The organism is Polyangiaceae bacterium (assembly GCA_020633235.1).
Taxonomy (GTDB): Bacteria; Myxococcota_A; Polyangia; order Polyangiales; family Polyangiaceae; genus JACKEA01.
In genome coordinates this window covers 458717-516387 of record JACKEA010000002.1, presented here as the reverse complement: position 1 = coordinate 516387, position 57671 = coordinate 458717, and the positions used below count along the sequence as shown (strand labels likewise).

Sequence of the window (57671 nt, the reverse complement as noted above, 5' to 3'; positions counted from 1 at the left end):
CGTCCGCGTCGCATGGCCACACGGTCCCCTGCGCCACTCCTTCGCGAAGGCGGCGTGCGGCCTCCTTTCGATGCGCTTCGAACACGCGGTTGCCGATGTCGACGATCTCCTGCATGCGCCCACCGCCGGCGGCGATCGCCTGAGACAGCATCACGATGCGTTCCTCGCGACCGTGGTGGAAGGCGTGCACCGCGCGCACCTGTGCGTAGAGCCGATCGATGGGATGGGAGTGCTGCTCGATGCGAGTGAGCACGTAGGCGGCCTGCTCCGTGAGCAAGTCCTCGAGGGCCGCCTCGACGATGTGGCTCTTGGTGGGGAAGTGATAGAGCAGCGTGGGCCGCTTCACGCCGAGCTCCTCCGCCAAGCGCGCGAAGGGGAGATCGAGCCCTTTGGCGGCAAGGACGGTGACCGCTTGGCGAGCGAGATCACGGCGTTTGTCGAGCTGTGCGGGGCGCGCCATTGTTTGACGAATCGTCAGATAACAGTTTCCTGACGATGTGTCAGTAAAAAATGTCTGGAGCCGTGACGGATGTTCAGTATTCTTCTCCGTGGTGCGGGCGATCCCTCGGCAAAATCCAAAGAACCGCTTCTTCGCGCGGGAGGTGGAGCTGGAGGTTCCAGCGCCCCCAGCGGATCTGGTGCTGATCGACGACCACAGCCGTTCCATCGTGGCGGAGAACGACAGCCCCGACGTCGGCTTCCGCTTCAGCGTCAATCCCTACCGCGGCTGCCTTCACGGATGCGCCTACTGCTACGCGCGCCCCAGCCACGAGTACCTGGGTCTCGGCACGGGCAGCGACTTCGAGCGAAAGATCCTGGTGAAGCGCGAGGCGCCCACGCTGCTCCGCGCTGCCCTGGAGAAACGCTCCTGGCAGGGCGAGCTCGTGGTGCTCAGCGGCAACACCGATCCGTATCAACCGCTGGAGGCGGAGTGCCGGCTCACCCGTGGCTGCTTGGAGGTGCTCGCGGACTACCGCAACCCGACTCACGTCATCACCAAGGGCACCTTGGTGGAGCGGGACATCGACGTGCTTCGGGAGCTCGCGGCCCATGCCCGCATCGGTGTCTCCGTGAGCATCCCGTTCTGGGACGCGCGTATCGCCCGGGCCATCGAGCCTCTGACCCCGACTCCGGCGCGTCGCTTCGAAACGATCCGGCGCCTGGCAGCGGCGGACATCCCCGTGACGGTCAACGTGGCTCCGGTGATCCCGGGCCTCGGAGATCGCGACATCCCGAAGATCCTGCAGGCGGCGGCCGACGCCGGCGCTCGCCGCGCGGCGTTCATCGTGCTGCGGCTTCCCGGTAGCGTGAAGCAGGTCTTCGAACAGCGCCTGCGGGAGCAGCTGCCGCTCCGAGCGGACAAGATCTTGGCGCGTACCCGCGAGGTGCGCGGCGGGCGGCTGAACGATCCGCGCTTCGGGTCGCGCATGAGCGGGAGCGGGCACTACGCCGACGCCATCGCCGAGCTGTTCCAGAAGGCCGCAGCGCGGGTGGGCCTCGCGACGGGCGCGTCCGTCGAGCCCGAGCCGAGCACCACCTTCCGTCGCCCGACGGACCGCGGCGGCCAGCTCCGGCTGTTCGACTGACGCGCTCGGGCTTTGCGGGCGCCCGGGACGTGCCAAGGACTGACTCTGGGGGCGGTGCGCGACGGGGCTCGCGCCGGACCGACAAGAAAACGAAATCAGATGCCCGGGTCGGTCTTGATCACGCTGATCTGGTTGCCGCTGATCTGCCAGATGTCGACGGGGCCGGTCGTCTCTTCGGTGTCGGGGTCGTAGTCGAGGGTGCCGCTGGCGCCGGTGAGGTTCACGCTCTCGTTGCTCTCCAGCGCTTCGGTGAGCTTTGGAAAGCTGGTCGGCAACAGCGGCACGGCCGTGCCCGTGGCCACGACGTGCCGCAGACCCTTGGCGATGCCGAGGCCCGAGATGCTGGCGTTCTTCTTGGCCCAGGCTGCGCCCAAGAACGAGAGCCAGGCGGCGTCGTAGGCGTGGGCCACGAAGGTGTAGTCGTTGGCCTCGGCGGAGTAGGCGGCGTTGAAGCTCGCGCGGAACTGCTCGTACACGTTACCCGAGGGCAACCCGGGTTTGGTACCGCGCACGCGGGGGTAGATGGAAGTTGCGGATTGGGTCGCGTTCAGTAGGTCGGTGTTCGCGGCGGCGTCGGTCAAGAACACGTTCTTGGCGTCGAAGCCCGAGAGCGCCGCGGCACCGTTCAAGAAGGCGGCGGCGTCGCTGGTCTGCGAAGAGATGAACAGCACCCACTCCGCGCTGGAGCCCGCGGCTTCGTTCACGGCGCTGTCGAGCTCCGTCTGCGTGGAAAACTCGCGCACGGTGCCGGTGCCACCGTTGGCTTGCAGCTCGGGCAAGAACACGCCGGTGAGGGCTTCGCCGTAGATGCCGGTCTCGTGGATGACCCACACGCTCGTCACGGGCGGAGTCTGTTCGTTCAAGAAGCGCGCGATGGCCGCGCCCTGCACCGTGTCGGGAGGGGCGGTGCGCCACAAGAGGCCGGGAGCGTCGTCGGTGGCCTTGGCAACGTCGATGCCGGTGAGGGCGGGGCTCGTTGCTGCGGGCGAGATCAAGAGGGTGCCGCTGCCGGAGAGGGCTTGGAACACCGCCAGCGTGTCCGTCGAAGCGCTGGGTCCGATGATGGCGGGTACGCCCATCACGCCGGAGAGGTATTGGGCCGAGGCCACGGCGGCTTCGCTGCGGGTCGCGGAGTCCACCTTCGGATCTTCCGCGATGTTGCAGAACACGACGCCGAGCTCGCGGCCGTCGAGGCCGCCCTCGTCGTTCACCTGGCGGGCGGCCAAGCGCACGGCGTTCTCGCGGGCCTCCTGCGTGACCACGGAGCGATCTTCCAGGCTGCCGAAGATGAGCGCGTTCGGATGATCCTCGGGGCGTGTGAGCAAGTCCGCCGGGTGGGTCTCGCTGCAGCGCGGATTTTCGGGCGCCATCCGACACAGGCCGTCTCCCCCGCACACGCTGCCAGGGCCGAAGCTCGCGCGGCACTCGCTGTTGCTCGAGCAGTCGCTCACGTCGGGGCGGGTGAGGGAACAGCTCGCGAGCAGCCCCGCCGCGCACAAAAGCCAGCTAGAACGAGCCAACGATCCGTACCTCGCCGCCTTGACGGCTCACGCCACCGCGCACGTCGAAGCGCGCCTCGGTGGGCTTCTCTCGGTTGTCCCCGCTCAGAAGCAAGTAGGTGCCCACGCCCGCCGACACCAGACCGATGCCGAGGCTCACGTCGGTGAGCAGCGAGTAGGTCTTGTCGCGGTCGAGGGCGTCCTTGGCGGCGTCCGAGCACAGCGAGCCGTCGCAGCCGGATTCCGCGTCGCTGCGCGCGCTCAAGGCCTTGAGCCCGAAGAACGTTCCAGCCCCGACGCCGACGACTCCCACGCCAATCAGCACGTAGGGCAAGGTCTTGTCCCGTTCGGGTTCGGGTTTTGTTGGTTCGGGCGCGGGCACTTCCTTTTGTTTCTCTTCCTCCGCCGCCTTCTTCGCCGCGGCTTCCTCCGCGAGGCGTTTCTTTTCGGCTTCCGCCTCTTCCTCGGCGCGCTTCTTCAGGTTGTCGATGCGCTTCTCGATGGTGTCCTTCTCGGCCTTCTTGGCGTGCGGCAGGTATTGCTCGAGGGCGTCTGCGGCTTCTTTCGGCTTGCCGAGGCGTTCGTAGGTGTTGCCGATGTTGTAGAGCAGCAGCTCGCGGTGGGACAGCTCGTACGCCTGCTGGAAAGCGTCCAAGGCGGCTTCGTAGTTGCCCTCGGCGTAGGCCTTGTCGCCTTGCTTGTAGAGCGTGCGCGCCTTGGCGTCGTCCGCGGCGCTCACCTTGGGCGCCGAGAGCGCGGCTCGCGGCAGCGCGGTAGCGGCGAGGGAGAGGCAGAGGGCGAAAATCGGGAGCTTCATTGGGCCCAGGGATCCTTGTTGTCCGTCTTGATCTCGGGGGGCTTCGCCTGCGGTGGGCGCGCCGTCTTCTGGGGCTCGGCCGTGGGCTCGGGCGCCGACGCTTGGGGCGCCGCGCTGGGGCGCAGGGCGACGCGAGCCGGCGGCGGTGAGCGCTGATCGAACATCACGTTCACCGTCTCGTAGCCGGGGGCGGCGATGCGCAGCACGTGCTGTGCGTCTCCCGTCAGCGTACGCTCGAGCTTCCCGGTTCCCGTGAGCACGCCGTCGAGCTCGACGGTCGCCGTCTCCGGCACCACGGTCACGGAGACGGAATAGCTGGTGGGCTCGGGGGCGGAAGAGGCCGCCGTGACGCGGGGTTCCTCGTTGCGGCCGCCGATGCGAGCGACGGCGAAGAACGCCACGCCCAACACCACCACGGCGAGGGCACCGGCCGCCGCCCACAACCAGGGGCGAGGCCCCGCGCGACTGGGCGCGGCGCTCACCACCGAGGCGCCTCGGGCGAGGGTGCCACCTTCGGTGCTTTCGCTGGCCACGGGGCTCTCGAGATCCACGCCGGCGGGTCCCGCCCCCGCGGCCTCCGTGAACACCGGCTGCCAGATGGTGCGGGCTCGCGGGCTGGCGAAGGGCAGCAAGGCGAGGCCGAGCTCGCCGGTAGACGCGAAGCGCGCTTCCTTGTCGAGGGACATGGCACGCAGCACCACGGCCTCGAGGCCTTCCGGCAGGTCCGCCCGGTGCTGTCGCGGCGGCGGGAAGCGCCCCTCGCTGATGGCCATGATCAGGGTCATGAAGGTGTCGGCCTGGGCGGCGAAGGGGCGCACGCCGGTGAGCCCCTCGTACAAGATCACTCCCAGAGAGTACTGGTCGGCCCGGCCATCGATGTCACGCTCGCCCCGCGCGGCCTCCGGCGACGCGTAGTGCGGGGATCCCAGGAACGTGGAATCGGCGGTCAGATCGCTGGTGATGGTCTGGTCCACCAGCTTGGAGATGCCGAAATCGAGCACCTTCGGATGCACGTCGCTGCCCAGGCCCCGGGCCAAGAACACGTTCGGCGGTTTGAGGTCACGGTGGACGACGCCTTGCCGATGGGCGGCGTCCACGGCGGCGATGACGGGCAGCATCAAGTCCACCAGTCGGTCCACGGGCAGCGCGCCCTCTCGCCGGAACAGCGCCCGCAGCGGCTCGCCGTCCAGGTACTCCATCACCAGGCAGGGGATACCGTCGATGACCCCCACGTCCGTCACGTCCACCGTGTGGGGATGGCGGATGCGGGACGCCGCCTGGCCCTCCCGAACGAAGCGCGCCACGATCACCGGGTCTTCCGCCATCTGTCGGTGCAACACCTTGATGGCGACCCGCTTGTGGAGCGTGACGTGGACCGCGGCGTACACCTCGCCCATGCCACCAGAGCCCAGACGCCTCTCGATGCGATATTGGCCGACTTGCGTGCCGGCAGCGAGCTCTCCAGGCGGGGCGGCGGTCATGAGGGGCAGCAGCCTCCTAGAATACCACGCCCAGCCCCCGCGTCTCGGGCCCCAATCGAGGGGATAACGCGCGAGAATTTCTCGCGTTGGCAGACGCCGGCGGAAGTGGTAGACGCGGGCCGCCCCTGGTAGGTCCCTGCATTTTGGACCTCGGGGCCAAACCCCCCACTTACGGAAGCGAATATGGAAAGCACCCAGGGCGCCAAGGGCAAGATCACTCAGGTCATCGGTCCGGTCGTGGACGTGGAGTTCCCCCACGGAAAGCTGCCGCAGATCCTCAACGCCCTCACCTGCTCCAACGCCAACATCTCGAAGGAGAAGAACAACCTGGTGCTCGAGGTCGCGCAGCACCTGGGCGAGAGCGTGGTCCGCGCCATCGCCATGGACGCCACCGAGGGCCTGGTCCGCGGGGCCGAGGTGCTCGACACCGGCGCCCCCATCAAGATGCCCGTGGGGCCGGCCACCCTGGGCCGCATCCTGAACGTCGCCGGCAAGCCCGTGGACGAGAAGGGTCCGGTGGAGGCCAAGCTCCACTGGCCGATCCATCGCCCGGCCCCGTTGTTCGTGGATCAAAGCACGGAGGTCGAGATCTTCGAGACCGGCATCAAGGTCATCGATCTCCTCGCCCCCTACCGTAAGGGCGGCAAGATCGGCCTGTTCGGCGGCGCTGGCGTGGGCAAGACGGTGCTCATCCAGGAGCTCATCAACAACGTGGCCAAGGCTCACGGCGGCGTGAGCTGCTTCGCGGGCGTGGGGGAGCGCACCCGCGAGGGCAACGATCTGTTCCTGGAAATGCAGGAATCCAAGCTGGAGACCGGTGAGCCGGTGCTCAGCAAGACGGCGCTGGTATTCGGCCAGATGAACGAGCCCCCCGGTGCGCGCGCGCGGGTGGCGCTGTCGGCTCTGACCGCCGCGGAGTACTTCCGGGACGAGGAAGGGCAGGACGTGCTGCTCTTCATCGACAACATCTTCCGCTTCACCCAGGCGGGCTCCGAGGTGAGCGCGCTGCTCGGCCGCATGCCCAGCGCCGTGGGGTACCAGCCGACGTTGGCCACGGAGATGGGCGCCTTGCAGGAGCGCATCACCAGCACCACCAAGGGCTCCATCACCAGCGTGCAGGCGATCTACGTCCCGGCGGACGACTTGACCGATCCCGCGCCGGCCACCGCCTTCGCCCACTTGGACGCCACCACGGTGCTCAGCCGCAGCATCGCGGAGCTCGGCATCTACCCGGCGGTGGATCCGCTGGACTCCACCAGCACCATGCTGGATCCGCAGATCATCGGTGAGGAGCACTACCAGGTCGCCCGCGGCGTGCAGCAGACGCTGCAGCGCTACAAGGACCTGCAGGACATCATCGCCATCTTGGGCATGGACGAGCTGAGCGAAGACGACAAGGCCGTCGTGGGTCGCGCTCGCCGCATCCAGAAGTTCTTGTCCCAGCCGTTCTACGTGGCGAGCCAATTCACGGGCCTTGCGGGCAAGTACGTGCCCCTCAAGGAGACCATCGCGGGCTTCAAGGAGATCCTCGACGGCGGCATGGACGACCTGCCGGAGCAGGCCTTCTACCTCAAGGGCAACCTGGACGAGGTGAAGGCGGCCGCGTCGAAGAAGGCTTCCTGAGCCCATGGTCACGGCTCCCGAAATTCTGCTCGAGATCGTCACGCCGGAAGGCGTGGCGCTCAGCGAGCAGGTCCACGACGTGACGGCGCCCAGCGTGGAAGGAGAGTTCGGCGTGCTGCCCGGCCACCGGCCGCTGCTCGCCGCCCTGAAGACGGGCATCGTCAGCTTTCACCACGAAGGCGAAGAGCAACGCGTCGCCGTGGGGCCCGGCTTCGTGGAGGTGATGAACAACCACGCCGTGCTGCTCACGGATCGCTTCATCCAGAAGAAGGACGTGGACCCCGTGCGGGCGCGCCTGGAGCTGAAGGAGGCGGACGAAGCGCTGGACGCCTACGCTGGCGAGCCGGGCGCTCCCGAGCACGCGGAGCTGGTCGCACGGGAGCTGTGGGCTGCGGCGCAGCTCGAGCTGTACGGCGATCCTCCGCCGCCCACGATCCGTACCTTCCACGAGTTCCAGCTGGCGCCCCACGAGTCCTACGTGGAAGAAGGCCCCTACCTGGCCGAAGCCATGGTGGACGAAGAGGCCGAGGTCGACGACCGCCACTCGATCACCGATCTTCAGAACGAAGCGAAGAAGTCCCGGAAGAAGGAGTGACGGTGGGCAAGCGCTCGGCGGCCTTGCTGCTCCTGATCGCGTCGTGCGGGGCGCCGCTGCCGAGCACGACGCCGCTGGGCGAGGGGCCGAAGGTCGCGGCCGAGAAGCAGACCCGCGAGCGCGAGGCGCGAGCGCTCGAAGCGCGGCGCTCCGAGTCTGCGCCGGACGCGGGCGCTCCAAGCTCGCCGTCGCCCGAACCGGCAAAGCCGAAGAACGCGCCCGTGGCCAAGGCCGAGGACGCCGACGCGGACGCGGCGACGCCCAGCGAGGCGGACAAGCCCGGCGCCGCGTCGAAGCCCGCGGGCGCCGTCGTGCTGGCGGGTCTCTACGCCGGCAGCGACAGCTCCACCTTTCGCCTGTCCGGAATGCCCGAGCGCACGGAGAAGGATCCCAAGGCGAAGACCCGGGTCAGCGACAAGTCCGACGGCAGCGTGGACTTGATTGCCATCGACAGCTCCAACGGCAAGGACATCTGCACGTTGCACGCGACGCCCAAGGGCAAGGATCGCAAAGAGTTCACCGTGACGCCGGGTCAGCACTGTTTCGAGAGCGGCGCCGGGATGAGCGCGACGCTCACCTCCGGCAGCGCGCGTTTCGACGCTGGCAAGCTGACGTTGGACTTGGCGTTCGATCTCGAGGTCGGCAATCAGGACTTCACGCTCAGCGGCGAGCTCGTCTATCACTTCGAGGGCGACAAGAACTGATCGTCTCGCGCGTCGAGACTCACCCGCAGGGCGGTGGGCTCCGCCGAGGACTCGGGCGGCGCCGTCCAATCGACCCAGGCGTCTTGGGCGTCCGCCTCCGTCCAGGTACGGATCGGCAGATCCAAGAGCGCCCGCGAAAGCTCCCGGGCACTCTGCACCCGGTCGTCGGGGTTCTTTTCGAGGCACTTCAAGAGCAGCGCCTCCAGTCCGGGATCCAGCGCGCGTCCGGCGCGCTCAGAAGGCGGAACCGGCGCTTCGTGCAGGTGCTGAGCACAGACATCCATCACGGTGTTGCCTTCGAACACCGTGTGCCCCGTCAGCAGGAAGTACGCCACCGCCGCCAAGGCGTAGAGGTCGGCGCGGGCGTCCACGCTGGCAGGAGAGGTGATCGCTTCCGGAGCCATGTACATCGGTGTGCCGATCAACGCGTCGACGTTGCTGGCCGTCGCGTCGCCCCCCGGGGAGACGTCCTTTACCAGCCCGAAGTCGACCACCTTCGCCGTGTCGAGGACACCGCCGCGCTCGCAGAGCACGACGTTCGCGGGCTTGATGTCGCGGTGCACGAGCCCGGCGGCGTGCGCCTCGGACAACGCGCCCAGCACCTGGACCAGCACGTGCACCACTCGGCTTTCCGGCAGTGGTCCACGCTGCTCCACCAGCTTCTGCAGGTCGACGCCTTCCAGGTACTCCATCGCGTAGTAGAAGATGCCCTGCGGCGTACGGCCATAGTCGTAGATGGCGACCGTGTTCGGATGCGTCAGGCGGCTGGTGTTCTGCACTTCGCGCTCGAAGCGCGCCACCGTTTCGGCGCCCAGCCGCTCAGCGGGTAGCAGCTTGATGGCCGTCGGCCGCCGCAGCAGGGCGTGGCGGGCGCGATACACGGTGCCCATGCCACCTTCGCCAATCATGTCCATCAAGACGTACTGCCCCAAGCGCCGAGCCTCCGCGGCGCGTTCTCTCAACCCGAAGATGACCCGAGACGACAGCGTGGTGACGATCACGGAGATCACGCACCACAAGGCGGAGTAGAGCACGGGGCCCGGATTCAGCCCGGTTCGCTCACCGAGCTGCCACGCCACTCCCAGCACCGGCAGGCTCGCCAGGGAGCCCACCACGGCGGTCTGGCGCGACGTGCTGGGCACGATGGTGGCGCGCATGCTGAGGGTCATGAGCGCGATCAGGAGCACGACGAGATCGAGTCGCTCTTCCGGTCTGGCGTTGGCGACCGCGGCCATGATCCCGTAGCCCGCCATCGGACCCAGGGTCGCGCCCACGTCGAGGGCGAACAGCGTGCGGTGCTCGAGGTGCCCGCGGCGGGTGACGAGCCACACCGCGACCGCCAGCGTGGCTGCCGCAAGATGCCAGTAGGCCGGCGGATGCTGGAGCACCATGGTCGGTGTGATGCGCGGCGAGAGCAGCACCGCCAGGGCGTTGCCGACGAACAAGAAAGCGTAGGACACGAGCCCGGCCGTCTTGGCGTACAGGGCAATCCGCTCCTGCAACAGCGCCCGCGTCTCCTCGGTGGAAACCGGGGCCGAAGCGAAGCTCAGCGGGCGTGCTGGGGTGGGCACGGCTCGCGAGTATAGGCCTCAGTCGTTGTCGTCCGCACTCGCCTGCTCGCGCTCCGCCCGCCGTCGAGCAGCGGCGTCGTACACCAGGAAGGGGCGGTCGATGACGACGGCGTCCTCCACCGTCACCCGGATGTTCCAAGTGCCGATGGAGTCGCCTGGCGCGAAGGGCAGCTCTTCGTCGAAGCGACTGAGCCCCGCGCGGGCGGTGTCCTGCCCCAGCTTGGTGACGCGGCCCTTGCCGATGCGGCCATGGATGTCCCGCACCCGGCGCCCCGCCCCCGGCATGTCGATCTCCCAGTGGACCTCCACCGGGGTGCTGAGGGGCTGGGAGAACTCGATGCGAAAGCCCTGCGTCTGCTTGGCGCGGTCCAGGATCAGCGGGATCTCCTTGCGCTGTTGGATCTGGCCGCCGAAGAACACGCCGAAGCGTGCGCTGGCGACCAGGCCCGCGGGTTCGGGCCGAGCGCACCCGCTCGCGAGCAGACCGATCAGCGACAGGACGACGAGGGCTCGGTTCATGACAGCTCCTGGGCCATGTGGGCGAAGTCGAACACCGTCAGCGCTTCGCCTCGAAGAGTCAGGTCGATGCTCGCCCGCGCGGCGGCTCGTTCCACCCCAGGCACGCCGCTCCAGGCGTTCTTCAGCATCTTTCGCCGTTGTTCGAAGGCTCGGCTCACGAGCATGCGAAACACGTCCGTCTCTTCGGACACCGGCGTCGGTCGCGGGGTGAGCACCAGCACCGCGCTGTCCACGTTGGGCTGCGGGTAGAAAGCACCGCGCCGCAGCACGAACGCGCGGCTCGGCTCGAACTGCGCTTGAACGAAGACGCTGAGGGCGCCATAGCTCGCGCTGCCGGCGGCAGCCGCGACGCGATCGCAGACCTCGAGCTGGACCAAGAACACAGCGCGGTCCACGTGGCGTGCGACCGCCGTGGCGCGCTGCAAGAGCGGTCCGGTGAGCTGGTAGGGGAGGTTGCCGGCGAGCACGCGAGGGGCGGGACCCGGGGCCAGCAGCGCGACGAAGTCCGCGGTCTTGGCGTCCGCCTCCAGGATCTCGAGCCGGCCGCTCGCTTCGAAGCTCGACAGCTCTTGTCGGAGAATGGGGATCAGATCGCGATCGCGCTCGATGGCCACCACGCGCTCGGCTCGCTCGAGCAACGGTCGGGTCAGGGCGCCCAGGCCGGCCCCGATCTCCACCACCGAGCCGCCCGCGGGCGTGGTGCACAGCTCGGCGAGCTTGGCAGCCAGGTGGGCGTCCGCGAGGAAGTTCTGACCGAAGTGTTTCTTCGCTCGGAGACCGTGCTCGAGCAGCACGTCCTTCACGCGGCGGGGCGCCTCGGCCATCCTGGCTGTCGTACCCAGCCCGCGGGGATCTTGCCCAGTTTTGGGGGCGAAAGTAGACGGCGTCTACATTGGCGCGCGGAGGGGCGCCCGGGGGCGGGGTCGCTCCACATGGACGCCGAGGCGGCGCAGGGCGTGCTCCCCCCGCTCCTCCGCGACCCGCGCCCGGAGCGCTACGGCGTCCGCCACCACGCTCATCAGCTCGCCGCCGTCCCGCGGGATCCCCGGCTCCACCCGCATGCTCACCCAGCGCAGCTCCGCCCGACGATGGGGATGCCGCGCCAACGCCCGCTCGATGTCCGGGCGCGCGCCGAGGTCGGGCGCCGGCGACCACACGTACACCAGGCTGGGCCGGGGTTTCTCGCGCATGGCCCGAGACAGCGCCGCGGCCAACTGTTGGTCCGTCTTGCCGCGATCGGGCTCGAGCCGCGGGGGCGAGGCGATGCCGAAGGCGGCCAGGTAACTCCTGAGGGCGCGCTCCTGACGACTCTGGGCGTGGGCCGTTGCCTCCGGAAAGGGCGCGCGAGCCCGCACGCGATCCGCGCGCCGAGCGACGCGCTCCGTCTCCGTTGGACGCACCCCACGAGCGGCCGTCGGGTCGAGGGGTCGCATGTGCTCGAGCACTCGCAGCGCGACGTCCGTCTCGTCGAGCTCGCTGCGGTCGCCGTCGTAGGTGGTCGCGCGCTGGCACAGGCTCGTCATCAACGCGATACCATGAGCCGGCCCGCGATCCGGCGGGATCCACGACAGCACCCTGGACCCCACGATGGCGAGCCCCACGCGGTCTCCCCGCGCCAAGTGCCGCTGTGCGACGGCGGCGACTTCGTCCGCCGCGATGTCCAAGGGCGCCTTGCCCAGCACGCCGGACCACAGCTCCACCGACGCATCCAGCAGCAGCCATACCACGTCGCGCTCCTCGCGCTCGTAGTCGCGGACCATCAACTTTCCGCGGTGCGCCGACGCTTTCCATGCGATGCGCTTGAAGGGATCCCCGGGTTGGTGCTCGCGCAGCTCGCGGAGCTCCATGCCGTCTCCCGACAGCGGACCGGGGCGTCCTTCATCTGCACTCATGCGACTGCGGCCGCCTCGTGGCGAGCGCATCGCCGCCGCGAAGGGCCGCGGCAACACCTCCACGCCGAAGGGATTCGAGAACGTCAGCGGCACCTCGAACAAGCCGGGTCCGCCTTGCACCTCCAGGGACAGCCCGTGGATGCCGTGGTAGCCGATGCGATCCGCGCGCACGACGATCTTCACGGCCAACCGCCCGCCGGCGGCCACCTCGCCGCGGTCCGGCTCCACACGCACCTCCAGGCTGGGGGAGGCGACGGGCCGGAGCGCCACGTAGCGCGCGGCGCGTGTGTCGCGGTTGCGCACCTCCGCCTCGAGCTCGATCTCTTCGCCCCGCGCCACTCGCCGCACTCGCGGCTCGCTGCGCCACAGCATCTCGAAGCCCGCCGCGCGAATGCGCGCGATCCCCACCTGCGTCACGCTGCGGGCGACGGCCAGCCCGATCAGCAGCGCCCCGGTCCAGGCCACGATGGCGGCTTCTTGCGCGAGCAGCCCCACGCCAACGCCCACGATTCCGGCGATGGCCACGTCCACGGCAGCGCGGGTGGGATGGATCTGCACGAGCCCCGGAGGCTATTCGGTCCGCCCGCTGAACGGAACCAGGGTCCGCGACGGGTATCGCGCCGCACCCACAAACCCTCTCTGGAGGATGCAGATTTTGTTGGTCCGGCGCGATGCCCGTCGCGTCACCACGGATACGCAGTTCCGTCGTGGTTCAAGAAGCTGCCGCTCGCTGCCAGATCCATGGAGTCGAAGACGGCGAGCAGACGTCGCGCCGACTCGTCCACGGCCATGGTGGCGCCGGCGCCGCCCATGTCGGTCTTGACCCAACCCGGGTTCACGCCCACCACCGCGATGCCGTCCGATCGCAGCGCGTGGGACAGGTTCTTGGTGGCCATGTTGAGGGCGGCCTTGCTCATGCGATAAGCCCAGGCGCCGCCGCTGCCGTTGTCGGCGATGGAGCCCATGCCGGTGGACAGATTCAGGATGCGCTTGCCGGTGCCTTGGCGCAGTCGGTCGAGGAGCGCGCGGGTGACGCGCAGGGCGCCCAGGGCATTGGTCTGGTAGGTGCGGAGCGCGTCGTCGAAGTCGAGGTCTTCGAGGGACGTCATCTTGCCGATCACGCCGGCGTTGTTGATGAGGGCGTCCACGGGGCCGGGCGGCAAGGCCTCGGGGAGCGCCGCGGCGCTGTCGTCGCTGGCGACGTCCAGCGCCACGTGCCACAGGCGATCTCCGAAGCGCTGCGAGAGCGCCTTCAGGCTCTCGGCGTGCTTCGGATCCCGCGCGCTGGCGACGACCTCGTCCCCGCGCTCCAGGAGCTGCCGCGTGAGCTCCAGTCCGATCCCCCGATTGGCCCCGGTGACGACGATTCGCATGTGCACCTATTTCGGTCCGTCTCCGCGCGAGCGCAACCCCGTACACTGGCCACGTGGCGGTACCCGTGCAGCAATATCTCGCGGTGGACGGCTCCCCGGTGGAGCTCGTGGAGCGGAGCCCCGAACCGTCGCCGGTGCTCGATCGGCTGGCGCGCCTCGCGCCCTGGCTCAGGCGCACTCACGTGGTTGCCGAGGACGAACGGCTGCGGGTGAGCGGCGCATTCCCTCACGGCGAGATCACGTTCTGGGGACCCGTCGCCGGTCGCCAGCTCGAGCCCTTCGTCGAGCTGCTCAGGGCGCTCGCCACTCGCGAGGTAGACTACGACACGCCGGCGACGCCCGGGCGGCTGGCGGAGCTCACGCGATCCGTCGCCCTCGGCGTGGGCGTCAGCAGTCAGTGCCCGTACTGTCCGTCGGTGGCGGCGGCGGCGCTTCGCATCGCGTGCGCCGGCCCGCGGGTGGACGTCGTGATCGCGCGGGCGGATCTTGGCCTCTTCGGCGACGTGCGCGCGGTGCCGACGATTCGCGTCGACGGCGTGGTGCGCCGTACGGGCCCCACGTCGGAGTGGCAGCTCGTCGAGCTGGTAACGGCGTGACTCAATCGACGGACTTGCAGAAGTCGCTCGGCCGAGCGCGGCACAAGCTGCGAACGCGCTCGTCGAGGGCGTCGGCCGTCGTCGTGCTCGCGCTCACGCCCACGCCGTCGCGATAGAGCCGCGCCAGCTCGGAGCAGGCTTCCGGCTTGCGCGATTGACAGTCCGCGGCGAAGCGCTGCACGGCCAGCTTGCGCAAGAGCTCGGCTCGATCGTCGGCGCCGCTCTGCGCGCGACCTGTTGCAGCGCGCAGGCAGGCGGCGCCGTCGCCCCGGGCGCAGCCGAGGGCCGCCGTCTCGATCGCGTCCTTGCTCATCGCCGGCGGGGCGCTGGGCGCCGGCGGGGGCGGCGGCGGGAGGGTGACCGTGGCCGCCGTTTCCGTCGGTCCCGCGCTGGTGGTGCGCGGCGCCGCGACCTGGCTCACGGGCTGGAACGGCCGGGCGCTCGCCGAAGTGGGCGTGGGCGGTGGACTGGGGCCCAGGATCGCCGCCAGAGCGCCGAGCACGGCGCCCGCCAGGATGGCGAGGCTGGTGGTGCTCCGAGACCCGTCCATGGTGGGCCCATCATGGCACGCCCGAGCCCTTCGAAATGTGGTTACTTTGGGCCCGGCATGAGCTGGTCCGAGCCATCCACCTGGGCAGCGTGGGTCGTCCTCGCGATCGTCGTCGTCCTGATTGCCACCTGGGCGCACCTTCGTTTCTGGGAACGCCGGCTCGGTCGCGCCATGCCCTACGTGCTCGAGGAGCGCATCGAGACCGAGGATGGCAGCCGCATCGAGCTCCGTCGCGTGCCGGGAGGCGGGGGCAGCGAGCTGCCGCCGGTGTTGCTGGTGCATGGCGTGGGCGCCAACCACCGCAATCAAGATCTGGCGCCGGATCGTTCCCTCGCGCGCTATCTGGCGGAGCAGGGGCGGGACGTGTGGCTGCTCACGCTCCGCAGTGGCGTGCGCGGCGCGCGTCACGTGCGCTTCGAGAAGATGCTGGAGCACGATCTTCCGGTCGGCGTGCGGCGGGTGCTGGAGCTCACCGGACACGCCCAGCTCGACTACGTCGGCTTCAGCATGGGCGGCATGCTGCTGTACGCGGCCATCGCCCAGAGCCTGCCGGCGGAGCTGATCCGCCGGGTGGTGATCATCGGCTCCCCGGCCATCATCCGGGCGCCCACGCGCCTGCTGCTGCCCCGCTGGATCGCCCGCTTTCCTGCCGCCTGGGTGCCCACCGTGCGACTGAGCTTGGCAGCGCGCCTCACGGCCTTCGCCTCCGAGTGGTTCGTCACGCCCTTGCACCGCATCATCATGAATCCGGACAACGTCCCGCCCGGCATCGCCAAGCTCAGCATGGTCAACCTGGTGGCGGACGTGCCGGGACCCCTGAACATGGACTTTGCCGGGTGGGCGGTGGCCGGCGGCGCCTTCACCGTGGCCGGCCGCCCCGTGCTCGACGGCCTCGCTCGGGTGCAGGTCCCGGTGCTGTTCTTCGCGGGCGCGGCGGATCGTCTGGCGCCACCGGATTCGGTGCGCGCGGCCTACGACGCCTGGGGGGCACCCAAGAAGCAATTCGTGCTCCTGGGTCGCGACAACGGCGCCAGGGCGGACTACGGCCACGGCGACTTGGCCATCGGGACTCACGTGCGCGACGAGGTGTTCGAGCCGACCTTGCGCTTCCTCGGTGACGGCGAGTGAGACGACTGGCGCTGACCGCGGCCCTCGCGCTCCTCGTCCTGACGGCGCCTGCCCGGGCGGAGGACGCGAGCTATTCCGACTACGAGCAGGAGACCATCGACGACGCCGTCGGTCGACTGGGGGCCCGCATCGACGAGAGTCCCGATGGAAAGCGCATCGAAAGCGTCGAGATCGTCACCCTGGACGTGATCGAGAAGCGCGATCCGATCCCCGGGTTCTTCAACGTGTTCCACATCACCTCGCGCCCCTGGATCATCCGCCGCGAGCTGCTCTTCAAGTCCGGACAGCGCTACGACCGACGCCGAGTCGAGGAGTCCGCGCGGAACCTCCGGGGCCTCCGCCAGCTGTCCCTGGTGCTGGTGGTTCCGTTGGTCGGCTCGGACGACAGCAGCGTGCGCGTGCTGGTGATCACCAAAGACGTCTGGAGCCTGCGCCTCAACACGGATTTCCAGTATGTGGACGGGAAGCTCACGCGCCTCCTGCTACAGCCCGCCGAGGAGAACGTGCTCGGCACCCACACCATGGTCGGCGGCTTGTTCGTGCTGGAGCCTGCCACTTACTCCTTGGGCGCGCAGTTCATCGACCGTCGCGTCGCCGGCAGTCGCATCCAGGGCACCATCAGCGGCAACGTGATCTTCAATCGCAGCACGGGGGATCCGGAGGGCTCCTTCGGCACCTTCTCCTATGGTCAGCCGCTATTCTCCGCCGAAACGGAGTGGTCATGGAAAGCGCTGGTGAGCTGGCGGCAGGAGATCTTCCGCAGCTTCATCGGGGACACGGAGCGCACCTACGACGCCGAGATCACTGCTGTCGACGACCAGATCCCCTATGAGTACGACTCCGAGCGCTACTACGGGGCCTACCTGCTCACGCGCTCGTTCGGCCGTCGCTACAAGAACGACGTCTCCGTCGGCGTCGAGGCGGATCGCCGCTTCGCGCGGGCGAAGAACCTCTCCGGCGTGGATCCCGGCGCGGCCCGCGAGTTCGTTCGCACTCAGCTGCCCGTGCGCGACACGCGGGTGAGCCCTCTGGTGCAGTATCGCTCCTACACTTCGGACTACCATCGCGTGCTCGACTTCGAGACGCTGGGGCTGCAGGAAGACTTCCGCCTGGGTCACGAAATCGTGCTGCGTGCCTATCCTGCCAGCAAGGACGTGGGCGCCACCCGCAATCTGCTCGGGAGCTTCGTCTCCGCCGGTTACACCGCGCCTTTGGGGGACGGCCTGGCGCGGGCGATCGTGAGCAACACCCTCGAGCTCTCCACCCCGGAAGGCACGGATGGGTTGTTCGAGGTGAACACGCGAGTGGTGACGCCACGGCTCGGTTTTGGCCGGCTGGTGTACGACGGCCTGCTCCTCGACCGCTACCGCAACTACTACAACGAGCTCTTCACCATCGGAGGCAGCACGCGTCTCCGGGGCTACCCGCCGGAGGCGTTCATCGGCAAGGACGTGGTGGCGAGCAACCTCGAGTACCGCTCGCGCCCCCTGGAGGTGCTGTCGTCCCAGCTCGGCGCCGCGGCCTTCTACGACGTGGGCGATGCCTTCGACGGCTTCGAGACATTGCGCGTCAAGCACTCCGTCGGCTTTGGCATCCGCGCGCTCTTCCCGCAGGCCAATCGCATCGTGTTCCGGGCCGACTGGGGCTTCCCGCTGGGCGGTGGCTATCGAACGTTGCCCGGTTCGCTGTTCGTCACCTTCGGCCAGGCCTTCGGCATGCCGACGGCGTCCCCCCCGACGCTATCGAGCGATCTCGCCGACTGATCAGTGGTGGCCGCCGTGGTGGCCGCCGTGGTGGCCGCCGTGGTGACCGCCGCCGTGGCGCTTGCAGGTCCCCGCCTGCACCACGCCGAGGTTTTCCGAGTGCCGCTGGGGCGTGCCCATGTTGGTGAGCTGGATCAGGTTGGCGGCGCAGTTGTCGGTCTCGCTCGCCTCGTCGATGGTGTTGTCCGGATCCGCGCAGCTCTCGAGCACGTAGTAGCCGTCCGGCACGCCGCTGACCTCGATGTACTGATCGGGGAGGTACCACTCGTAGATGTCGGCCCAACCCGCGCTGATGCCTTGGATCAGGTAGTCGAAGGTGCCATCGCTGTACTGCGGAAATAGGCAATCAGGGGCGTTGTAGGTGCGGGGCGCGTCGCCCTTCTCCGCCCACTTGTCGATCTCCACGTCCACCATGCAGAAGCTCACCTTGTTGCTGGTGCGCACCGGAACGGTGTCCAACCGGTTGCCCTGCGCGTCGGAGCGCCACAGGGCCGCCTCGGCGAAGCTCGTGTAGTGGTAGTGCTGGTGCACGTCGTGGAACTCCCAGGTGCCGCCGTCTTGATCCGCGTGACCTCCGGCGCTGTCGTACACGCGCTGCGTCACATCACCATTGCTCGGGGGGTTCGGACCGCTGGGGATTGCGAACTGAAGCTCCGCCGGGCCCTGACCGCCATTGGCGATCACCTGATCGAAGCGTAGACACTCCTGCGCGCCCTCTTCCGCCTTCTCGCTGTCGAAGCAGCTTTCTCCCGGTGGGGGCTCGGGCTCGAACAACGGGAAGGAGGGGGTGTCGAAGGTCACCGTACGGGCCGAGCGGAACTGCAAGTTGGGCAGCAGCGGTCGCACCGGATGGACCTTCGGCTTGTACTCGACCTCCGCCAAGGCTTCGTAGCTCACGCTGGGGTTCACGTTGAAGGTCGGGTCGGTGGCGATCCACACGGTGTAGGTCCCGTTTTCGGGCGCCTCGATCCACAGCGACTGCGAGGTCGCGATCACGCCCTCGCTCTTCCCACGCAGCACACCGTCCTTGTAGACATAGAGGTTCAGGGTATCGAACTCGCCGCAGCAGCCGGGCACGTCGGGGGGGAGCTGATGGGGCCCGGGGTCGCCGAACCAGCGCAGTGCCACCTGCACGCCGCCGGGGCGGTTCTTGTTCTTGAAGGCGCCGTGGGGCAGCTTCACCTTCAGCTGGAAGCTCTCGCAGTTCACCCCCGGACCGCACTCCGGAGGAGCCCCGGGGCCCGGCGCGTCTTCGGGCCCCACACTGCCGGTCCACAGCACCGGCTTCCACAGGCTGTGGAGCACGTTCGAACCCGACACGGCCGCCGAGCTGGTGCTCGTCTGCTCCGTCGTTCCGTCACTCCCCCCACATCCCAGTAGCGTCAATCCAACCAACCCCGAAACGACCAGCGCAGCTCTCATTCGCCCAACCTCCGATAATGACTTCACAGATTGACGATTGTCATGTTTGCCTTCAATCACCTCACGGGGCGATGCGAGCGGCCCCTACATCGCGGTACTCGCACTCCACTTTCTTTTTTCGGGGTTTGTCGCTGCGGCGCGGAACCTCGCGCTCACGCGTCGTCGCGCATGCACGAAAAAAAGTTCGCGCAAGTCGTCACTCCACCCCGCGCGGGCACGTTCATCCGTCGCGCACTCCCCCGTCGCGCACTCCCCACGTGCCCTTCACGACGCAGGAGACGTTCGTCCGCGCAACGTCACCAGCGCCCCCCTCGGAGCCGCCGGTCAACTCGGGCCCCGCCCCGTCCACCGCGGTCCTGCCCGTCCACCCCGGCCGGCCCTCGACCGGCGGCGAGGGACATTCGCCATCCGAGCCGGTGGTGTAATTTTCCCCGATTGTTGGGGCTGACTGGACGGTCAGCATGTTCTGCTCTATGCATCTTGCCCGTTAGTACGAACCCTTTGGTGGGAGGCTGTCATACATGGACGTCTTGACGGACGTGCTGAACACGGTGCGGGTCAGCGCTGCGTGCTACGGGCGGGTGGAAGCCACGGCGCCCTGGGGCATTCGGGTCAACTTGGGGGAGGACCCGAAGTTCCACGTGGTGCTCCAGGGGCGCTGCTGGCTCGAGGTCGAAGGCCAGGGGGAACCGGTGGAGCTGGAGGCGGGGGATCTGTTCGCGCTGCCGCACGGTCACGCCCATGCGCTGCGGGATGCCCACGGTACCACCACCATCGGGATGGAAGAGCTGTTCGAGCGCAACAAGCCCGAGGGCGCCGCGGCGGATCAGCGCTGCTCCGGCGGCGTGCTGCGCGTGGGGGGCGGCGGTCCCTCCACGCTCTTGGTGAGCGGGCGGGTACGCTTCGACGACCCGCGAAACAACCCCGTCCTGCGCGTGCTCCCGCCGCTGGTGCTGATCCGCGGCAAAGATGGCCGAGCGGTGCACTGGCTCGAATCGACCTTGCGCTTCATCGCGTGCGAGGCGTCTTCCAATCGACCGGGCGCCGAGACGGTGATCAATCGCCTCGCCGACGTGCTCTTCATTCAGATCGTTCGTGGCTATCTGGCCAGCACTCCTCAAGACACTCGGGGCTGGCTCCGCGCGCTGTCGGACGCGCAGATCGGCGCCTCCCTCGGCCTCATCCACCAGCGGCCAGAGAGCAGCTGGACGGTCGCTTCGCTGGCCAACAAGGTGGGCATGTCGCGCTCGACCTTCGCCGGCCGCTTCGCCGAGCTGGTGGGCGAACCGCCGCTGCACTACCTCACTCGCTGGCGCATGCAGAAGGCGGCCGCGCTGCTGCGAGACGGCCAGGCCACCCTGGCCGACATCGCCGATCGCGTCGGGTACGAGTCCGAAGCGGCCTTCAGCAAGGCCTTCAAGCGTTGGGTGGGGACGGCGCCCGGGGCCTACCGGCGCGCGGCCAAGAACGGGGCGGCTACGAGCGTCGCAGCCTGAGGAGCAGAGGGGCCCACCGTGCTCGCGAGCCTGAAGCACTGGATCGAGGGTGATCTGTCGCCCTTCGGCCGTGTGATCACGGCTGCGGGGCCCGCGCTGCTGGTGCTCGGGTACTTGCTCGTCGGGGCGCTGGTGTTCGCCGTGCGGAACGCTCGGCGCGGACCGTTTCGCGACGCGGACGTGGAAGGACGTGGCGCAACGCCCATCATCGGCATGTGGTGGCGTCGCTTCTTCGTGTGGTCCATGCGCCCGGTGATGGCGCTGTTGGTGTGGATGCGTCTTCCGCCGAACGCCATCACCACGCTGTCGCTGCTGCTTTCGCTGGCCGCCGCGGTCGCCGTGGCGGCCGGGCGTTTCGCCCTCGGTGGCTGGCTGTTTCTCGGCTCGGGGCTGTGCGACTACCTCGACGGCCGCCTGGCCCGCGCGGAACGCGTCGCCAGCCCTGCTGGAGCTTTGCTGGACTCCGTGCTGGACCGCTACGTGGAAGGCGTCGTGTACGTGGGGCTCGCCTGGTACTATCGCGAGACGTGGGTGCTGATCGCGGTGCTGGTGGCGCTGCTGGGCGCGTTGCTCGTGCCCTATGTGCGCGCTCGGGGTGAAGCCCTCGGTGTCCGTTTCGACAACGTCGGCGTGGTGCAGCGCACCGAGCGCGTCGTGATCATCGGTCTCTCGTTGGCGTTGGCGCCCATCGTCGAGGTGCTCGTCAACCCGCTGGAGCCGCATCCCATTCATCGCCTCACGGTGGTCGCCGTGGTGCTGTTGGCGGCCGCCACTCAGGTGAGCGCGTTTCAGCGCCTGCTGTTTGCCCGGCGCGCCCTGGAGCCCGACCAGCAGCGGCCGCCCACTCGCGTGCTGGGGCGCGGCGGCTTGATCCGGAACGTGGTGGCGGCCTTCGTCGCCACCGCCAGCGACTTCGCCGTGGTCGCCTTGCTCGTCAGTCGGGGTGTCGCTTCACCGGCCATCGCCACGGTGCTCGGTTGCGTCGTCGGCGGCATCGTCAACTTCTCGATGAACCGCATCTGGACCTTCGCCAGCAATCAGCCCACGGGGCCGCAAGCCGGACGCTACTTGGTGGTCACCACCTCCAGCGCTGCGCTGAACGGCGGCTTGGTGGCCGTGCTGCTGCTGCTGGACAGCGTGCCCTATCAGCTCGCCTGGCTGGTGGTGCGCGGCGCCGTGTTCCTGACCTGGAACTTCCCGCTCCAGAAGAATTACGTGTTCTTGCGGACCACGGACGAGCCCAGCGGCGCGTGACGGGATCGCGCCGGACCGACACCCAAACGAAGAATGCGGTGTCGGTCCGCTTCTGAGGTCGCGATTCAGGACGCGGGAGTGGGGTGTCGGTCCGCTTCTGAGGTCGCGATTCAGGACGCGGGAGTGGCGCTCGCCTTTTGCTCCACCGCGTTCTTCAGTTCTTCGTAGGCCTTGTCGTACTCGGCCTTCAGGGCCGCGGTGCGGTCGTCCGTCTCTTTCAGCACGTGCTCCGCTTGGGAGAGCTCGGAGTCGATGCGCCCCTTGGCGGCCTCCGCGGCCTCCCGTCGCTTGGTGGCGGCCTTCTTGTCGGCATCGCTGCGGCCGGCGTCCGCTTCTACCGCCTTCGCTTCCTCGATGCTGCGCTCGAGGGTGCTCTTCACGTTCTGGCCTTCGTCGTACAAACGCTTCAGGTCCACCTTGGTCTGCACCACGCCGACGTTCGCCAAGTAGCTCGCGAAGGTGAGATCGTCGGCCTGCTTCTCGAGCTTGTCCTTGTTGGCCTTGCCCAGGGCCTCGCCGTTGTCCTCGATGATGCGATGGGCCTCGCTGTGCTCTCGCAGGCGATCTTCCAGCTGCTTTTCTACGGACTTTTCCAGGGCGTGGGAGGCGGAGCCGTACACCCCGTCGGTCGATTGGCAGCCCTTCTGCTTGGCCGCGTAGGAGGCCGCGCCCGCGACCTTCTTGCTGATCTCGTCCTTCTCGTCGTCGAAGAAGTCCTCCACGATCTGATTTTCGCGCACCTGTTTCACGTAATCGGCGCTCTTGCCGGCGGAGTCCGCCGCGGCATACACCTCACCGACCTTCTTCCAGTCGGTCTTGTCGAGCTCCGCCGGATACGTGGAGAAGGCCGCGAACAGCTGACGCGCCTGGGTCTCCTGGGACGAGAGCCGGCCCCGGGTGGAGGCCAGCGCGTCGGGGTAGGTCGCGGCGTAGCCGACTTCCCCGCTGGAGGAGGCGACGACGGGCTCGACCTTGGGTTGAGAGCAGGCGAGGGGTGCGAACGACAGGACCAGCGCGACCAGCAGTGAGGAAACTCTCATTGTGACGAGTAGAGTAGAGCGGCTTCGCGCAGGTCAAGCCACCCCGCCGATCCCTGCATTTTCAACAGTATGGAGAACGTTGCAGCAGCGCGACGAGCGGCTCAGACGGGCCGCGGCGCGCGGCGATAGCTGACCTTGCTGACGGCTTCCTCCACCACGGCGCCACGGGCGCGGGGGTCGCCTTCGAGCTCCGGCACCAAGATGAGTCGGTGCGCCAGCACGGGCACGGCCACGGCTCGCACGTCGTCCGGCGTGACGAACGGGCGCCCCCCGAGGACGGCGCTGGCCTTGGCCGCGCGCAGCAGGCTGAGGGACGCTCGGGGCGAGGCGCCGAGCACCACGCGGGGGTGAACGCGGGTGAAGCCCGTCAGGGCCACGGCATATTCGTAGATGTCGTCTTCCACGTGGACACGAGCGGCGATGGACTGCAGCTGCAGGGCATCCGACGCCGACAGCACGGCGGTGGGCTCCGGCGCGACGACACCGTGGGCTCGCAGCATGGCCACCTCGTCCCGACTGTTGGGGTAGCCCATGCTCACGCGCACCAAGAAGCGGTCGATCTGCGCTTCCGGGAGCGGATAGGTGCCCTCCAAGTCCACTGGGTTCTGGGTGGCGAGCACGAAGAACGGATCCGGCAGCTCGAAGCGGTCCCCTTCGATGGTCACCTGCCGTTCCTGCATGGCCTCGAGCAGCGCGGACTGCGTCTTGGCGGGCGCGCGGTTGATCTCGTCCGCCAGCACCACGTTGGCGAAGATGGGACCGGCACGCAGTGAGAAGCTGCCCTCCTTGGGGGACAGCACGTAGGTGCCGGTGATGTCCGCCGGCAGCAGATCGGGAGTGAACTGGATGCGCCGCACGCTGCAGCCGAGGGTGGTCGCGAAGGCCTTCACCAGCGTGGTCTTGGCCACGCCGGGGACGCCTTCGAGCAGCACGTGCCCCCGCGCCAGGAGCGCTACCAGCATCATCTCCACCGGGGCGGCGTCGCCAATGTAGACGCGCGTGACCTGCTTTTGCACTTCCGCCAGGCGCTCGCGTGCCGCTTCGATCTCGTTCACTTCGAGGGCGTGGGTCACGTGGCTCTCCCGAGTCCTTCGTCCAGCTCCGAGAGCAGACGCAGGACTTCGTCGCGCTTGTGTCGCACCGCGCTCTTGCTCACTCGAATCGGCTGACCTGCCAACACTGCCCGTTCCACGGTGCTCATCTCGGAGAGAAGACGCTTCAATTGCACGGACGATGGCTGACTCAGCGCGTTTTGTCGATGTATCTCTTCCAGGATCCGCTCCGCGGAGGCGCCCGGAGGCAAGGCCAGGCGATGGACCAGGCCTTCCTCGAGGGCGCTCTTCAGCTCCAACACCGTCAGCGCGCGATGAGTGGACGGCGCTCCCAACACCGCCGCACGCCCGGCCACGCCACCTTGGCCCACGAGCGGTTGCCCCGTGGCATAGCGGGGCGAAGCCCGGCGGTAGGTGCGCGTCGCCGTGAGCAGTGTCCACGCCACGCCGCCGATGCCGGCGAGGGCAGCCAGGAGCACGGCCAACAGCTCCGGCAGGCCGTCCTCGTGGATCTGGTCGACGGCTTCCGACAGGCCGCTCAGGTGCTCCAGCAATTCCGCCTGAAACCCCTTCGCGCCTCCGAAGGTGCCCCGCTGCCGAAAGCGGCCGCTGACCAGGTACAGCTTTCCTCCGCGTTTGCCCCAGGTGTCCTCCTCCACCAGGTAGCTCACCAGGCCATCGGCGAAGGCGCGATTGCCGGGGTAGCGCATCATCAGGTTGATGACCACGCTCGGGTCCCCCATGGCGAACAGCCGACCCTTGCCCGCAATCACGCCGGTGACGGCCAAGGTCGCGTTGGGCTCGCCCACGGCGGGGATGTCCAGCACCGGCGTGAGGTTCGGATGCGTCAGCGCGCTCGCGTGATTGGTGACGAGGAGCGCCACGTCCGCGACCACGGGATGGCGCCCTTCCTCGTGACCCGCGACCTGCTGCACGCTCGGCACTGCGATCGCGTAGCTGGCGTTGTTTCTCAGGGAGCGAGCCGGGTGCAGCGGCGCGGGGATGCGATGGATCTGAAATCGCTCCAGGAACGCGCCGCCCTTGCCGAAGTCGTCGAGGAGCGCGAGGCGACCGCCGGCGCGCATGAAAGCGCTGGCCTCGTCGTAGTCGACGTCGACCTCTGGATGCAGGATGACGATGCCGTCCGCGGGGGTGACCTTGTCCCAGTCCAGAGTGGCGACGATCTCCACGCGGGGCGCTCCGAGCCGCGCTCGCGCTACGGACAGGAACTCACTTTCGCCCTCCCAGCCGGTGTCGCTGTACTCGAAGGCACCTGCCCACGCAGGGCGCCCCGCGAAAAGCAGTGCCAGCATGCCGAGCACGGCGGCCAGGACGCGAAGCCGCATAGGAGCGCGGAAGCTACCACGGCTGACGAACGCCGCCCGTCTCATGCCGATTGTGTGCCAAATCACTGTAGGGGGTTGCGTTTGCTGCCGTTAACTGGAATGAAAACAGGCGTACAAAGACTCCCATTGCCCGACAAATCGGCAAAAATTGCGGGCACAAGCGAACTTGACCGAAACTAGGACGCGACTAAATTTCTGATTGTCGGAATCCAATTCCGGCACAGGAAAGCGAGGCCCCGTGCTACCGCCCTTCATCATCGAGCAGATCCGCCGCCGAGAGGAAGACGAGCGCCGCCAGCACGAGCAGCAACCCCGCCTGGAGCTGCCGGTAGATGCCTTCCCGCCCCGCGCCGAGCGCGAGGACGAGGAAGACGACGCCGAGCGCGGGGTGATCATCCTGGATCTCGGCTGAGCCGGCTCGCGGCCCGGTTCGTCGCGGGACAGGCGTCGCACGGCGGCGCAACCTGTACTAGGCTCCGCGCCCCGATGAAGGGCTTTCTTCCCACCCTCGCCTTGGCCAGCGCGGTGCTGTCCGGGTGTGTCGACCCCGGCGCCGGAGTGGAGCCGCCGCTCAATCGCATCTACTTCCCGGTGGGGCTCGCCATCTCTCCTGGCGCCACCCGTTTGTACGTCGCCAACAGCGATTTCGACCTGCAGTTCAACGCGGGGTCCCTGCAAGCCATGGACCTCCAGCGCATCCGCGAGCTGCTGCCGAAGTACTGTACGGGTGATTCGGAGTGCGACACGAGCGAGCGCTGCGATCTCACTGCTTCGGACGCCAACGGCGGGATCCCATCGCACTGGTGTGTGGCTCGTGAAGGAGAGCGCGCCGGCAAGCCGTGTGGTGCGCTCTCGGAGAAGAGCTTGGCCAGCCGCGTGATTGCACCCGGTCGGTGCAGCTACGTGGACCCACAGAATCCTCCCGGCGGCGGCAAGTCGCTGGTGGTGGGGTCGGTGGGGATCGGTGCCTTCGCCACGGACGTGCTGTACCGCGCCCGTCCCACCGGACCCGGCGGGCGGCTGTTCATCCCCGTGCGCGGCGATTCCACGCTCCACTACATCGACGTGAAGAACGACACGGACGAATCCGGGGTGCCCTTCGAGCTCGAGTGCGGCCAGGGAGGCAACGACGGTCGCTGCGACGACCAGCACCGGCGGGGCGATGATCCGGAGGAAGAGAACACCCGTGGCCTGCGGTTGGCGGCGGAACCCTTCGGCATTGCGGCCACGGACGATGGTGAAGCCATCGTCCTCACCCATCAGACCGAGGGTATCGCGTCGCTCTTCGTCAACGACGCGGAGGCATGGGGGGACGGCGTCACGAACTTCGGCGTGGGCCCCAAGCTGGAGTTCGCCGTCGGCGGCTTGCCCGCGCGGCCGATCGGCGTGGCGGCGCTCCCGGAACCCGGCATCGTCAAGGAGAAGAACCTGGCGTACCAACCCGGCTTCCTCGTCACCTTCCGCGACTCCGCGGAAGTTCGCCTGCTTCGCTACTACAGCGACCAAGCGTCCCAGCCGCCGCGGCCCTTCCTGCAGCAGGCCGGCGCGGTGGCCATCACCGCCAACTCCCTCGGCTACGACTCCCGTGGCATCGCCATCGACAGCTCCAAGCGCGCGGCCTGCGAGGCAGGGTGCCCCCTTGGCGGGGACGCTCGCGAGACCTGCCTGAACGACTGCGCTGCGGTGCCGGCGGGCGTGTACATCGCGAACCGCACCCCCGCGACCTTGCTGGTGGGGGAGACGCGGCCCAACGCCAGCGCCACTTCGAGCGACGATCTGCCGCACTTCAAGACGTCCGTGCCCATCAGCTTCGGCCCATCGCGGGTGGTGGTCGCCAACGTCATCGACAAGAACGGCACCCTCGCCCCGCGCGTGTTCGTCGTGTGCTTCGACTCCCGCAGCATCTTCGTGTTCACGCCGGAGGGTCAGTACGAGTCCAAGATCGAAACCGGCCGCGGTCCCCACGCTTTTGCGGTGGATTCGGGCGGGGAGGGGACAGACATCCGAGCGCTCGGTTTCGTGGGGCATTTCACGGACTCCTACATCGGAGTGATCGACTTGGATCAGCGCCACAAGAGCACCTACGGCACCATCTTGATGACCCTGGGTCGGCCCGTCGCACCGAGGGCTTCCAAGTGACCGCTCGACCGTGGGGCGCCTTGCTCCTTCTCCTCGCTACGTCGGCCTGCACCCAGACCCCGGTCTCGCTACCGCTTCGCTCCCTCGAGCGCAGCGGCGAGGTCAGCTTCGTGTGTGCCGCGCGGGACGATCAGGGACGCGGTGAGGGCTACGACCTCGACAGCTGTCCGGACTTCGACAGCACGGAGAACGCGCGACACCTGTTCGCCTTGGTGACGCAGACGCTGCGAGGCGAAGTCGCGGTCATCGATCTGTCCGCCGGAAGCGTCGTCGATCTGGACAAGTCCACCCCCGGATTCAACTTCCTGCCGGTGGGCGACTCCCCGGGGGACATCGTGTCCACGCCGGGTGGGCAGGCGAGCTTCGTGGGCGTCGAGGCGCCGGGCAAGGAGGGCATCTTCGTGTTGCCCACGTCCTGTGCTCGACCGCCCATGCGTGACATCACCTCCTGGCCCGCGTGCTCCTTGCCGTCGCGGCCCGGAGAGATGGCCATCGTGATCGATCCCGCGGGCGCCGACGACGGAGATCCATCCACGCCTCAGCCGGTTCGCGCCACCTGCGACTCGGAGTACAGCACCGACGTCGCGACCGTCGGCACCGCGCTCTCGGCGGCCCGCGAAGACTGTCCCATCGACTTCGCCAAAGAGACGTCGCCTCCCGGGCGGCGCAAGCTGGTGGTGGAGATGCCGGACCTGGGTGGCATCGCCATCTTCGACGCTCAGGGCCTCGCAGATCGCGAGCCGGGTTCGTTCCAACCCTGTGATCAGAACCTGGAACGCTGGATCCCTCTCGATACCTCGCTCCCCGCCGGGGACGTGAAGCAGCAGGTGCCTGCGGATCTGCAGTCGAGCTGCGTGCCTCAGGAGATCAACTACGGTCCCAAGCCGGATGTCTTCCTGTCTCGGCCGAGCGGCATCGACATCTCCGACGGCCGCATGTTCGTGGCAGATCTCGGAGCGCCCTTGGTGCACGTGTTGGATGTCGCTGATCCCTGCGCTCCCGCCGAACAGCCGCCGCTCTTGCCCGTCGCGTTCGAGGCCCGTGGTCGCACCGTGACCACGCGCAAGGTCGCGGTCAGTCCGCTCACCACCCAAGGGCAGCGCTTCGCCTACGCCATCGACGACTTCGACGGCAGCGTCATGATCTTCGACGCCACCGAAGGCGCGTCGAATCGTACGCCCATCGTGCGCCCGGGAGCGCCGCTCTTGCCCTTCGAGCCGGCGGATCGCATCGCGTTCTCCTCGCCGGCGCGGGACATCACCTTCGCGCTCCGAGACTCGCCGGTGGTGGACCCCCAGACGGGCGTCGCTGCGGTGGGCACCTTCTGCGATCCACGACCGAGCGCCAACGGCTCCGTGGCAGCGGAGTATCGGACCTCTTCGACCTACACCTCCGGCGCGGGTCCCCGAAACCTGCGCGGCGTGTTCGGCTTCGTGGCGCTGGCCAGCGGGCAGGTCGCGGTGGTCGACGTCGAGGATTGGGACGCCGCCTGTCGCCGGCCCGTGGCGACCAACCCCGACGGCACGGAAGACTTCCGCGGCTGTTCGAACGACCCCGTCGACGTTCCGTACTTCACCGAAGACGGCACCGAGGACGCGCTCCGGACGGTGAGCGGGGAGGCCAGCTGCCGCGTGGTGGAGCAGCACCGCGCTCGCTCCGGCACCTACGTGCTGACCAGCCCGGATACCGGGGCGCGGGCACCGTCGATCCGCTCGTTCCCGCGGCTGTCTGCGCCCGAGGGCGGAAACCTGCCGTCGGATCAGTCGGAAGACGGACTGCAGAACCCGAAGCTCTTGGCCGTGGACTACGTGTCCCCGAGCGGCGGGACCACGCCGGCAGAGGCGTACATCTCGAGCTCCTTGTATCGACACGGCGCCGAGGGCAATTCGAACCTCGAGACCGACCCCAGCCTCGCCACCCAGGCCACCCTCGCGCTGATGCAGCGAGAGCCTCGCGCCTTTGCGGACGAGGAGACCTCGATCACCTACGAGGGCACGCTCACACCGGAGCGCCCGGCGGGCTTCCTCGACATCACTCCGGCGGGGCAGCCGAACGTGCTGACCGACGGTGACGGCAGTTTCTGCAATCGCGGCGTGGAGGACCAAGCGCTCGCCCAGGAGACCGGCGAGAAGCTCGGTTTGACCGGCGGGGAGCTCACCACCTTCAGCCGGGAGCACGCGGATTACGCCCAGCTCACCAGCGATCTCCGAGGCAAGGACGACAGCTACTGGACCAGTGGCGGCGGGTCCACCTGCGGTGGCCAGACCGGCAAGGCTTCATACTTCGCTTGTCGTGACCTGTTCGGCACTGCCGACAAGCCCACGGAGCTCCGCGACCTGCGCATCGTCGAGGCCTACCAAGATCATCTGGTGGTGGAGCCGAGGGGGAACCCCGCGGCCCAGGACGTGCTCGACGACATGTACTGCTGTTTCGGCGGCAGCGCGCTGAAGTACAACCTTCGCGCGGGCTCGCAGTGGGTGCTGAAGGGCTCCGTGAGCGGCTTTCGCCACGACGTGACCGCGGACGCGGACCTGCGCTGCATTCGCGATTGCTCCCCGCGCCGGTCGCTGCTTCGGAGCCGTGCCCTGGAGATCTCGAGCTCGACGTGCGCGCCGCCGGCGGACGACACTCTGGGAGAGTGCGCCATTGGTCCGGCCACGCCGAAGGACGTCGCCTGCGTGGTCTCGTCCGGTGGTCCCATCGCGCCCACGGACGGCTGCGTGTTCCAGAACCTCAACTACCGTTTCGCGATCTATCGCGGCAATCGGCCGACCGAGCGCGACACCAAGTTCACCTGGCAGACGGCGGGGGGCTTCGCTCCTCTCACGGCGAACCTGGCCGCCCAGAGCGCGGCGGTGTCGCCGCAGTCGATGTCCTTCGTGCCGCAGATCGGACAGCTCGCGGTCGTGGACGGCGCTGCGGAAGGGCTCGTGTTGGTGAGCCTCGATTCGGTGGGCGTCTCGCGGTTGTACTTCTAGGAGTGCCGCCGATGGCGGGGCCGAAGACGCCGGTGATGCAGCAGCACGCTCGCGCGAAGGGGGCCTATCCCGACGCCATCGTGTTCTTCCGGCTGGGCGACTTCTACGAGATGTTCGGCGACGACGCCGTGCTCGCGTCGCGGCTCTTGGATCTGACGCTCACCAGCAGAAACCGAGGCAAGCCCGACGAAGTGCCGATGGCGGGGGTGCCGCACCACGCCGCCCACGGGTACATCGCGAAGCTCTTGGAGCTCGGGCACCAGGTCGCCCTGTGCGAGCAGATGGCCGATCCCTCCAAGGTGAAGGGCATCGTCCCCCGAGAAGTCGTGCGGGTGATCACGCCGGGCCTCATCACCGATGGCTCGCAGCTGAATGCCGCCACCAACAACTGGTTGTTCGCTTTGGAGATCGCCGAGGGTGCCGTCGGGGTGGCGCTCCTGGATCTGTCCACCGGCGAGCTCTTGGCCGCCGAGCTCGCCGACCTGGCCCAGGCCTTGGCGGAGCTGACCCGCGCAGCACCCCGGGAGCTGCTGCTCTTCGGGGCGGACGAAGAAGCACGCCGGGCCATCGCCGCCGCGGCGCCCCGGGTGGCGCTGCGCCAGGGTGAGCCGTTGGACGACGCCGGCGCCGTGCTCGGCGATCTGGACGCCGCGGATCTGCCGCCGACCGCGGTACGAGCCGTCGCCCGGGCCCTCGCCTTCGCGCGGGCGTGCACTCCGGGGGCGGAGCTTCCGGTGCGGCGCATCGCGCGGTTCGATCCGGATGCCGCGATGATCATCGACCCGGTGGCGCAGCGGCACCTGGAGCTGGTCGAGTCTTGGTCAGGGCTTTCGTCGGCCACGCTGCTCGCGGTGGTGGACGCGACGGTGACCAGCGCGGGGGCGCGGCTGCTCCGGCGCCGGCTGCTGTCACCGCTCAAGGACGTCGAGCGCATTCGCCGCCGGCACGATCTCGTCGAGCTGTTCGTGGTGCACGCGCGGCTTCGCACGGAAGTGCGCAAGGCGTTGTCCGACGTCACGGATCTCGAGCGGCTGGGCGTGCGCGCGTCGTTGGGGGAAGCCACGCCGCGGGATCTCGGCCTGCTGCGCGACGGCCTTGGCGCGGCTGCGGAAACGGTCGGGCTGCTGGACGCCGTGGACGACGCGGCCCTGCGCGAAACGCTGGGCATCGCCCAAGCGCTGCCCGACACCGTGGACGACGTTCGAGAGCTCTTGTCCCGCGCCCTGGTCGAGCGGCCGCCCACGCAGGCCAAGGACGGCGCCATCTTCCAGAAGGGCTTCGACGCCGAGCTCGACGAGCTGTCGGAGCTGCAACAAACCGGCGCGGAGCGCATGGTGGCGCTGGAAGCTCGGCTGCGGGACGACACCCAGATCCCGACGCTCAAGGTGCGCTACACGAGGGTGTTCGGCTGGTACGTGGAGGTGAGTCGCTCCCATGCCGGGAAGGCGCCGGCAGAGTGGCGTCGCAAGCAGACCGTGGCCAGCGGCGAGCGCTACACCCTGGACGAGCTCGACGAGCTGTCCGAGCGTATCACCAGCGCGGAGGAGCGCCATCGCGAGCGGGAGCTCGCGCTCTTGGCGGAGCTGGTGCGAGCCGCGGGCCAAGCCCGAAGCCGCATCGCGGAGCTGTCCGCGCGCGTCGCGCGCTGGGACGTCGCCCAGGGCTTGGCGGACGTTGCTCACCGCCACGACTACTCGCGCCCCATGGTGGACGACGCGGAGCGACTCGAGATCCGCGACGGACGCCATCCAGTGGTGGAGCGCTTGGCGGCGGCGGGGCGCTTCGTGCCCAACGACGTGAGCCTGGACGTCGATGGCGTGCGGCTGTGGCTCGTGACGGGACCCAATATGGCCGGCAAGAGCACGTTGCTCCGGCAGGCGGCGCTGACCTGCATCCTGGCGCAGATGGGTAGCTTCGTGCCGGCCAAGTCCGCGCGCGTCGGAGTGGTGGATCGCGTGCTCTCGCGCGTGGGCGCCAGTGACGACGTGGCCCGCGGCGAGAGCACCTTCATGGTGGAGATGCGCGAGACCGCGGAAATCCTGCGCAGCGCCACCCGCCGTTCGCTGGTGATCTTGGACGAAATCGGCCGTGGTACGAGCACCTTCGACGGCCTGGCCATCGCCTGGGCGGTGGCCGAGCACCTGGACGAAGCCGTCGGCTGCCGCGCGCTGTTCGCCACGCACTATCACGAGCTCACGGCGCTGGCGGACGTGAGCGTCCACGCCGAGAACTTCAGCGTCAGCGCGCGGGAGGTGGGTGACGACGTGGTGTTCCTGCACCAACTCGTACCCGGGGCCGCGAGCCGAAGCTATGGCATCGCCGTGGCCAAGCTTGCGGGAGTGCCCGAGTCCGTTCTCGCGCGCGCCCGGGCGGTGCTCGCGAAGCTGGAGCGCGGCGGTGCAGCGCCGTCGTCCAAGCGCAAGGACCAGCTCGACCTGTTCGCGCCCAAGGGACCCGAGGACGCCGCCGGTTCCGAGGTGCTGGAGACGTTGAAGCAGGTCGACGTCGACCGACTCACGCCCCTCGACGCCCTGACCTTGCTCGCCAAGCTGAAGCAGAAGCTCTGACGTCTCGGTCTCAGCGCAGCCGCCCCGGCGCCGGAGGCTTGGCGCTGCGGCCGTCCTCGGGCCAGCTGTGCTTCGGATAGCGGCGGCCGAGCTCGCGCCGCAGCGCCGGATAGTGACGTTCCCAGAAGCCGGCCAGATCGCTGGTGACCTGCACCGCACGGCGATTGGGCGCGAGCAGGTGCAGCGTGACCGGCACGCGCCCCTTGGCGACGCGGGGACCGTCCGCCATGCCGAAGAAATCCTGGAGGCGTGACGCGATCCATGGCGGCTTGCCGGCCTCGTAGTGGACCTCCACGCTGCGCCCACCGAAGAGGGTGACGTGCTCTGGGGCCTGCTCGCGGAGCAGCCGCTGTTGATCGGGCGACAGCTCGTGGAAAAGCGCCAAGGTCGGATCCCCGGCGTCGAGCTCCGCGAGGCTCACCACGCCGGCGCTGGCGGCCTCGAGGGCGTGCTCGATGGGCTTCGGGCCGAGCTCCGGGAAGGCCGCTTCCGGAAGTGCTTCGCCAAGCAGGGCCAGCCGCGCGAGGAAGCCGTCGAGGCCGGCCCGCGCCGCGTATTGACCGGTGCCGCGGGCCAAGGCCGCGCGCAGCACCAAGGCCGATGCCGCGTCGCTCGGGGGAGCCACGGCCCGCGTCTCCTCGAGCACCACGGCACCGTAGGAGAGCCGCGTGACGCGTTCGGCGCGCTCGGCGCTCGCGTTCCACTCCACGGTGTCGAGCTCCTGCAAACGCTCCGAGTCCAAGAGCCACTCGGGCTCCACGGCGCTCGCCAGGCGCACCACGGCGCCGCCTCGGAGCGCCCCGCCTTCCACGTCCACGGCGACCATCAGCTCCGCGTCGTGTACCACGCTGGCTTCGGAGAGCTTGGCGGTGCCGCCGCCGGAGAGCGCAAGGTCGCGGCGTCCAGGACCGAGCCGCTTCGCGACGCGGTCGACGAACGCCGAAAGGATGCAGAGCCGGAGCGCGTCGTCCTCCTCTTCCGAGCCGTGGAGCTCCGGCCCGCGCTCCCGCACCAGGCGGGCGAGCTGTTTGCGGGCGCGCTCCACGGCCCGCACCGCCCCGGCGTCCAACCTCGCGGCACCGATCACGCTGCGCGAGAAGCGCGCCTCGGCGGCTTCCTCGAAGCGATCCACCAGCTCCAGCACGTCCGATGGGCCGCGCGCGCCATCCAGCGCTTGGCCGCCGCCGAAGCTCGTCCGCGCGCCGGAGCGAATGTCCCGCTCCGACAGCAGCGCGGCGACCAGCGCCGCGCGCTTCGCCACGCCGCGTGCTTCGCCCTCCACCAACAGGCGAGAGAGCCGCGGGTGCAGCGGGAAGTCGAGCATGCGTCGTCCTACGTCGGTGACCTTTGCGTCGGTCACGGCGCCCAGATCCGAGAGCAGCGTGCGCGCGGCGCCGAGGGCCGCGGCCGGAGGCGGCGTGAGCCACTCCACCGCGCCGGCATCGCCGACGCCGCTGCCGTGGAGCACCAGCTCGAGCTCCGAAAGATCCGCGCGCTCGATCTCTGGCTTGTCCTGCTCCGGGCGCGCCTGAAAGTCGCCCCGCGTGTACAACCGGATCACGCGCCCTGGCGCCGTTCGGCCAGCACGTCCGGCGCGCTGGATGGCGGAGGCGCGGCTCACCTTCTGGACGCTCAGCTTGGACAGCCCGCTCCAGGGCGAGTGGGTCGCGACGCGCGCGAGCCCGCTGTCCACCACGGCCGTCACCCCGTCGATGGTCACGGAGGATTCCGCGACGTTGGTGCTCAGGATCACCTTGCGCCGCTCGGCCGGCTCCACGGCGCGATTCTGCTCGTCGACGCTTGCGTTCCCGTGCAGCGGCAGCACCAACAGCCGCTCCTTCTCGGCGAGCGCCGAAAGCGCGCTCTGGGCGCGACGGATCTCGCCGGCCCCGGGCAGGAACACCAGCACGTCGCCCCCCGAAACCAGCGCCCGCACGGCGCTCACTACCTGGAGCTCCAAGGGGCGATCGTCGGGCGCGGAGGCGTGCTCGATGGTCACCTCGAAGCTCCGTCCCTGGCTGCGGATCCGCGGACAATCACCCAAAAAGCGCGCGACCGGCTCGCCGTCGAGGGTCGCGCTCATCGCTGCCAGCATCAGATCCGGTCGTGACGTCTTGCGCAGTCGCGCGAGCAAGGCGAGGGAGAGGTCCGTCGCCAGGTTGCGCTCGTGGGCTTCGTCCAGGATCACTGCGCTCACGCCTCGGAGCTCCGGATCCGCGAGCAGGCGCCGCACCAGGACGCCTTCGGTCACGAAGCGCACGCGGGTACGGGCGCTGGAGACGTCCTCGAAGCGCACGCTGTAGCCCACGCTCTCGCCCAGCGTCTCGCCGCGCTCCGCCGCCACGTGCCTTGCCGCGAGCCGCGCCGCCAAGCGCCGGGGTTCGCTGACCAGCACCTCCCCGGAGCCGAGCACGCCAGCATCGAGCAGCGCCGGCGGCACACGCGTGGTCTTGCCCGCTCCGGGCGGCGCCTCGATGACCACCGCTCGATCGCGCGCGAGGGTCCGCACGATCTCGTCGAGCAGTGGATCGATGGGCAGGGACGGCACCGTCGCCGAGATATAGCAAAAGCACCGCGCCGCCAAACCCGCTACCCTCTGCCGGCGCATGCCCCGGGCCGCTCTCTTCGACATGGATCGCACGCTGGTGCGGGTGGACACCGCCACGCTGTACGTGCGCTACCAGCGTGACATCGGTGAGGTCGGCACCCGGGACGTGCTGCGCGTGGGCTGGTGGCTCCTCAAGTACACCTTCGGCGTGATCGACGCGGAAAAGGTCGCGCGCCAAGCGCTCTCGGCCTACCGCGGCAAGCGCGAAGACTGGATGATCGAGCGTTGCGAAGGGTGGTTCTCGGAGTACGTCTTGCCGCACGTGGCGGACGCGGGTCGCCAGGCCGTGCAGCGTCATCGCGACGCCGGCGACGTGCTCGTGATCGTCACCGGCGGCACACCCTATGCCGCGCGCCCGCTGGCTCGGGAGCTCGGTATCGATCACGTGGTGTGCACCGAGCTCATGGTGGACGACGACGGCCGCTTCACCGGTCAGATGGATCCGCCCATGTGTTACGGCGCCGGCAAGATCGAGCGCACCCTGCGCATCGCCGAAGCGCAGGGCTTCTGCCTCGACGACGCCACCTTCTACAGCGACAGCATCACGGATCTGCCGCTCCTCGAGCGCGTGCAGCGCCCGGTCATCGTCAACCCCGACGCGCGGCTCCGACGCTTGGCCCGCCGCCGGGGCTGGCCCATCGAGCGCTGGTAGCTCCGTTTGCGATTGGATGTTGGGACGGCGCGATGCCCGTCGCGGCGCGAGGTTCCGCGCCGGACCAACAAACATCAGCCCCTGATCCGGATGGCCCAGGTGAGCTTGGCGACGCTCTTCAGCACGTTGGGGACGCGCTTGAACAGATTGATCGACGGCGGACGCTTTTCCATCACGCGGATCGGGATCTCCACGACCTCGAGCTTGCGGCGGTAGGCGCGGATCACGAGCTCGGAGGCGAACACGTCCTTTTCCACCAAGCAGGCTTCCACCACCGAGAGCAGCCGGGAGCGACGAAATGCCTTGAGGCCATGGGTGTCCGTGCCGCGGAAGCCGAGCAACGTGCGCAGCATGCCGGTGTACACCACGCTCGCGGCATGGCGAAAGAACGGGCGCTCGTCCTCGGCGCCGCCGATGAGCTTGGAGCCGATGACCATGTCGGCGCGCTCGGCATCCAGGATCTCCACGGCGCGCTGGTGGAAGTCGGTGTCGCACAGATCGATTTCGTCACACAGCACCAGCGTGCCACGGGCGTCGAGAATGCCCTGCCGCAGCGCCTTGCCGTAGTTCGGCTCGCCCACGGATAGCACGCGGATTTCCGGGTACTTGTCGCGCAGCTGGCGTGCGATCTCCACGGTGCGATCGCGGGAACCGTTTTCGGCCAGGATGATCTCGTACTGCCAACCGAGGGGGCTCAAGCGCTCGCGCAGATCCACGACCGCGGCGTGCAGGATGGCTTCCTCGTTGTAGACGGGGATGACGATGGAAATGTGGGGGTCGGTGCTCATGTCGAACGAAGTGGGCGAACCGTAGCCGAAAAGCCGGGCTCAGTGCGCGTCCTTCCAGCTGTCGCCGGCGCCCACGTCCACGACCAGGGGCACGGACAGCGGGTACACGCCTTCCATCGCCTTCTTGACGCGCTTTTTGGCGTCTTCCACCTCGGCCTCGGGGACCTCGAACACCAGCTCGTCGTGCACCGTGAGCACCATGCGGGTGCCGGGCGTCACGGGTTCGGCGACCGCCAGCATCGCGAGCTTGAGCAAGTCCGCGGCCGTGCCCTGGATGGGGGCGTTCATGGCGATGCGCTCCGCCGCGAGGCGACGGGCGCGGTTGCCGCTCTTGATGTCGGGGATCAAACGGCGGCGACCGAGCAGCGTGTGCACGGCATCGCTGGCGCGGGCGCCGCTGAGGGTGTCATCCATGAATTTGCGCACGCCCTGGTAGCGCTCGAAGTAGGCGGCGATGAACTCCGCGGCTTCCTTGCGGGGAATGCCGAGGCTCTTGGCCAAGCCGCTCTCGCCCTGGCCGTAGATGATCCCGAAGTTCACCGCCTTCGCGCGGCGACGATGCTCGGCGGTCACGGCGTCCGGCGAGAGCTGGAAGATCTCCATCGCCGTGCGCGTGTGGATGTCCTGCTCGTTCCGGAACGCGTCGAGCAGGACGGGATCCTCGGAAAGATGCGCGAGCACGCGAAGCTCGATCTGCGAGTAGTCCGCGCTCACTATCAGGTGACCCGGCGGCGCCACGAAGGCGGCGCGGATTTCCCGCCCGAGCTCGCTCCGAATCGGGATGTTCTGCAGGTTGGGATCGGTCGAGCTCAACCGCCCGGTGGCGGCGACGGCCTGTTCCCAGCTGGTGTGGATGCGCCCCGTCTTCTTCTCGACGAGGGCGGGCAGGGCATCGATGTAGGTGCCCTTCAGCTTCGAAAGCTGGCGGATCTCGAGGATGATCTTGGGCAGGGGATGCTCGTCCGCCAGCGCCTCCAGGGTGGCGGCGTCGGTGGAGCGGCTGGTCTTGGTGCGCTTCAGCGGCTTGAGCCCCAGCTCGTCGAAGAGCAGCGTTTCGAGCTGCCGCGGCGAGTTCACGTTGAAGGGCTTGCCGGCAATCTGATGGGCCTCCTGCTCCAGGCGAGCGAGATCCTTTTCTACCTGCTTGCCGAGCTCCGCCAGGCGCTGGGTGTCGACCAGCACTCCCGCGAGCTCCATCTTGGCCAGCACCGCCGAGAGCGGACGTTCGATGTCGTCGAGGATCTTGGCGAGGCCCTCGTCGTCGATGCGTCGCCGCACGTGGTCCGCGAGTCGCAACACGGCATCCGCACGCGCCGCTGCGAAGGCCGTGGCATCGGCGAGATCCACCTCGTCCAGATCGAAGCTCTTGCCGCGCGCGGGTTTGGTCAGCGCTTCCCGCGGTGGCAGGTCGAGGCCCAGGTCGCGCTTGGCCGCGTGATCGAGATCGTGGCGAGTCTCGGGGTCGAGCAAGTAGAGCGCCACTTCGGTGTCCAGCGTGCCGGCGCCGAAGGGCAGCCCGTTCCAGCGCAAGGCCACCTCCAAGGGCTCGAGGCCATGGGCGATCTTTTGGATTTTTTGTTGGGACAGCGCGGAACCGAGCGCGTCGGCGACCTCGGCGACGGACAGCGGCGCGGGCCCCCCCAAGATCCGGAGCGAGAGCGGCACGTAGCTCGCGACCCCCGGCGCGGTGGCGAAGGCGAGGCCCGCCAGCTCGCTCGTCGGCTTCTGGCTCGCGGCCAGGATCGGGCTCACCGCCACGCGGCCGGCGGCTTCGATGCGCGCCGCCAGCTCGGCGAGCTCGGCCTGCGTCACCACCGCACCGTAGTGCTGCTCCACCGGCGCTGGAGGCGGGGAGGGGGCCGCCGGCTTGGGTTCCGGCGCGCTGTCGAGAGCCGACAGCTGGCGCTGGAAGTCGAGCTCCGCGTAGAGCTCTCGCAGGCGCTCGGTATCGCGTCCGCCGTAGCGCAGGGCTTCGAGATCGAAGTCGATGACGCAGTCGTCCTTGAGGGTGACCAGCTTCTGGCTCAGGAAGGCCTGATCCTTGTTCTCCGTCAGGTTCTCCTTGAGCTTCTTCTTCTTGATCTCGTCGACGTGCTCGTACACCCCTTCCAGGCTGCCGTACTCGAGCAACAAGTCGCGCGCCGTCTTGGGCCCGACGTGGGGAACGCCGGGCACGTTGTCGGAGCTGTCGCCCATCAAGGCCAGGAGGTCGCGGAGCTTCGCGACCGGAATGCCGAAGCGTTCTTCCACCTCGGGTGGGCCGAACACCCGGTCCCGCATCGTGTCCCACATCACGACGTCGTCCCCGACGAGCTGCATCAAGTCCTTGTCCGCCGCCAGGATCACGACGCGCAGGCCGTGGCTGCGGGCGTCGCGGACGGCGCTGGCGATCAAGTCGTCGGCTTCCACGCCTTTCTGCTTGAGCACCGGGATGCCAAACGCCTCGACCAGCTCGCCGGCGCGCTTCATCTGGATCTTGAGATCGTCCGGCGCCGGCGGACGGTGGGCTTTGTACTCCGCGTAGAGCTCGCGCCGGAAGGTGTCTCTCCCGGAATCCATGGCTACCGCCAACAGGGCCGGCCGCCGCTCGCGGACCAGCCGTTCCAGCATGGTCACGGTTCCCAACGTTGCGTGGGTGGGCTCGCCGCGGCTGCTGGTGAGCTCCGGGAGGGCGTGATACGCGCGGAGGATGTAGCCGGAGAGGTCCACCAGGTAGAGTACGTCCGGGGCGCCGGCGTCGAAGAGCTTGGAGGCCATCGCGCCCGCTCTACCAGAAAAGTCATGGCGTTCCGCGTGCCCCGGCCTTTGGCTCGTGATCTCGCGGAATTCCCGGCGCCACGAGAGGTGGCGCTCGACGAAGGGGGAGGTTACCCTACGCTTTGGAATGGCAGGGACTCCCGCGCCCGACGAGGTCGTCGCCGGCAAGTATCGTCTGACGACGATGCTCGGACAGGGCGGCATGGGGTCCGTGTGGGAGGGCGTTCACCAGACCCTCGGCACCCGCGTCGCCATCAAGTTCATCGAGAACGACTACGTGGAGAGCGAAGAAGCGCGACAGCGCTTCGTGAACGAGGCTCAGGCTGCTGCTCGGCTGCGGAGCAAGCACGTGGTTCAGGTGTTCGATCAGGGCGTGATGGCGGACGGGCGGCCCTACATCGTGATGGAGTTCTTGAGCGGTGAGCCCCTCGACCAGAGGCTCGAACGCGTCGGACGTCTGTCGCTGCCCGAGACCGCGGTAATCATCGGACAGGTGTGCCGGGCGCTGATCAAGGCCCACGAGGCCGGCATCGTGCACCGGGACATGAAGCCGGAGAACATCTTCTTGGTGCACGACGACGAGGACGGCACCGAGATCGCCAAGGTGGTGGACTTCGGCATCGCCAAGTTCACGGACGCGAGTCTCGGCGTGTCCAACGCCACGCGTACCGGCTCCGTTCTTGGCACGCCGTACTACATGAGCCCGGAGCAAGCGCGGGGGCTGCGCACCGTGGATCATCGTGCGGATCTGTGGTCTCTCGGCGTGATCGCCTACCGCTGCGTGACCGGAAGCTTGCCCTTCAAGGGTGAAGCCGTCGGCGACCTGCTGGTGAAGATCTGCACGGCGCCGCTGCCGGTACCGAGCCAAACGGTTCCCGAGCTGGCGGGTCCGTTCGATTCCTGGTTCGCTCACGCCCTCGGACGCGAACCAGAGGAGCGATTCCAGTCGGCGCGGGAGCTGGGGGAAGCGCTGACGCAAGCCGCGGGCTTGCCGCCCCGGGCGCCCATGCCGTCGGCCGTCGGCTTGGCGCTGGCCTCCGGGCCGCACCCGGCAATAACGCCGTCGGGTCCCAGCCACACGCCGCCCACGCTGATGGCCAGCCCCGCTCACACGGCGGCAGCGTTCACCCACAACGCAATCCCCACCAAGCGAGGCGCTCCGATTGGGCTGATTGCCGCTGCCGTCGCCGGCCTGTTGGTGATGGGTATCGTGGGTGTGCTCGTGCTCCGGGCCGTGACGGCGGAAGCCGCGCCAGAGCCCGCTGCCAGCACTGGCGCGCCGGAAGCCAGCGCCGTCACCACGCTGCGAACCTCCGAGCTGCCGAGCTCCTCGGCGCCCGATGTGAGCCCCACCGTCGCGGAGCCGCCGGCCTCGGCGTCCGCCGCTTCGGAGCCCGACCCGTCGACGAAGCCCGTCGCCAAGCCGGCGGTCAAACCAACGTCCAAGCCCACGGCCACGGCCAAGCCCACCGCCAAGCCCACGGCCACGGCCAAGCCCACCGTCACCGCCAAACCCACGGCCACGGCCAAGCCCACCAGCACTGGCAAGCCGCAGGGTGTGGATCTGGGCTACTGACGTCGGCGCTTGACCCCCCGCCCGGGCTCGCCGTACGGATGAGCATGCTTTTCGAATCGGCCTCTCGCGCTGCCGGACGCATTGCCCTGGTCGTGCTGCTGCTCGCCGCCACTTCGAGCGCTCAGTCCGCCGCGGACAAGGCGACGGCGCGGCAGCTGGCAACGGACGGCGTGGAGCTGTATCGGAAAGGCCAGTTCCAAGACGCGCTGGACAAGCTCCAGCGCGCAGAGAAGCTGTACGACGCGCCGGTGCACCTGATCTACATCGCGCGCGCCCAGGTGAAGCTCGGCCAGTTGGTGGAAGGGGCCGAGACTTACCGCCGGTTGGTCCGCACGGAGCTCGACAGCAGCGCTCCCGAAGTGTTTCAACAAGCCGTCGCGGATGGTCGGAAAGAGCTCAAAGAGGTCGAGCCCCGCATCCCCGCCCTGCGCATCGACGTGGAGCCGGCGGATGCCGAGGGGCTGACGCTGTCACTGGATGGCAAGGATCTGTCGGCCGCGGTGGTGGGCGTGGACCGCCCCACGAATCCGGGAGCCCACAAGATCAGCGCCCAAGCGCCGGGCTACAGCCAGGCGGAGGACAGCGTCACCCTGGGAGAGGGCGACAAGAAGGCCATCAAGCTCACCCTCGAGAAGTCGGCGGACGGGGGTGCTGGCCCGGGGGGCGGGGCGACGGGTGGCGGCCCGAAGGACGAGGGCGGGGGCGGTGCTGGCAGCAAGGCCGAACAGAAGGGCAAGTTCGGCTTCGTGCTGGGCGCGCGGCTCGGCGGCATCGTGCCCACGGGAAACCTTGCCAAAGACACCACCGGGGACATTCCCATCACGGACTACTACGGCGGTGGCGGCGGCCTCGAGCTCCGCGGCGGGGTGCGCTTCCTCGACTATTTCACCGCGCATCTCTTCGGTGGGGGCTACGGTGTGAAGAGCGGGAGCGCCTTCGACCAACCACTGCACCAGACAGCGGCGGGCAACACTCAGATCGAGAGCCAGACGGTGCTGGCTCAGGCGGGCGTGGGCCTGCAGGCCGGAACGCCCGTCGGGCAGTTCGGTGGCTTCGGCGAGCTCGACTTCCTCTTCCTCAACAACTTCACGACTACTCAGAGGATCTCAGGCGACATTCCTGATCCCACGAAGCCTGCGCCGGCCACTGTGGCCATCGATTGCTCCGCCGACATCGTTGCCAAGTCCAACGGCGTGCGCCTCGGCGGCGGCATGAACATCCCCCTCAGTCGCCAGTTCCAGCTCACCCCGCTCGTGATGGGCACCCTCGCGACCGTCACCGAGGTCAGCGTTCCGGCCTGCGGACCGTTGCGCGACAACACCAAGAAGATCGGCAAAGACAACCGGGCGGCCCACCTCACGCTGTTCATCGGGGCCGGCATAGATTGGCTGCTCGGACCCGATATTCCCTCGAAATAGCAGCGATTTTCGGCGAGCTACAAGGCCGTGCAACAATTTACATCCTGGTGACATTCGGCCTGACGCGCAGTGTTAATTCAAGCGACAGCGAATGGAAAAGCTGCTCGTTCTCGCCTACTTCTCCGTGCTCCTCCTGCTCTGTGGCTACGGCGTCCATCGCGCGCACTTGGTGATCCTGTGCGCTCGCAATCGCAAGAAGCTGCTCAAGGCCGCGCGTAGCATCGTCGTCGCGGAAGAGGAGCTTCCCAGCGTCACGGTGCAGTTGCCGCTGTACAACGAGGCCACCGTCGTCGCGCGGCTGCTGGATGCCGCCGCCACCATCGACTACCCGCGGGATCGTCTGGAGATCCAGGTGTTGGACGACTCCAGTGACGAAACCCGCGAGATGGCGGAAGCCAAGGTCCGGGAGCTGCGGGCCACCGGCCTCGACATCGTCTACGTGCGGCGCCCCAACCGGGTGGGCTACAAGGCCGGCGCTCTGGACTTCGGCTTGGCCCGTGCCAAGGGCGAGCTGATCGCCATCTTCGATGCGGACTTCGTGCCGCAGCCGGACTTCCTTCGGGACGTGGTCGGCCACTTCCAGGATCCGAACATCGGCATGGTGCAGACCCGCTGGGGTCACATGAATCGCGACCACAGCCTGCTCACCAGCATCCAGGCGCTGATGCTCGACGGTCACCACATGGTGGAGAACCGCGCGCGCTTCGGGGCCGGGCACATGTTCAACTTCTCCGGCACCGGTGGCATCTGGCGCCGGGAAGCGATTTCCGCCGCTGGTGGTTGGCAGCACGACACCCTCACGGAAGACTTGGATCTTTCGTATCGCGCGCAGCTCGCGGGCTGGCGCTTCGTGTACCGCCCGGACGTCCTCACGCCGGCGGAGCTGCCGGAAGACATGTCCGCCTTCCGCGCTCAGCAGTTCCGCTGGGCAAAGGGTACGGTGCAGACGGCGCGCAAGCTCTTGTCTCGGGTGCTCCGCTCTCGGCTCACCCTGGGCCAGCGCGTGGAGGCCTTCTTTCACCTCACGCCCCACTTCGCCTATCCGCTGATGATGCTCTTGAGCGTCCTGCTCCTGCCGGCGTTGATCCTGATGCCCGCTACGGACATCAAGACCATGCTCGTCATCGACTTGCCCTTGTGCGTGGGCGCCACGGGCTCTCTCGCCACCTTCTACGCCCTCGCGGAGCGCGCCCAGGGCCGCTCCGTCTGGGGGGCCATGCGCCGACTGCCCGCGCTCATCGCTCTCGGTGCCGGTCTCGCACCGCACCTCACCCGGGCGGTGTACGAAGGCCTCCGCACCATGTCGGGGGAGTTCGTTCGTACGCCCAAGCGTGGCATCGTCGCTGGTCGCTACCGTCAGCAAGCGCAGCTGCCCATGCTCGAGATCGGCCTCGCCCTGCTGTCGCTGGCCAGCGTGGTGGCCTCCCTCGAGACCCACCACTGGTTCGCCACGCCCTTCGCCCTGCTGTTCACCGCGGGCTACACCTACGTGGCCACGCTGGTGGTCACGGAGCAGGCCGGTCGTCGCAAGAGCGCCGTCGTCGCCCCGGATCGCGTCAGTGGCGTTCCAGGGGAGGAGAGCGGCGAGCTCGAAGCCCCGTCCGTCGCTCGCGCCGCCTGATAACCGGCGAAATCGGAGCAGGAGTGCCCTCCGTCGCGTGGGCGCTCCTTCGTGGGTGGCGCGCTAATTCCGGTGGACTTCTCGGAGGTTGCCGGTACTATGGCGGTACTTTTGGGTGCGGCTTGCGGGTGATTCTTGCCCGCTGCAACAGTGCCTGAAGGGGGTCTCTATGACGAAGGCCGATATCGTACAAGCGGTGTACACCCGGCTCGGGGGCTTCTCGAAGAAGGAGTCCGCAGATCTCGTGGATCTCGTGTTCGAGACCATGAAAGAGACCCTGGGGCGGGGAGAAAAGATAAAGATCTCGGGGTTTGGCAACTTCGTGCTGCGGGACAAGCGGCAGCGCCAGGGTCGCAATCCCCAGACGGGCGACCCCATCGTCATCACCGAGCGTCGGGTGCTGAACTTCAAGGCCAGCCAGCTGCTCAAGCAAGCGCTGAACAACGAGGACGGCGAGGGCACCCCCGAAGGCGTGCCGGCGGTCGCCAGCGAGGAGTAGCGGCCCGGTGAGCGACGCATCCAAGCTGCCGGTCAAGCTCTACTATCGCATCGGCGAGGTCGCAGAGATCGTGGGCGTCGAGCCCCACGTGCTGCGCTATTGGGAGACGGAATTCCGCACCATCCGTCCCCAGAAGTCGCGCAAGGGGCAACGCATCTACTCCCGCCGTGACGTGGAGAAGCTGATGCGGGTCAAGGACCTGCTCTACAACCACGGCTTCACCATCGCTGGCGCCCGCAAGCGGCTCCGGGAAGGGGGCGCGGAACCCGTGGCCGAGGGAGAGGCGCGCCGCCAAGAAGCCGAGAAGATGCGGCGTGCCCTGCTGGACCTGCGCAAGGACGTCGTGGCCATGCTCGGCGAGCTCGAGCGCTGAGCCGGTCTGGCGCGTTTTTCCCTGGAGATGAAAGCCGCCGCGTCGTCCCGCGGTTGGTTCCAGACGGACAGAGAACTTCCGAGCAGCGCTTGACTCCGCGGTGCTGGTCGTCCACACCGGGGCAGCATGAGAACCCCGGAGGAACGCCCCCATGGCTGAAGGTCTGAACCGCGTCTTCTTGCTTGGCAACCTCGGTGCCGATCCCGAGCTGCGCATGACCAACTCGGGAACGGCCGTGCTCAAGATGCGGCTCGCCACCACCGAGTCCTACGTCGACCGCAATCGCGTGCGCCAAGAGCGTACGGAGTGGCACAACGTCGTGGTGTGGGGGAAGCGCGCCGAGGCTCTCGGAAAGTTCTTGAGCAAGGGCACCCGCCTGTTCGTGGAGGGCGGCCTGCGGACCAGCAGCTACGACGACCGGGACGGCAACAAACGCTACCGCACGGAAATCGTCGCGACCGAAATCATCCTGGCCGGCGGCGGCAGTCGCGGCGGCGGCGGCGGTGGTGGCGGCGGTGGTGGTGGGGGCTACGGCGGCGGTGGCGGTGGCGGGGGCGGCCGCGACAGCGGACCTCCGGACGACGGTGGCTATGACGACGCGGACTACGGCGGCGGTGGCGGTGACGACGACATCCCGTTCTGAGTGGCTGCGCCGCACGGCGCAGGCCACGCTCATCGCTCTCGGGCTCGGCTTGGGCGCCTGCTCCGGGTGCGAGGACGAGTCCAAGAAGGGGCCCGCGGGCAGTGCTTCGGCCGCCGCCGCGCTGGCCCCCGTCCCGGTTCCCGATGGGCTGGCGGTGGAGATATTGGTGCCGAACCCGGGCGCCACCTGGACCGCGCTGCGCGCCCTGGGCGGCGCCGGGGTGGCCCTGTTGCCCAGCACCTTTCCCATGCTCGCCGCTACGTTTCTGGGCGTTCCGCCGGATACCGCGGACGTGATCGACGCCGACACCCCGCTGACGGGTGTCGTCGGGACCTCGGCCAAGCAGAACCTCGGTGTCGTGCTCGCGGTGCACGTCACCAGCGGTCGAGAGCTGATCGCGCGGCTCACCACCGGCGCCAAGGCCGGGTACGTCGAGCGCAAGGACGAGAAGAGCGGCGTGACGGTGCTCGAGGCCAAGCCCGGGAAGGCGTCGACGGAGCTGGTGCTCGGCGTCGTCGGCAACTACCTCGTCGCTTCCCGAGAAGAAGAGGACCTGCTGCGCTACGCGCCGTTTGCGGCGCGCACGTTGCCGACCCGCGCCATGCCCAAGGAGGCCATCGTCGCCACCGCGGACAAGAAGGCACTGGCGGGTCCCATCACCAGCGCGCTTCGAGACCGCTGGAAGGCCATGTCCGCCGGTCTGCGCCTGGCCGATCAGCAAAATCGGCAGAAGCACGGTGGGCGTGCCCCCGACTTCGGGGATCCGGCCGTGGCACTCACGGGCATGAGCGCCGCGGTGGAAAGTTTCCTGGCAGTGCTCGGCAGCACCAAACAAGCACACCTGACGGTACGGCCAGAGAAGGACCGGCTGGCGGTGCGGCTGATCGCCGACCCCGAGGCCACGGGCGCTGCCAAAGAGCTCGGTGAGTCCCTCACGGTCGGAAGCGCGGAGCCGCTGCTCGCGCTGCCCGCCGGCGTAGCGGTCGCCGTGCTCTCCCGCTCCAGCGCGAAATCCCGCGAGGAATCCGCCAAGTCGACGTCCGAAGGGCTCACCCAGCTGTTCGGCGACCGGCTCGAGAAGCGCGACAGCGATCGGGTGAAGTCGGCCCTGGCGGAGCTCGCCGAGGGCCGCGGGGACTGGACCGCCTATGGGCTCTCCATGGTTCCCGGCGCCGTGGTGGTGCAGAGCGCAGTCAGCGACAAGAAAAAGCTCGATGGCGGCGTGAAGTCCGCGCTCAAGTTGCTGTCGCTGCCGGCGTTCAAGGAGCCGCTCGGGCGCTTCGTGGGCGACTACACGCTCAAGACCGAGCACGCGAAGATCACGGGCCTCGATTCGGGTGCCGAGCGCGCACTGTTCACCGTGAAGCCGAGCACCATGCGCACGGCGAACGATCCCAACGGCAATGTGGACGCCGCGCCGAAGCCGGTGGAGCTGCTCTGGACCGTGAGCGACGACAAGGCCATCGCCGCGCTGGCGCCCGACGCCGTGCCGGTGCTGGTGCAGCAGGTGACGGCCAAGCCGGAGACCACGTTGGCGAGCAGCGCGGCCATCAAGCAGATCGTGACCGCGGCGGGCTCCAGCGTTTCCTTCGCCGTGTTGGTGCAACCGCTGAAGCTCGGCGGAGCAGGAGTGCTGGCCGGGGACGACGCGCCCTTGTTGCTCACCGTCGGTCGAGACGGCGAGCGTCCCGCGCTGCACCTGGAAGCGGATCAAGGCGCCCTGCGCGGGCTGATCCGCACCGCCCTCATGCGCTAGCGCACCGCGACGGGGTTCGCGCCGCAGCAACATCCCCATGGAAATGGCGGCGTTTGCGACGCGTCAGCGGCAGCACTAAAGTCCGTGGGCATGCCTCGCCATCCGGCTCTCGCGCTGGTCCTCGCGCTCTTGGCGCTGGGGTGTGGACGCTCCGTCGTGGACGACGTCGATGCCATCGACGCTGGTCCCGACGGCGGCGCGGCAGCGGGCGGCGTAGGCGGTAGCGCGGGCACGGGCGCCAGCGGCGGAGCGGGCACGGGCGCCAGCGGCGGGACGGGAGGCGTCGGGGGCGCGACCGGCGGCAGCGGCGGTGTCGGCGGCATCGGCGGCTTTGGCGGAGGGCCGAACTGTGGCCCCTGTGACGGCTGCTGCGACGCGGCGGGGATCTGCCGTCCGGGCAAGGACAGCAACGCCTGCGGCAAGGGCGGCACGGTGTGCTTCGACTGCGGCTCGATCGGCTTCGGCTGCGTCGACGGCACCTGCGAAGGCACGGCGCCGCCGTGCGGTCCGGGCACCTGCGACGGCTGTTGCGACGCCGCGGGGCAATGTCACTTCGGCAACGAGACGGACGCCTGTGGTGAAAAGGGCGGCGCCTGCAGCGATTGCACGGCGCTCGGGCTCGGCTGCAATGCGGGGGTGTGCGAAGGCCCCCCGCCGAAGTGCTCGGCGCAGAACTGCGGCGGCTGCTGCGATGCCACCGACAACTGCCTGCCCGGCAACGTGGACACTTCCTGCGGCGCCACCGGCGCGGCCTGCGAGAATTGCCTGCCGATGGGCAAGAAGTGCAATCAGCCGGGGAGCTATTGCGCGTTCCTGCCCACCTGCGGCCCGTTCACCTGCGCTTCGGGCTGTTGTGACGACAGCGGCGTATGCCGCAACGGGCAGGCCAACCAACAGTGCGGCAACGACGGCGCCAAGTGTTCCGACTGCACCCAGTTCGGTCTGAGCTGTGCGCCTCAGGGCTTCTGTTACCAGGGCACGCACTGCGGTCAGGACAACTGCGCCGGCTGCTGCACGGCCACCGGCGTGTGCGTCGCCGGCGCCGGCAGCACCGCCTGCGGCCAGTTCGGCAAGCTGTGTCAGAACTGCGCCGCCAGCGGCAACACCTGCATCGGACAGGCGTGCACCACCGGCGGCAACTGCCCGGCTCCTTACGGCGGCTGCTTGCCGCCCAAGCTCACGGCGCCGCCGGTGGCCAGCACCTCTTGTAGTGGGGCGGATCTGTCCACGTTGGCCAACGCCTGTGCCGGCACCAGTGACGCCTGCTCCAAGCAGTTCGAGAAGCTGCTGACGTCGAACCCGCCCTGCTACGACTGCATGCTGCAGTTCGCTGCGGACGACGCCTACGCACGCTGCTTGGCTCCGTTCCTGACACCGGACTGCAACCACCAGGTGACCTGCGCGGTGGAGTGCGGCAACGAGACCTGTGGCGAGTGCTCCGATGCGGAGGCGGACGGCTGCTCCAAGTACGTATTCGGCAAGGGCGGCAGCTGCGGCGAGTGGATCAACGGCTACTACTGCAACCAGGCGGCCCTCGCCGGGCCCGGCGCCTTCTGCAAGTGGAACGACGCCCTCGGTCCCTGGCTCTTGTCGGTGGGCAGCCACTACTGCGCGGCACTCTGAGCCATGGCAAAAAAAGGCTACGACAACGTCGTCCTGCTCACGGGCTTCCCGAACTTCCGGGCCAAGCGAATGCTCGAGCACCTGGTGCTGAGCGAGCCGAAGACGCTGGTGTACGCGGTGGTGCAGAGCAAATTCGAGAGCGTGGCGAAGGCCGCGCTCGCGGCGCTGCCCAAGGACCAACGAGAGCGCGTGGTGTTCATCTCCGGAGACGCCGCGGCGATGGACCTCGGGCTGAGCGGCAAGGAGTACCGCGAGATCGCCCAGGCCATCGATCGCATCCACCACATGGCGCAGGTGACCTACCCCGGCGCTCCCGCGGACATGGCGGAGCACGTGAACATCGGCGCCATGCGTGAGATCGTGGAAATCGGACGCATGGCCAAGAACCTGAGCTGCGTGGCCGTGCACTCCAGCGCTTCGGTGAGCGGCAACCGCACCGGGCTCGTCCTCGAGAGCGAGCTCAACGCGGGGCAGACCTTCCGCACCCCGGTGGAGGAGACGTTGGCGCGGGCCGAGCGGCTGGCGCGCATGCACATGGACGATCTGCCCATCGTGGTGTTTCGGCCCACGCAGATCGTGGGGGACTCCAGCAGCGGGGAGGTGGATCGCTTCGATGGGCCCTACCTCTTGATCTTGTTGATCGTGAGCTCGCCTCAAGAGCTGCCGGTGCCGCTGCCCACCCGTGGGGACGCGCCGATGAACCTGGTGCCCATCGACTACGTGGTGCAGGTCGCTCATCGCATTGCCTGTCACCCCGAGGCCCGTGGCCGCACCTTCCACATCGCCGACGTGCGGCCGCTCACGGTGCGGCGCGTGTTCGAGCTGGTCGCCAACAGCGGCGGCAAGCGTTTGCCGGGGGGCTTCATACCGTCGCGCGTGACCAAGGCGCTTTTGAGCGCGCCGGGGGTGAACCTGCTCTCGAAGAGTCCGCGCGCCTTCGTGGATCTACTCACCACACCGGTGCGCTACGACACGCGCAACACCGACGAGCTCCTCGCCGGTAGCGACATCGTGTGTCCCCCCTTCGAGGACTACGTGGACGCGCTCGTGGCCTACGTGAAGCGTCGCCTCCAGGAGCGACGCCAGCTCGGAGAAGAGACGGAGATTGAGGACGCACTCCTTTGACAGCGAGCGCGCCGCGGGGCTCGGGCTCGCGGCGCTGTCGGCCCTGGTGGCCATCACCTGCGCGTCGACGAAGCCGCTGACCCCGATGCCGGCGCCGCCGCCCCCGGTGGCGACCTCGCCCGCCCCGGCGCCCACGCCGGTGGAGCCGCCCCCCGTCGCGTCGTCGGAGCCGGCCCCGGTGCTGGACGCCGAAGCCCCGAAGGCGCCGGAGGATCTCCTCGCGCACTTCCACGCACGGCTCACGTCCGCCAAGCCGGTTCGCATCGCCTGGCTCGGGGACTCCCACACCTACGCGGACTTCTGGACCCACGCGGTCCGGAGCGCGCTGCAAGAACGCTACGGCAACGGCGGACCCGGCTATCTGCTCGTCGGCATTCATCCGTATCGCAGCGGACGCGCCAAGATCACGGTGGACGGCAAGTGGCGCCACGAGCCGTCCTCGCCGTCCTCCGGAGCGCACCAGCTCGACGGCACCTTCGGCTTGCTCGGCATGCGCGCGGTGCCGGTGTCCGCCGACGCGCGCTGCACCATCGAGCCGTACTCCACGGCCGTGGAGGGCGGCGCCCGCTGGACGCTCCTGTTCCGCGAGAAGGGTCAGGATCGCTTCGAAGCACGCGTGGGCTCCGGCGAGTGGAAGACCGTGGGGCCCGCCACCGGCAGCGCCCTGCCGGGCTCGCCCATTCGACGCCTCACCCTGAAGGGCAAAGCCAAGGAGCCGTTCCAGGTGCGCGCCAAGAGCGGCGCGCCGGAGCTGTTCGGCGTGATCCTCGAGAGCGAAAAGCCCGGCCTCGTGCTCGACAACCTCGGCATCAATGGTGCGCGCGCGTCCACGGTGTTGGCGTGGGAGGAGCGAGCCTGGGAAGCGGAGCTCCGCGCTCGTGCGCCCGCGCTGGTGGTCCTCGCCTATGGCACCAACGAGGCCGCCAGCACGCTCACCGCCGCGCGCTACCAGGCGCACGAGAAGGCGCTCCTCGAGCGGGTGAAGAAAGCCGCTCCAAATGCGGACTGCCTGATGATCGGGCCGACGGACATGGCCACGCCGGAAGGGGGCTCGCGGCCGCGGGTGGCCGAGCTCGACGCCGCTCTGGAGTCCACCGCGCGGGAGTCGGGCTGCGCCTTCATGAGCGCCTACCGCGCGATGGGGGGCGAGGGTGGCTTCGCCAAGTGGGCCAAGGAGTCGCCGCCCCTGGGCTCGCCGGATCGCATCCACCTCACGCCCAAAGGCTACGAAGCCCTCGCCGAAAAGACCGTCGAGCGTCTGCTCCCGAAGGATTGATCCGTCTTCTTCTGTTGGTCCGGCGCGATGCCCGTCGCGGCGCGACGGGTATCGCGCCGGACCAACATCATCAGCGGCCCTGGTTGTAGCCCTTCATCAAGGCGCGGTAGATCCAGCTGGCGAGCACTTCCGAACCGCTGCCGGTGGGATGCGTGAGATCGGCCTGACCCAGACCGCGGCCTACCCAGGCGGCCATCGAGCCCGAGCCGCCCATGGCTTCGAAGGTGTTGAAGAAGGCGCAGCCCACCTCCGCGGAGGCTTTCTTCTGCTCTTTCACGATGGCGGGGATCACCGGCATGGTGGAGAGCGAGGCGCCCTTCTTTTCGGCGCGATCCATGGCGCCGACCACCAGGCAGCCGGCGTCGGGGACGGCCTTCTTCCCCTGCTCCAGCACCGCCACCATGGTGCGGTGATAGTCCGCCATGGAGTAGGCGAAGCCATCGCCGCTCTCGTTGGCGCCGAACTCGTAGATGAGCAGGTTGGGCTTCCGCCACCTGAGCTGCTGGGCCCAGTGGGCGTCGTCCTGCTTGTCCAAGAAGCGAATGCGCGCGCCCTGCACGCCGATGGCATCCAGCACTACGCCGGGAACGTCGCGCTCCATCACTACCCCGAAGGCGCGCACCGTGCCCTTGGTGGTCACCACCTCGAGCTCGTGGGGGCCGTCGGGCACGTTCACGGTGACGGTGGCCACGTGCACTTCGTCCGCCTGGGTGTCGATGACGGAGTGCTCCTTGCCGTCGAGGTTCAGCTTCATGGTGCCGCCGCCGGGCTGCGCCAGATAGCTGACCTCGTAGCGGGACACGGAGCGGCCGAAGTGCCCGCTCTTGGCGGTGCCGAAGCGCGCGCGGCTGCCGGGCGGCGCGCGGAAGGTCACGCCGCCGAGGCCGTACAGGCCGTCGGGGGTGAGGGGACCGACGATGCGGCTCACCATCCAGCCGCTCGACGCGAAGCGGGACACGTCGTTGTGGAAGTACGCGGGCCAGGCGTTGGCCATCAGCATGTAGCCGTGGCCCGCGTCGCCGAACTGTGCTTGGAGCTTGCGGCGCAAGGTGCCGGACACGTAGTCGCTGGTCACGATGGAGTCGCCGAAGTGGATCACACGGGTGATGGCGCCGGGTTCTTTGGCTGCCGTCTTCGCGAGCGCCGCGTAGAAGCCTGCGAGCGCCTTGCCGGAGGCGTCCTCGATGGGGACCGGCGGCTCCTTGGTGTCGATGGGCGGCAGCTCCTTGCCGCTGGACTGCTGCGCGATGGGCCCGCGGGCGCTCTTCGGCAGCGTGATCTCCTCGGGTTGCGCCAGCTCCGGGCGCTCCTTGGTCTCGAGCTCGAGCTTCGCTTCGCCCGCGGTCATCACCGGCGGCGGAATGGCGCCCACCACGCTCTCGGCGCTGGTTTCGGGCGGCGCGCCGAACAAGCGCAGCGCCGGTACCTTCTCCGCGGCCGCGGCCAGCACGCCGAGGGTGAGCACGGCCAATACGGGACGGGACAAGAGCGCGCCCCGCGCTCGCTCTAGGACCGGACCGCGCACGGCGACCGCGTCGCTCTGCCGATTCATGTCACGACTCAGTTGGCGCAGGACATGTCGCCCAGCTGCCGGCACAGGGCGCGCAGCATGGCGGCTTCCTTGTCGCTGGCCTTGCCACTGGCGACCTTGGCCTTGAGGCCGTTCTTCGCTGCGGTGAGCTTGCTGCGATCGCCGCTGGTCACGTCCCCGTTGCCGCCCGCCTTGGCCGTGGTCGTGGGTTGCGGCTTTGGGTAGGAAGCGGTGGCCGGCGGTTTGGCGGTGCTGGTGCCGCCGGTGGCAAAAGGATCCTTGCGCACGATGCCGCCCTTGAGCGGGCTCGCCGTCTTGGCGGTGGCCGCATCTGGTTTCACCGTGGGCTCTGGCGCGCTGGGCAGGTCCGTCACGGCGACGCCGCCCGCCTCCAGCTTCTCCACCTCCGTGGAGGCACGCTTGCGGCGGACCGAGTCCACGCTGGTGCTCTTGGCGATGCGCTCGAGGATCGCTCGCTTCTGGGCGGGGTCACTCTCGTTTGCCGCTTGCTCGAAGAGCGCGTCGGCCCAACGCGCCTCGATGTCGCGGAACTCCTGGCTCTGGCGCGCGTTGCTGTCCTCGGGGATCTCCTGAGTGATCTTGAGGTGGGCGGCTTCCAGGTTGCCTTGCTTCACCAGCTCTTGTGCGTCCGCGAGCACCTTGCTGGCGCCATCGGTGGCGGCGGCGACTTCCTTGCCGCCTTCGGGCGCGCCGCCACCGCGGAAGGCGACGATGCCCAGCACCACCAGGAGGCCCAGTCCGAACACCGCGGCGACCGCCTTCACGCCGGCCGGCAGACCCTGGCTGCTCGGCCCCCGCTCCACCCCCGGCGTGGGGGTCATGCGCTCGAAGGCCGCGCGGCTCACGGCGTTGATCTGCTGGCTCTCGTCGGCGCCGGGGCGGTAGATCTGGCCCGCGGGGATGAACTTCAGCACTACGTCGCCGAGCTCGATGGTGTCTCGGGCGTCGATCAGGCCGCGCTGCAGCTCTACGCCATTGAGCCGAATGCCGTTCGCGCTTTCGCGATCCACGAGCTCGTAGCGACCGTCCCCGACGGCATGCACCTCCGCGTGTACGCGGCTGACGGAGCTGTGGTTGATGGCGACGTCGCACTCTTCGCCGCGACCGATCACGACGCGCTCCCCCGCCAGCGCGAACTCCGCGCCGGGCGTGGGGCCCACCAACATCACCAGGCGGTCCGGTTGCCCCAGGAGCATCTGGCTCTTGGGCACCGCGGGCACCGTCGCCGCGCGGGCGGGACCGGCGCCCGCTACCGCGTCGTCGGTGATCTCGAGGCGATAGTCGCCGACCTGAACCAGGTCCCCGTGCTCCAGGCGTTGGGGATCACTGACGCGCACGCCGTTGACGAAGCAGCCGTTGTAGCTCTGCTTGTCCTCGATCAGCCAACCGGATCCGTTGCGCTGGAGGTAGGCGTGGTGGCGCGAGATGTTGCGTTCCGTCAGCCGGACGGTGTTGTCCTCCGCTCGTCCGAGGGAGTACTCGTCGCGAACGAGATTGACGACCGTCTTGTTGCCCTGGTCGTCCTCGATGGAGAGTTTCCACATCGCCGCTTGCCTGATCCTGCCGCGAAACTCCGCCCGGGCCAACGTCGGCCCGGGTTTCTGAAATTTCGCACGTCTTTTCGAGGGTTTCCAGCGATTTGCGCCGAGCCCCGGGCTTTTTTCGGATCAATCCAGCGGCACCGCGGCCAGCGCATCGTGGAGCTTCGGCCGGGCGCTGCGGATGGCGATGTGCTCCCGGCTCGGGTGGACGCGGTTGGTGAGCACCACCATCGCGCGCTCCGTCGCGGGATCGCACCACAGACTGGTGCCCGTGAAGCCCAGGTGGCCGAAGGCCTGGGCGCTGGCACGGTCCCCCGCGCTCGAGCCCGTCGCGCTCTTGCCGTCGAACCCGGCGCGCAGATCGCCGCCCGGTCGCGGCTTCACCATCCACTCCACGTCCTCGCGCCGGAGCCAAGCGTCGTCTCGACCGGCGAGGGCGTCGAGCAACGCCACGCCGAAACGGCACACGGCTTCCGCGGTGCCGAACAATCCCGCGTGCCCTGCGGCGCCGTGCCCTGCCAGCGCCCAAGCGTTCTCGTCGTGCACCACACCACACAGCTCTCCTCCCCGCCAAGGGACGATTTCTGTTGGTGCGGCGCGGAAAAAACGCTGCGCGTCGCGCGCGAGCCACTGGCGCGCGGAGCCCATCTCCAGGCCCAGGGGTTCCGTCACTTCCCGGGCGATCAGCTCGTCGAGGGAGAGCGCCGCCGCTCGCGCCACGGCTTCGCCGGCCAGCAGATAGCCGAGGTCGCTGTACAGTGGCGCGAAACCCGCCGGTGGCGGAGGTCCGCTGCACTCGGCGCGCCGGCCCGCGGCGGCTTGGCGCAGCAGATCGCTTCGCTGCAGGCCCCGCTGGGCGACAAGGGGCGCGAACAGCGTCTGGTGGGCGACCAACCCCGCACGGTGGGAGAGCAGCAGCGCGAGCGGCACGTCGGCGCTGGGGGTGTCGCAGGCTTCCGGCAGCCAGCGGCCGAGGGGCGCGTCCAGGTCGAGCTCCCCCCTCCGGGCCCGCCGGACCGCCGTAGCGGCGAACACGGGCTTGCTGACGGAGGCGAGATCGAAGGGCATTTCGGGCGCCGCCGGCTCGGAAGGCCCTCGCCGCCGCTGGCCGCCGGCGCCCACCGCCAGCCGAGGGCCGGCCGCCACCGCAACCACCGCGGCGGGCGCCACACCCGCCTCCACCACCTCGCGGCGGCACAGGGCATCGAGCTCGCTTCGTCGATCAGGGGTCAAAACACGTCTCCGGGGTCGGAAAGTGCACGAGCTTTGGTTCTGGCGAAAGACCCGCGTTATGCTGTGCGACGCGGCACTAGACCGAGAGCTTCATGGCTGAATTCGTTTGGGAAGCACGCGCCCGCACCGGCGAGCTGCGCAAGGGCACGATGGAGGCCGAGGACGAGGCCACCGTCAACGCGCGCCTGCGCCAGCAGCAACTTTCGCCGGTAAAGGTGAAGAAAAAGGTCGCTGCGCTCTCGTTCCAGCTCGGCAGCGGCGTGGGCGTCAAGGACCTGGTCACCTTCACCCGCCTGTTCGCCACCATGATCGACGCGGGTCTGCCCTTGGTGCAGTGCCTCGACATCTTGGCGGGCCAGCAGTCCAACAAGGTGTTCGCGGGCGTGCTGAAGGACGTGAAGAACTCCGTGGAGCAGGGCGCGAGCTTCTCCGACGCCCTCCGGCGGCACCCCAAGGTGTTCGACGAGCTGTTCGTCAACCTGGTCCACGCCGGCGAGGTGGGCGGCATCTTGGACACCATCATGAGCCGCCTGTCGATCTACCTGGAGAAGCGCCAGAAGTTGGTGCGCCAGGTCCGCGGCGCGCTGGTCTATCCCAGCATCGTGATCGTGATCGCTGCCGGCGTCATGACCGTGCTGCTCACCTTCGTCATCCCCGCCTTCGAGCGCATGTTCAAGGACTTCGGCGGTGGCAAGGACGCGCTGCCCAAGCTGACCCAGATCATCGTGGCGCTCTCCCACGGCTTCGTCTCCTACCTGCCGTTCATCGCGGTGGCGGTGATCATCGCCACCATCGCCGTCGTCTACACCTACCGCACACCCGGCGGAAAACGCTTCTTCCACCAGACCATCCTGCGCTTGCCGCTGCTCGGTCCGGTGCTCCGGAAGATCGCCGTGGCTCGCTTCACGCGCACGCTGGGCACGCTGCTCCAGTCCGGTGTTCCGATCTTGGACGCCCTCGACATCTGCGCTCGCACCAGCGGCAACGTCGTGATCGAGAGCGGCATCCTGCACGTGCGTCAGCGCATCAGTGAAGGCCGCAACATGGCCGAGCCGCTGATGGAGGCCAACGTCTTCCCCGACATGGTGGTGCAGATGATCGCGGTCGGCGAGCAGACCGGCGCGCTGGATCAGATGCTGAGCAAGATCGCCGACTTCTACGAAGAAGAAACGGACATCGCGGTGGCGGCCCTCACCAGCGCCCTGGAGCCCATCTTGATGGTGGGCGTGGGCGGCATGGTGGGCGTGGTGCTGGTGGCGATGTACCTGCCCATCTTCTCCCTGGCAGGCAACATCAAGGCCGACTGACGAGGATCGCCCCCGTGGCGGTACGACTCGGAATTCCGGACTCCCTCGCTGGCGCGCCGCTGCCGCGGCGCCTGGCCTGGATCACGGGTGCCCGGCTGGCGTTCCTGACGGCGGCGCTGGCGCTGATCGGCTTCCTGTTCCTGCGCAACGGGTTCTCGATCGACTCCTTCACCGTACGCATGGCGCTGGTGACGCTGGCGGTGTCCTTCGCGCTGACCGGCGGCTACGCGGCGGTGCTGCGCTCGGGCAAGCACATCGAGCTCTTGGCGGACGCGCAGCTGGTGTTCGACCAGCTCACCTGGACGGTGGTGGTGTACCTGTCCGGCGGCGCT

General features: G+C 68.7%; 46 protein-coding genes (2 of these 46 running past the window's edge). 26 read left to right on the top strand and 20 right to left on the bottom strand.

Features of this window, described 5'->3' with window-relative positions; genetic code table 11:
- A protein-coding gene (locus H6717_12850; protein MCB9577903.1) for a TetR/AcrR family transcriptional regulator crosses the window boundary here: on the bottom strand, window positions 1–460 show its 5' portion. It extends 140 nt beyond the left edge of the window; only the first 460 of its 600 coding nucleotides appear in the window; it begins with the start codon at window positions 458–460; its stop codon lies off the left edge, out of view.
- Between the two features lie 100 nt (window positions 461–560).
- On the opposite strand from H6717_12850, the gene H6717_12845 reads away from it, so the two are divergent.
- Window positions 561–1586, top strand: coding sequence for a PA0069 family radical SAM protein (locus tag H6717_12845; GenBank protein ID MCB9577902.1), 1026 nt, complete (start codon window positions 561–563; stop codon window positions 1584–1586).
- A 95-nt stretch (window positions 1587–1681) separates the two neighbouring features.
- Here the strand turns inward: H6717_12845 and H6717_12840 are convergent, their stop codons facing one another.
- Genes H6717_12840 through H6717_12830 form a run of 3 tightly spaced genes read right to left on the bottom strand, consistent with a single transcriptional unit; the run spans window position 1682 to window position 5383 of the window.
- The gene (locus tag H6717_12840; GenBank protein MCB9577901.1) at window positions 1682–3106 is read right to left on the bottom strand and encodes an ABC transporter substrate-binding protein; all 1425 of its coding nucleotides are present in this window, start codon (window positions 3104–3106) and stop codon (window positions 1682–1684) included.
- A complete protein-coding gene (locus H6717_12835) occupies window positions 3093–3902 on the bottom strand; it encodes a tetratricopeptide repeat protein (GenBank protein MCB9577900.1) in 810 nt (269 codons plus the stop codon). Before H6717_12835 ends, H6717_12840 begins: the two co-directional genes overlap by 14 nt.
- Window positions 3899–5383 carry a protein kinase gene (locus tag H6717_12830; protein MCB9577899.1) on the bottom strand — a complete coding sequence of 495 codons (1485 nt, stop codon included), beginning with the start codon at window positions 5381–5383 and terminating at the stop codon, window positions 3899–3901. Before H6717_12830 ends, H6717_12835 begins: the two co-directional genes overlap by 4 nt.
- A gap of 183 nt (window positions 5384–5566) precedes the next feature.
- Here H6717_12830 and atpD point away from each other — a divergent pair, with 183 nt between their 5' ends.
- Genes atpD through H6717_12815 form a run of 3 tightly spaced genes read left to right on the top strand, consistent with a single transcriptional unit; the run spans window position 5567 to window position 8305 of the window.
- Window positions 5567–7006 (top strand): F0F1 ATP synthase subunit beta, encoded by a 1440-nt coding sequence (gene atpD, locus H6717_12825; GenBank protein MCB9577898.1) that lies wholly within the window; start codon window positions 5567–5569, stop codon window positions 7004–7006.
- Window positions 7007–7010: 4 nt separating this feature from the next.
- Window positions 7011–7601, top strand: coding sequence for an ATP synthase F1 subunit epsilon (gene atpC / locus H6717_12820; protein MCB9577897.1), 591 nt, complete (start codon window positions 7011–7013; stop codon window positions 7599–7601).
- A 2-nt stretch (window positions 7602–7603) separates the two neighbouring features.
- Window positions 7604–8305, top strand: coding sequence for a hypothetical protein (locus tag H6717_12815; GenBank protein MCB9577896.1), 702 nt, complete (start codon window positions 7604–7606; stop codon window positions 8303–8305).
- Here the strand turns inward: H6717_12815 and H6717_12810 are convergent.
- The 5 genes from H6717_12810 to H6717_12790 form a co-directional block, all read right to left on the bottom strand.
- The gene (locus tag H6717_12810; protein ID MCB9577895.1) at window positions 8281–9876 is read right to left on the bottom strand and encodes a serine/threonine protein kinase; all 1596 of its coding nucleotides are present in this window, start codon (window positions 9874–9876) and stop codon (window positions 8281–8283) included. The genes H6717_12815 and H6717_12810 overlap by 25 nt on opposite strands.
- 18 nt (window positions 9877–9894) lie before the next feature.
- Window positions 9895–10395 (bottom strand): hypothetical protein, encoded by a 501-nt coding sequence (locus H6717_12805; GenBank protein ID MCB9577894.1) that lies wholly within the window; start codon window positions 10393–10395, stop codon window positions 9895–9897.
- Window positions 10392–11219: a ribosomal RNA small subunit methyltransferase A gene (gene rsmA / locus H6717_12800; GenBank protein ID MCB9577893.1), complete on the bottom strand. Its 828-nt coding sequence runs from the start codon at window positions 11217–11219 to the stop codon at window positions 10392–10394. The genes H6717_12805 and rsmA overlap by 4 nt, the downstream gene beginning before the upstream one ends.
- A gap of 63 nt (window positions 11220–11282) precedes the next feature.
- Window positions 11283–12845 carry a DUF58 domain-containing protein gene (locus tag H6717_12795; GenBank protein ID MCB9577892.1) on the bottom strand — a complete coding sequence of 521 codons (1563 nt, stop codon included), beginning with the start codon at window positions 12843–12845 and terminating at the stop codon, window positions 11283–11285.
- Between the two features lie 125 nt (window positions 12846–12970).
- Window positions 12971–13660 (bottom strand): SDR family oxidoreductase, encoded by a 690-nt coding sequence (locus tag H6717_12790; GenBank protein MCB9577891.1) that lies wholly within the window; start codon window positions 13658–13660, stop codon window positions 12971–12973.
- Between the two features lie 53 nt (window positions 13661–13713).
- Between H6717_12790 and H6717_12785 the strand changes: the two genes are divergently transcribed.
- A complete protein-coding gene (locus H6717_12785; protein MCB9577890.1) occupies window positions 13714–14256 on the top strand; it encodes a hypothetical protein in 543 nt (180 codons plus the stop codon).
- A 1-nt stretch (window position 14257) separates the two neighbouring features.
- Here H6717_12785 and H6717_12780 read toward each other — a convergent pair whose 3' ends face one another.
- On the bottom strand, window positions 14258–14806 hold the full coding sequence (locus H6717_12780; GenBank protein MCB9577889.1) for a hypothetical protein: 549 nt from the start codon (window positions 14804–14806) through the stop codon (window positions 14258–14260).
- A 57-nt stretch (window positions 14807–14863) separates the two neighbouring features.
- Between H6717_12780 and H6717_12775 the strand changes: the two genes are divergently transcribed.
- Complete coding sequence (locus tag H6717_12775; GenBank protein MCB9577888.1) at window positions 14864–15934, top strand: alpha/beta fold hydrolase; 1071 nt, start codon at window positions 14864–14866, stop codon at window positions 15932–15934.
- A complete protein-coding gene (locus H6717_12770) occupies window positions 15931–17697 on the top strand; it encodes a hypothetical protein (protein ID MCB9577887.1) in 1767 nt (588 codons plus the stop codon). The genes H6717_12775 and H6717_12770 overlap by 4 nt, the downstream gene beginning before the upstream one ends.
- Here the strand turns inward: H6717_12770 and H6717_12765 are convergent, their stop codons facing one another.
- A complete protein-coding gene (locus tag H6717_12765; GenBank protein MCB9577886.1) occupies window positions 17698–19119 on the bottom strand; it encodes a hypothetical protein in 1422 nt (473 codons plus the stop codon).
- Window positions 19120–19640: 521 nt separating this feature from the next.
- Between H6717_12765 and H6717_12760 the strand changes: the two genes are divergently transcribed.
- A complete protein-coding gene (locus H6717_12760; protein ID MCB9577885.1) occupies window positions 19641–20615 on the top strand; it encodes an AraC family transcriptional regulator in 975 nt (324 codons plus the stop codon).
- A gap of 18 nt (window positions 20616–20633) precedes the next feature.
- A complete protein-coding gene (locus H6717_12755; GenBank protein ID MCB9577884.1) occupies window positions 20634–21869 on the top strand; it encodes a GtrA family protein in 1236 nt (411 codons plus the stop codon).
- A 110-nt stretch (window positions 21870–21979) separates the two neighbouring features.
- Here H6717_12755 and H6717_12750 read toward each other — a convergent pair whose 3' ends face one another.
- The 3 genes from H6717_12750 to H6717_12740 all read right to left on the bottom strand — a co-directional run bounded on the left by H6717_12750 (window position 21980) and on the right by H6717_12740 (window position 25307).
- Window positions 21980–22909 carry a hypothetical protein gene (locus H6717_12750; protein MCB9577883.1) on the bottom strand — a complete coding sequence of 310 codons (930 nt, stop codon included), beginning with the start codon at window positions 22907–22909 and terminating at the stop codon, window positions 21980–21982.
- Window positions 22910–23010: 101 nt separating this feature from the next.
- Window positions 23011–23874 (bottom strand): AAA family ATPase, encoded by an 864-nt coding sequence (locus tag H6717_12745; GenBank protein MCB9577882.1) that lies wholly within the window; start codon window positions 23872–23874, stop codon window positions 23011–23013.
- A gap of 104 nt (window positions 23875–23978) precedes the next feature.
- Complete coding sequence (locus H6717_12740; protein ID MCB9577881.1) at window positions 23979–25307, bottom strand: DUF4350 domain-containing protein; 1329 nt, start codon at window positions 25305–25307, stop codon at window positions 23979–23981.
- A gap of 238 nt (window positions 25308–25545) precedes the next feature.
- Between H6717_12740 and H6717_12735 the strand changes: the two genes are divergently transcribed.
- From H6717_12735 to mutS, 4 genes are all read left to right on the top strand, one after another.
- Window positions 25546–25719 (top strand): hypothetical protein, encoded by a 174-nt coding sequence (locus H6717_12735; protein MCB9577880.1) that lies wholly within the window; start codon window positions 25546–25548, stop codon window positions 25717–25719.
- Window positions 25720–25793: 74 nt separating this feature from the next.
- The gene (locus H6717_12730; protein ID MCB9577879.1) at window positions 25794–27446 is read left to right on the top strand and encodes a hypothetical protein; all 1653 of its coding nucleotides are present in this window, start codon (window positions 25794–25796) and stop codon (window positions 27444–27446) included.
- Window positions 27443–30424, top strand: coding sequence for a hypothetical protein (locus H6717_12725; GenBank protein ID MCB9577878.1), 2982 nt, complete (start codon window positions 27443–27445; stop codon window positions 30422–30424). The genes H6717_12730 and H6717_12725 overlap by 4 nt, the downstream gene beginning before the upstream one ends.
- 11 nt (window positions 30425–30435) lie before the next feature.
- Window positions 30436–32991, top strand: coding sequence for a DNA mismatch repair protein MutS (gene mutS, locus H6717_12720; protein MCB9577877.1), 2556 nt, complete (start codon window positions 30436–30438; stop codon window positions 32989–32991).
- A 10-nt stretch (window positions 32992–33001) separates the two neighbouring features.
- On the opposite strand, the gene hrpB is transcribed toward mutS, so the two are convergent.
- A complete protein-coding gene (hrpB, locus tag H6717_12715; GenBank protein MCB9577876.1) occupies window positions 33002–35599 on the bottom strand; it encodes an ATP-dependent helicase HrpB in 2598 nt (865 codons plus the stop codon).
- On the opposite strand from hrpB, the gene H6717_12710 reads away from it, so the two are divergent.
- The gene (locus H6717_12710) at window positions 35598–36251 is read left to right on the top strand and encodes an HAD family hydrolase (protein MCB9577875.1); all 654 of its coding nucleotides are present in this window, start codon (window positions 35598–35600) and stop codon (window positions 36249–36251) included. The two genes, hrpB and H6717_12710, sit on opposite strands and share 2 nt — an antisense overlap.
- A gap of 74 nt (window positions 36252–36325) precedes the next feature.
- Here H6717_12710 and H6717_12705 read toward each other — a convergent pair whose 3' ends face one another.
- Both H6717_12705 and polA read right to left on the bottom strand, forming a co-directional pair.
- Window positions 36326–37039: a glycosyltransferase gene (locus H6717_12705; protein ID MCB9577874.1), complete on the bottom strand. Its 714-nt coding sequence runs from the start codon at window positions 37037–37039 to the stop codon at window positions 36326–36328.
- 39 nt (window positions 37040–37078) lie between these two features.
- The gene (polA, locus tag H6717_12700; GenBank protein MCB9577873.1) at window positions 37079–39796 is read right to left on the bottom strand and encodes a DNA polymerase I; all 2718 of its coding nucleotides are present in this window, start codon (window positions 39794–39796) and stop codon (window positions 37079–37081) included.
- 127 nt (window positions 39797–39923) lie between these two features.
- Here polA and H6717_12695 point away from each other — a divergent pair, with 127 nt between their 5' ends.
- The 10 genes from H6717_12695 to H6717_12650 all read left to right on the top strand — a co-directional run bounded on the left by H6717_12695 (window position 39924) and on the right by H6717_12650 (window position 51706).
- Window positions 39924–41372: a protein kinase gene (locus H6717_12695; protein MCB9577872.1), complete on the top strand. Its 1449-nt coding sequence runs from the start codon at window positions 39924–39926 to the stop codon at window positions 41370–41372.
- Between the two features lie 38 nt (window positions 41373–41410).
- Complete coding sequence (locus H6717_12690; GenBank protein MCB9577871.1) at window positions 41411–42790, top strand: hypothetical protein; 1380 nt, start codon at window positions 41411–41413, stop codon at window positions 42788–42790.
- A 91-nt stretch (window positions 42791–42881) separates the two neighbouring features.
- Window positions 42882–44411 (top strand): glycosyltransferase, encoded by a 1530-nt coding sequence (locus H6717_12685; GenBank protein MCB9577870.1) that lies wholly within the window; start codon window positions 42882–42884, stop codon window positions 44409–44411.
- Window positions 44412–44580: 169 nt separating this feature from the next.
- Window positions 44581–44910 carry an integration host factor subunit alpha gene (locus H6717_12680; GenBank protein MCB9577869.1) on the top strand — a complete coding sequence of 110 codons (330 nt, stop codon included), beginning with the start codon at window positions 44581–44583 and terminating at the stop codon, window positions 44908–44910.
- A gap of 7 nt (window positions 44911–44917) precedes the next feature.
- Complete coding sequence (locus H6717_12675) at window positions 44918–45283, top strand: MerR family transcriptional regulator (GenBank protein MCB9577868.1); 366 nt, start codon at window positions 44918–44920, stop codon at window positions 45281–45283.
- Window positions 45284–45434: 151 nt separating this feature from the next.
- Window positions 45435–45926 carry a single-stranded DNA-binding protein gene (ssb, locus tag H6717_12670; GenBank protein MCB9577867.1) on the top strand — a complete coding sequence of 164 codons (492 nt, stop codon included), beginning with the start codon at window positions 45435–45437 and terminating at the stop codon, window positions 45924–45926.
- Window positions 45874–47682 carry a hypothetical protein gene (locus H6717_12665; protein ID MCB9577866.1) on the top strand — a complete coding sequence of 603 codons (1809 nt, stop codon included), beginning with the start codon at window positions 45874–45876 and terminating at the stop codon, window positions 47680–47682. The genes ssb and H6717_12665 overlap by 53 nt, the downstream gene beginning before the upstream one ends.
- A 90-nt stretch (window positions 47683–47772) precedes the next feature.
- The gene (locus tag H6717_12660; GenBank protein MCB9577865.1) at window positions 47773–49305 is read left to right on the top strand and encodes a hypothetical protein; all 1533 of its coding nucleotides are present in this window, start codon (window positions 47773–47775) and stop codon (window positions 49303–49305) included.
- Window positions 49306–49308: 3 nt separating this feature from the next.
- Window positions 49309–50430 carry an SDR family oxidoreductase gene (locus H6717_12655; protein ID MCB9577864.1) on the top strand — a complete coding sequence of 374 codons (1122 nt, stop codon included), beginning with the start codon at window positions 49309–49311 and terminating at the stop codon, window positions 50428–50430.
- Window positions 50411–51706, top strand: a complete 1296-nt coding sequence (locus H6717_12650; GenBank protein ID MCB9577863.1) for a hypothetical protein — start codon at window positions 50411–50413, stop codon at window positions 51704–51706. The genes H6717_12655 and H6717_12650 overlap by 20 nt, the downstream gene beginning before the upstream one ends.
- A gap of 70 nt (window positions 51707–51776) precedes the next feature.
- On the opposite strand, the gene H6717_12645 is transcribed toward H6717_12650, so the two are convergent.
- From H6717_12645 to H6717_12635, 3 genes are all read right to left on the bottom strand, one after another.
- Complete coding sequence (locus tag H6717_12645) at window positions 51777–53258, bottom strand: hypothetical protein (protein MCB9577862.1); 1482 nt, start codon at window positions 53256–53258, stop codon at window positions 51777–51779.
- An 8-nt stretch (window positions 53259–53266) separates the two neighbouring features.
- Complete coding sequence (locus H6717_12640) at window positions 53267–54802, bottom strand: FHA domain-containing protein (protein MCB9577861.1); 1536 nt, start codon at window positions 54800–54802, stop codon at window positions 53267–53269.
- A gap of 123 nt (window positions 54803–54925) precedes the next feature.
- Window positions 54926–56032, bottom strand: coding sequence for a beta-lactamase family protein (locus tag H6717_12635; GenBank protein ID MCB9577860.1), 1107 nt, complete (start codon window positions 56030–56032; stop codon window positions 54926–54928).
- Window positions 56033–56124: 92 nt separating this feature from the next.
- Between H6717_12635 and H6717_12630 the strand changes: the two genes are divergently transcribed.
- Together H6717_12630 and H6717_12625 are read left to right on the top strand one after the other, a co-directional pair.
- A complete protein-coding gene (locus H6717_12630; protein MCB9577859.1) occupies window positions 56125–57339 on the top strand; it encodes a type II secretion system F family protein in 1215 nt (404 codons plus the stop codon).
- A protein-coding gene (locus H6717_12625) for a two-component sensor histidine kinase (protein ID MCB9577858.1) crosses the window boundary here: on the top strand, window positions 57336–57671 show its start. 996 nt of this gene lie beyond the right edge of the window; the window shows 336 of its 1332 coding nt (coding positions 1–336); it begins with the start codon at window positions 57336–57338; its stop codon lies beyond the right edge, outside the window. Before H6717_12630 ends, H6717_12625 begins: the two co-directional genes overlap by 4 nt.

Excerpts from the sequence above, each read along its gene's own strand:
- H6717_12835 (MCB9577900.1), bottom strand. The coding sequence starts at position 3,902 with ATGAAGCTCCCGATTTTCGCCCTCTGCCTCTCCCTCGCCGCTACCGCG.
- H6717_12830 (MCB9577899.1), bottom strand. The coding sequence starts at position 5,383 with ATGACCGCCGCCCCGCCTGGAGAGCTCGCTGCCGGCACGCAAGTCGGC.
- atpD (MCB9577898.1), top strand. The coding sequence starts at position 5,567 with ATGGAAAGCACCCAGGGCGCCAAGGGCAAGATCACTCAGGTCATCGGT.
- atpC (MCB9577897.1), top strand. The coding sequence starts at position 7,011 with ATGGTCACGGCTCCCGAAATTCTGCTCGAGATCGTCACGCCGGAAGGC.
- H6717_12805 (MCB9577894.1), bottom strand. The coding sequence starts at position 10,395 with ATGAACCGAGCCCTCGTCGTCCTGTCGCTGATCGGTCTGCTCGCGAGC.
- rsmA (MCB9577893.1), bottom strand. The coding sequence starts at position 11,219 with ATGGCCGAGGCGCCCCGCCGCGTGAAGGACGTGCTGCTCGAGCACGGT.
- H6717_12790 (MCB9577891.1), bottom strand. The coding sequence starts at position 13,660 with ATGCGAATCGTCGTCACCGGGGCCAATCGGGGGATCGGACTGGAGCTC.
- H6717_12780 (MCB9577889.1), bottom strand. The coding sequence starts at position 14,806 with ATGGACGGGTCTCGGAGCACCACCAGCCTCGCCATCCTGGCGGGCGCC.
- H6717_12775 (MCB9577888.1), top strand. The coding sequence starts at position 14,864 with ATGAGCTGGTCCGAGCCATCCACCTGGGCAGCGTGGGTCGTCCTCGCG.
- H6717_12765 (MCB9577886.1), bottom strand. The coding sequence starts at position 19,119 with ATGAGAGCTGCGCTGGTCGTTTCGGGGTTGGTTGGATTGACGCTACTG.
- H6717_12760 (MCB9577885.1), top strand. The coding sequence starts at position 19,641 with ATGGACGTCTTGACGGACGTGCTGAACACGGTGCGGGTCAGCGCTGCG.
- H6717_12750 (MCB9577883.1), bottom strand. The coding sequence starts at position 22,909 with ATGAGAGTTTCCTCACTGCTGGTCGCGCTGGTCCTGTCGTTCGCACCC.
- H6717_12745 (MCB9577882.1), bottom strand. The coding sequence starts at position 23,874 with ATGATGCTGGTAGCGCTCCTGGCGCGGGGGCACGTGCTGCTCGAAGGC.
- H6717_12740 (MCB9577881.1), bottom strand. The coding sequence starts at position 25,307 with ATGCGGCTTCGCGTCCTGGCCGCCGTGCTCGGCATGCTGGCACTGCTT.
- H6717_12730 (MCB9577879.1), top strand. The coding sequence starts at position 25,794 with ATGAAGGGCTTTCTTCCCACCCTCGCCTTGGCCAGCGCGGTGCTGTCC.
- mutS (MCB9577877.1), top strand. The coding sequence starts at position 30,436 with ATGGCGGGGCCGAAGACGCCGGTGATGCAGCAGCACGCTCGCGCGAAG.
- H6717_12710 (MCB9577875.1), top strand. The coding sequence starts at position 35,598 with ATGCCCCGGGCCGCTCTCTTCGACATGGATCGCACGCTGGTGCGGGTG.
- hrpB (MCB9577876.1), bottom strand. The coding sequence starts at position 35,599 with ATGCGCCGGCAGAGGGTAGCGGGTTTGGCGGCGCGGTGCTTTTGCTAT.
- H6717_12705 (MCB9577874.1), bottom strand. The coding sequence starts at position 37,039 with ATGAGCACCGACCCCCACATTTCCATCGTCATCCCCGTCTACAACGAG.
- polA (MCB9577873.1), bottom strand. The coding sequence starts at position 39,796 with ATGGCCTCCAAGCTCTTCGACGCCGGCGCCCCGGACGTACTCTACCTG.
- H6717_12695 (MCB9577872.1), top strand. The coding sequence starts at position 39,924 with ATGGCAGGGACTCCCGCGCCCGACGAGGTCGTCGCCGGCAAGTATCGT.
- H6717_12690 (MCB9577871.1), top strand. The coding sequence starts at position 41,411 with ATGAGCATGCTTTTCGAATCGGCCTCTCGCGCTGCCGGACGCATTGCC.
- H6717_12685 (MCB9577870.1), top strand. The coding sequence starts at position 42,882 with ATGGAAAAGCTGCTCGTTCTCGCCTACTTCTCCGTGCTCCTCCTGCTC.
- H6717_12680 (MCB9577869.1), top strand. The coding sequence starts at position 44,581 with ATGACGAAGGCCGATATCGTACAAGCGGTGTACACCCGGCTCGGGGGC.
- ssb (MCB9577867.1), top strand. The coding sequence starts at position 45,435 with ATGGCTGAAGGTCTGAACCGCGTCTTCTTGCTTGGCAACCTCGGTGCC.
- H6717_12665 (MCB9577866.1), top strand. The coding sequence starts at position 45,874 with ATGACGACGCGGACTACGGCGGCGGTGGCGGTGACGACGACATCCCGT.
- H6717_12660 (MCB9577865.1), top strand. The coding sequence starts at position 47,773 with ATGCCTCGCCATCCGGCTCTCGCGCTGGTCCTCGCGCTCTTGGCGCTG.
- H6717_12655 (MCB9577864.1), top strand. The coding sequence starts at position 49,309 with ATGGCAAAAAAAGGCTACGACAACGTCGTCCTGCTCACGGGCTTCCCG.
- H6717_12645 (MCB9577862.1), bottom strand. The coding sequence starts at position 53,258 with ATGAATCGGCAGAGCGACGCGGTCGCCGTGCGCGGTCCGGTCCTAGAG.
- H6717_12640 (MCB9577861.1), bottom strand. The coding sequence starts at position 54,802 with ATGTGGAAACTCTCCATCGAGGACGACCAGGGCAACAAGACGGTCGTC.
- H6717_12630 (MCB9577859.1), top strand. The coding sequence starts at position 56,125 with ATGGCTGAATTCGTTTGGGAAGCACGCGCCCGCACCGGCGAGCTGCGC.